Consider the following 57671-nt stretch of genomic DNA (forward strand, 5'->3'; position numbering starts at 1 on the left):
GCTCAACGGCAACTTCCGCTACCAGCTCTACGAGAAGTACTGGCCGCTGGCGCGTTCGGACAGTTTCTCGCTCTGATCCGGCGCCAGGCCACGCCGCTGGCGGCTAGCTGCCGCTCGCCTGCGGCGCCGGCAGCCGCGCGCGGCCGTGCTGCCGGAATGCCGTCGGCGTCTGCCCGACCTGCCGGGCGAAGAAGCGCGCGAAATACGCCGCATCGGAAAAACCCAGCGTGGAGGCGATCTGCTTGATGTCGAGATCGCTGTAGAGCAGGTCACGCTGTGCTTCCACCACCAGGCGCGAGTGAATCAATTGCAGTGCGCTGCGCCCGGCCAGTTGCTGGCAGATGCGGTTGAGCTGGGTAGGCGAGATGCCAAGCGTGGCGGCGTAGCCGGCGAGGTCCTGGTGCTGGCGGAAACGCGCTTCCACCAGTTGCTGGAATTGCTGGAAGTGGCGCGCGGTGCGGCCTGCAGGCTGCGCGCTGGCCTCGCCCGCTACGGAGATCCGGCGGGCGATACCGACCAGCAGCAGCGACAGCAGTGCCGACAGCGCGGCACCGCGCCACAGCGAGACCGTATTCATCTCCGCGCGAAACAGGCCAAGCGCCCCGGCCAGCACGGTGGCGTCGCTCGCATTCTCGCCGGGGCGTGCTTCGGCGGCTTCGAAGCTGGCGTGATAGGGCCGCTCGAACAGCGGCAGCGTGTCCGGCACGCCGGCCAGCAGGGTGTGGAGGTAATGGTCCGTCATGGTGATGACGATACCGTCCACGTCCGGGGTGAAGCGAAAGCCGTGCACGCAGCGCGGCGGCACGGTTACCACGGTGCGGTTCGCGAGCGGATATTCGCGGTCGTCGAGCAGTGCCCGGCCGCCGCCCTGGTGCACGTACAGCACCTGGAAAAAACGCTCGTGGCGGTGCGGCTTGATTTCCCAGTCATTGACGCCGCTGCGCTCGGGGATCGACTCGAAATGCAGCTGTTCCAGGAGCGGCTCGTTCGAGTTGACGCCGTAGAGAGAGTAGGTCGGGACGGTTTTCATGAGGCGGGGGCGGGCACCGGAGCTGCAATTGTCCCGCCCCGGGCAGGGGGCTGTCCATCCGCGCCGCGGATCAGGATCCCCGCCGGGCCTTACTGGTCTGCCCGGGCCCCCGACTTGCGCACGATCTCCGCCCACTTGTTGCCTTCGGCCACCGTATAGCGGGCAAATTCCGCGGGCGACGATCCCACCGGCTCGGCGCCCATGTCGGCGTACTGCCGTTGCACATCCGGCTGGCGCAAGGCCTGCGCCGCGTTCGCCGCCAGTTTTTCCACCACCGGGGCGGGCGTGCCGCGCGGCGCCCACAGGCCATACCACGTGCTGATATTGAAGCCCGGCAGGCCCGATTCGGCCACCGTGGGCACATCCGGCAGCGCGCGTGCGCGCTTGAGCGTGGTGACCGCCACCGCGCGCAGCTTGCCGGCCTTGATAAAGGGCATGGCGGACGGCATCGAATCGAACATCAACTGGATCTGTCCGCCCATCAGGTCGGTCAGCGCGGGCGAGCTGCCCTTGTACGGTACGTGCTGCATGGAGACATGGGCGGCGATCTTGAACGATTCGCCGGCCAGTTGCTGGGCCGAGGCATTGCCGGCTGAGCCGAAGTTGAGGCTGCCGTTGCGTGCCTTGGCATAGGCGATCAGGTCGCGCACGGTCTTGACCGGCGAGTCGTTGTTGACCACCAGCACCAGCGGTACGTCCGCCAGCTGCGTGACGGGCACGAAATCGCGGAAGGCGTCGTAGCGCATCTTGGCGTAGATGCTCGGGTTGATCACGTGCAGGGAGGCGTTGGCAAGCAGCGTATAGCCGTCCGGCGTGGCCTTGGCCACGCCCTCGGCGCCGATCATGCCGCTCGCGCCGGGCTTGTTGTCGACCACCACGGTCTGGCCCAGCGTGTCGCCCATCCTGACGGCGACCACGCGGGCCAGCAGGTCGGTGGGGCCGCCCGGGGGATAGGGCAGGACCATGCGGATCGGACGCTGTGGGTAGTCGTCGGCGGCGCGCGCGGGGGCCGCGCCGAGGGCGGCGACGGCCGTGGCGGCGCCCGCCAGCAGCGCTAGCCGGATCACGGCCCGGCGGGGCGCGTGGGGTTGGGAAGGCTGGGATGGCTCGATGCGGCTCTGCATGTTTCTGTCTCCTTGATTCTTATAGCGACTTTGCCAACGACCTGGCGGGCTTCGAGCGCGTGCAGCGCCTCGGCCAGCCCGGTCATCGGGAATACCTTCGATACGGTCGGGCGTATCTTTCCTGCACCGGCCCAGGCGTACAGCGTCTGCATCACCGCCTGCAAGGCGGGCGCGTGCTGCGCGCGTTCGTTGGCCGGCGTCCAGCCGATATAGCGGCCGACGAAAAAGCCGTGCAGGGTCAGGTTCTTGACCAGCATGAGGTTCAGCGGTGCCTGCGGGATGCGCCCGCTGGCGAAGCCGATGCTGAGCAGCCGCGCATTGGGCGCGGCCGCTCGCAGCGCCTGATCGAACAGATCGCCGCCCACCGGGTCGACCACCACGTCGGCGCCGCGTCCGCCCGTCACGCGCTTGACGGCCGCCGCCAGGTCTTCGGGGGCAAGCGCGTGCGCCGCACCGCGCCGCAGCGCTTCCTCGCGCTTGGCCTCGGTGCTGGCGCAGGCAATCACCTGCGCGCCGAGCTCGCGGGCGATCTCCACCGCCGCCAGGCCGACGCCGGCACCGGCGCCCAGTACCAGCACGGTTTCGCCGGGCTGCAGCGCGCAGCGCCATACCAGGCCGCAGTAGGCGGTGCCGTAGGACAGCGGGACCGGCAGCGCCTGCAGCGCGTCGACTTCATCTGGTATGGGGTAGACCGTGTATTCGGGCAGGCACACCTGTTCGGCAAAACAGCCCCAGTCGGCAATCGCCACCACGCGGTCGCCGGGGCGCAAGCGTGTCACGGCCGTGCCGCAGGCGACCACGCGGCCCACCGCCTCGGTGCCCGGCACGAAGGGCAGCGGCGGCCTGGTCTGGTAGCGCCCGGCCACCATCAGGCCGGTGGCGTGGCTGACGCTGGCATAGTCCACGGCCATCACCACCGCATGCGGGTCGATGGCCTCGGGTGCGGGAATGTCCGCCACGCGCACGTCTTCCGGCGCGCCGAACTGGTCGCAGAGCAGGGCGCGCATCATGCTTCGGTGCCCGTTGCCGGCGCCGCCTGCCGCACCACGCCGGCAGCCAGGTAGCGGTCGAGATGATCCTGGGTCACGCCCCATTCCCGCAGCACGGCCTCGGTGTGCTCGCCGATGCGAGGCGCGGCGCCGGCCAGCCGGCGCAGGCTCCTGGCGGGAATGCCGGCGAACGGCAGCATGCCGAGGCCCGGCTGGTCGATCTGCTGGAAGGTGCCCTGCTGCACTGCCTGCGGATGGTCCAGCACCTGCCGGTGGTCGCGCACCGGCGCGTGGAGGACATCGTGCGCCTGGAACACGCCGAGCCAGTGCGCCGTGCTTTCGCGGGCCAGGCAAGCCGCCACCGCGTCGCGCAGCCAGCCGGCATGGGCCATGCGACTGGCATTGTCGGCAAAGCGCGGGTCCGCCGCCCAGCCGGGCTGGCCGAGCGCCTGGCAGAGCCGGCCGAACTGCGCATTATTGAGGGCGAGCAGGGTGAGGTTGCCGTCGCGGGTGGAGAACACGCCGTTGGGCGCACTGACCGGACCGGCCGCCGCCGTGCCCTGGATGGCGTATTCGAGGATATTGTTGGCCTGCAAGGCACAGCAGGCGTCGAACAGGCTCAGTTCCACATGGGCGCCGGTGCCCGCCGTGCGGAAGCGCCGGCACAGGGCGGCGGCGCAGGCCTGCGCCGCGTAGAGGCCGGTAGCGGCATCGGCCAGCAGCATGCCGATGCGGCGCGGCGTACCGTCGGCAAGGCGGTTGGTGAACATCAGGCCGCTGTCGGCCTGCATGACCGAGTCCGAGGCGGGGTGCTCCGCATAGGGGCCATCGGCGCCGTAGCCGCTGATGGAGACGTAGACCAGCGCAGGATGGCGCGCGGCCAGCGCGRCATAGCCCACGCCCAGGCGCTCGGCCACCCGCGGCCGGAAGTTCTGCACCACCACGTCCGCCTGCAGGGCGAGGTCGAACAGCAAGGCCTTGCCGGCGTCGGTCGCGGCATCGATGCAGACGCCGCGCTTGCCGCCGTTGTAGGCCACCGACAGCGCGCTGTGGTCGCCGCGCACCACGCCGACATGCCGGCCCCAGTCGCCCGCGGGCGGATCGACCTTGATGACCTCGGCGCCCTGTTGCCACAGGATATGCGCGCAGTACGGCCCGGCAATGCCCTGGCTGATGTCGAGCACGCGCAGGCCGGCAAACGGCAGGTCGGCAAGCGCGGCCGAAGGCGGTGCGGAGGAGGGAGCGGTTTGCGTGAGTTGTGTCTGGGCCATCGTTATCGCGCCGGGAATCGTCAGGTGGCTGGGGATGGCTTATGCTAAGGCGTAGCTCCCGCCGTAACAATCCGCCAAACTGTGCCATCCGTGTTGATTCATGATTGACAATACTCTCGGGCAACTCGACCTGAACCTGATCCGGCTGTTTGTCACGCTGGTCGAATCGAAGACCCTCACGGCCGCCGCCGCGCGTGGCGGCATGACCCGCTCCAACGTTTCGCGGCGCCTCAAGGCGCTGGAGCAGCATATGGGCGCGCAACTGATGCGCCGCACTACCCGGCATGTCGAACTGACCGAGGCTGGCCGCCTGCTCTATGGCCACGGCGTGCGCATGCTGGACGAACTGCAGGCCGCGGGCGCCTCCATCGACAGCCTGGGCCAGAGCGTGCGGGGCGACGTGCGCATCCGCCTGCCAACGGGCCTGGGCCATCTCTATCTGGCGCAGGTGCTGCTGGACTTCGCGCGGCAGTTCCCGGCGATCTCGCTGCGGGTGCTGATCAATGACTACATCGGTGACCTGGTTTCCGCGGAAGTGGACGTGGCGCTCAAGATCACCTCGCAGCCCCCGGACGACCATGTGGCCCGCAGGATCTGCGCGGTGGGCTGGTGCCTGTGCGCGTCATCGGAGTTCCTCGCGCGGCACGGTCCGGCAGGCAGCGCCGAAGACCTGGCCCGCTGCGACCTGATCGCGCCCGCCTCCCTGGGCCGGCGCTTCGACCTCAAGCTGAAGATGGCCGGCACGCAGCTGATGCTGCGCGTCGCGCCGCGTATCCAGTCGGGCGACTATCCCTTCCTGGTCGAGACGGTAACGGGCGGGCTCGGCATCGCCTTGCTGCCGCGCTACGCCGTGTGGCGCCAGATCGCGCGCGGCGAGCTGGTCGAAGTGCTGCCGCAGTACGAACCCGAAGGCGTGGGCGACAGCATCTATATGCTGACCGCGCCCAATCGCTTTCCGACGCTGGCCACGCGCACGCTGATGGATTTCATCCGGGCACGGCTGGAGAGCCAGGCCGGCAACTGGGCTGGCGGGAAGGGGGAGACGGAAGAGGGGAGGGAAACGGGAGGAATTGCAATTGCCGGAACCCGGACAGGTTCCGACGAAGAGAGCCGGCGGACCGTGGACGGCCCGCCGGATGGTCCCTTTACTGCGGACCCAGCTTCTTGATCAGCGCGTCGAGCAGCGCGAGTTCCTGCTCGTCCAGGTCCGTCAGCGGCGCGCGCACCGGACCCGCATCATGCCCGACCAGCTTGGYGCCGGCCTTGACGATGCTCACGGCGTAGCCGGCGCGGCGGTTGCGGATATCCAGGTACGGCAGGAAGAACTCGTCGATCAGGCGGTTGGTGGTGGCGTGGTCGTCGGCTGCGACGGCGCGGTAGAAGTCCATCGCCGTCTTGGGGATGAAGTTGAACACCGCCGAGGAGTACACCGGCACGCCCAGCGCCTTGTAGGCGGCAGCATAGACTTCCGCGGTCGGCAGGCCACCCAGGTAGGACAGGCGGTCGCCCAGCTTGCGGCGGATGCGCACCATGTGCTCGATCTCGCCCACGCCGTCCTTGAAGCCGATCAGGTTGGGGCAGCGGTCGGCCAGGCGTTCCAGCATCTCCGCATTGATGCGCGAGTTGCCGCGGTTGTAGACGATCACGCCGATGCTGACCGACTTGCAGACTTCCTCGATATGGTTGGCAATGCCGTCCTGGCAGGCTTCGGTCAGGTAATGCGGCAGCAGCAGGATGCCCTTGGCACCCAGGCGCTGTGCTTCCTTGGCATAGGCGATAGCCATGCGGGTCGGGCCGCCCGCGCCCGCCAGGATGGGTACCTTGCCGGCGCAGGTCTCCACCGCGGTGCGGATCACATTGGAATAGTCGTCCGGGGTCAGCGAGAAGAATTCGCCGGTACCGCCCGCGGCGAACAACGCCGTGGCGCCGTAGGGAGCCAGCCATTCGAGGCGCTCGACATAGGTGTCGGGACGGAAGTTGCCTTGCGCGTCGAAGTCGGTCACGGGGAAGGAAAGCAGGCCTTCCGAGACGATCTGCTTGAGTTCTTGTGGTGTGGTCATGATGGCTGGTCCTGAGCGCCGCAAGGGCAAGGGTTAGGTCAGTTGGCTCCGAGTGCTTCCCGGCGGGTCGCACATCCTTGAGATATGTCATCGTACAACTGAGATTGGATTTGTGCAAGTGGATTTGTCACCTGGGACGTTCATTTGCAAAGATGAGGGCACGGGGACGGCGGCGGTCGCTAGTAGCTTGCGGCTGGGGGCGGGCAGTCGCACGGCAGGCCGGCAGTCCTGTGCAGGGCGGTGAAAGCTGGCTGAAAGCCTTGTGCGGTAAGGCTTCCCGGAAGCGTTCGAGTTCCGGGCCGCGCGCCTCGGCGCGGGCCAGGCCTTCGATCAGGCCTCCGATCCGCTAATCCAGCTTTCCTCGGGTAAACACTGAGCAGCATGGCTGAACCCCGTGCTTATAATTCCGGTCATACGATGACATATCACGAGGCCGGCAGCAGGCCCGAGATGGCCCGCACCGGATGGTTGGGCTTTTCTTCGCGCTGCCGGCCCTGCCGGAGACCCCATGAATCTCAGCAATACCTTAAGCGTGGCCGGAGCGGCCACCCGCCGCAGCAATGTCCGTTACTGGATCCTGCTGATGATCTTCGTGGTGACCACGGTGAACTACGCCGACCGCGCCACGCTTTCCATCACGGGCCCGGCCATGCGCCAGGAGTTCGGCTTCGACGCCATGCAGATGGGCTTTATCTTTTCTGCCTTCAGCTGGGCTTATGTGATGGCGCAGATCCCGGGCGGCTGGCTGCTTGACCGTTTCGGCGCGCGTCGCATCTATGCCTGCAGCATCTTCCTGTGGTCGCTGTTTACCTTGCTGCAGGGCTTCCTCGGCGTCTTCGCCACGGTCGGCGCGGCCGTCACCACGCTGTTCGTGCTGCGTTTTGCCGTGGGCCTGGCTGAGTCGCCCGCCTTCCCGGCCAATGCCAAGGTCGTGGCGAGCTGGTTCCCCACGGCCGAGCGCGGCACGGCGTCGGCCATCTTCAATTCCGCCCAGTACTTTGCCGCGGTGCTGTTCACGCCGCTGATGGCATGGCTCACGCATGCGCTCGGCTGGCACCATGTCTATATGTGGATGGGCGTGCTCGGCATGGTGCTGGCGGGCCTGTGGCTCAAGGTCGTGCGCAGCCCGGCCACGCATCCGTCGGTGAACCGCGCCGAGCTCGACTATATCGCGCAAGGCGGCGGGCTGATCGAGATGAGCGGCGATGCCGGCAAGGCAAAGGCAAAAGAGCCGGCCGGCGCGCGCTGGTTCTATGTGAAGCAGCTGTTGTCCAACCGCATGCTGCTGGGTGTGTACCTGGGCCAGTACTGCATCAACGTGCTGACGTACTTCTTCCTGACCTGGTTCCCGGTCTACCTGGTGCAGGCACGCGGCATGTCGATCCTCAAGGCTGGCTTCGTGGCGTCGCTGCCGGCCATTTGCGGCTTCCTCGGCGGCGTGCTGGGCGGTGTGATCTCGGATATGTTCCTGCGCCGCGGCTACTCGCTGACGGTGGCGCGCAAGGTGCCGATCGTCGCCGGCATGCTGCTCTCGGTCAGCATGGTGGCCTGCAATTATGTGGACAGCGAGTGGCTGGTGGTGGGCTTCATGGCGCTGGCCTTCTTCGGCAAGGGCATCGGCGCGCTGGGCTGGGCGGTGGTGGCGGATACGGCGCCGAAGGAAGTGATCGGCCTGGCCGGCAGCATTTTCAATATGTTCGGCAATATTGCCGGCATCGTCACGCCGATCGTGATCGGCTATATCCTTGGCACCACGGGTTCGTTCAACGGCGCGCTGGTCTTCGTCGGCGCCAATGCGCTGGTGACCGTGATCAGCTACCTGGTGATCGTCAAGGAAATCAAGCGCGTTGAACTCAAGCACCCCTKAGCGGGGCGCGGCAAGTATCTGGCAAGGAAGAAAGTCATGTCGGTCATCGATATCAAAGTAGAACAGCAAGGCGCCGCGCAGGCGAGCGCGCAGGTGCAGGGCACCCCGCTGTACATCCGCATCCACGAGCAGGACAACGTGGCCATTGTCGCCAATGACGGCGGCCTGCCCGAAGGCACGGTGTTCCCGTGCGGGCTGACCCTGCGCGAGCGCGTGCCGCAGGGCCACAAGGTGGCGCTGTCGGACCTCAAGGCCGGCGACGCCGTGGTGCGCTACAACGTGGTGATCGGCTATGCGCTGCGCGACCTGCCCAGGGGCAGCTGGATCAACGAACGCGTGACCGAGATGCCGGTGGCTCCCGAGTTGCACGACCTGCCTATCGGCACCCGCGCCGCGGCGCCGCTGCCGCCGCTCGAAGGCTATACGTTCGAAGGCTTCCGCAATCCGGACGGCTCGGTGGGCACGCGCAATATCCTGGCCATCACCACCACCGTGCAGTGCGTGGCGGGCGTGGTGGAGCATGCCGTGCGCCGCATCAAGGCAGAGCTGCTGCCGAAGTATCCCAACGTGGACGATGTGATCGGCCTGGAGCACACCTATGGCTGCGGCGTCGCCATCGACGCGCCGGACGCCATCGTGCCGATCCGCACGCTGCGCAATATCGCGCTCAACCCCAACTTCGGCGGTACCGCGATGATGGTGAGCCTGGGCTGCGAGAAGCTGCAGCCCGAGCGACTGATGCCGGCCGGCACCATGCCCGTGCAGACCGGCGCCGGCAGCGTGGAGGTTGGCGTGGTATGCCTGCAGGACGATGCGCACGTCGGCTTCGAGAGCATGATCGACTCCATCATGGCCATGGCGCATACCCATCTCGCCAGGCTGGACCAGCGCCGCCGCGAGACCTGCCCGGCGTCCGAGCTGGTGGTGGGCGTGCAATGCGGCGGCAGCGATGCCTTCTCCGGCGTTACCGCCAACCCGGCGGTAGGGTTTGCCACCGACCTGCTGGTGCGGGCCGGCGCGACGGTGATGTTCTCCGAAGTGACCGAGGTGCGCGACGGCATCGACCAGCTCACCGCGCGCGCCGCCACGCCCGAAGTGGCGCAAGCCATGATCCGCGAGATGGACTGGTACGACCGCTACCTGGAAAAAGGCCGTGTCGACCGCAGCGCCAACACCACGCCCGGCAACAAGAAAGGCGGCCTTTCCAATATCGTGGAAAAGGCGATGGGCTCGATCGTCAAGTCAGGCAGCACCGCCATCACCGGTGTGCTGTCGCCCGGCGAGAAGCTCAAGCAAAAGGGTTTGATCTACGCGGCCACGCCCGCCAGCGACTTCATCTGCGGCACGCTGCAGCTGGCCGCGGGCATGAACCTGCACGTATTCACCACGGGCCGCGGCACGCCCTACGGCCTGGCCGAGGTGCCGGTCATCAAGGTCGCCACGCGCAGCGATCTCGCGCGCCGCTGGCACGACCTGATGGACGTCAACGCGGGGCGCATCGCCACCGGCGAGGCCACCATCGAAGACGTGGGCTGGGAACTGTTCCGCCTGATGCTGGACGTGGCAAGTGGACGCAGGAAGACCTGGGCCGAGCACCACAAGCTGCACAATGCGCTGGTGCTGTTCAATCCGGCGCCGGTGACCTGAAGCCGGGCGCGCGGCACATCTTCAAGGGCATCATCCGGGACACCGGTCCCGGATGCCTTTACATTGGCCCGGCGCCCACCTTAAATGAGGATGGTTCTGTTCTCCGCCTGGCCGCACAAGTGCACGACCTGTTGCCAAGAAACGCCGCGCAAGCCCTTACAAAAAGACCCCGCCCGCCTCCAGCGCTTTTCCCCTTCAGTTCGCCATGCCGGAGCCGGAGCAGGGCACGCTTCGCGCACGTTCGCCGGCCACGCGGCTATTTCCTGAATCGGGGAATCACGTCGCGAGGTGCATCATGGCTGACCTGTCCAGTGAACTGGTGGAAGGATTGAGGGCGAAATTGCGGGGCCGGGCACTGCTGCCGGGCGAGGCGGGCTACGACGAGGCCCGCCAGATCTGGAATGCGATGATCGACCGGCGTCCCGCGCTGATCGTCAAGGCCCGCTGACTTCGACCACGAAGCGCAGGCCTTCGGCCTGGCCACGCCGCTCGGCATCAATTCGACCACCGGCGTGGCCGGCCTGACCCTCGGCGGTGGCTTCGGCTGGATCAGCCGCAAATTCGGTACCACGGTCGACAACCTCACCGGCGCGCACGTGGTGACGGCCGACGGCAAGATGCTGCGTGCCAGCGCGGGCGAGCATGCCGACCTGTTCTGGGCCATCCGTGGCGGCGGCGGCAACTTCGGCGTGGTGACGATGTTCGAGTTCGCCCTCCACCCGGTCGGGCCCGAGATCTACGGCGGGCTCATCGTCTACCCGCTGGAGCAGGCTGGTACCGTGCTGCAGGCATTGCGCGACCGCTTTGCCGGCATGCCCGACGATCTGACCGTGTGGGCGGTGCTGCGGCAGGCGCCGCCGCTGCCGTTCCTGCCGCCGGAGACGCACGGCAAGCCCATTGTCGCGCTGGCCATCTGCTATGTCGGTCCGGTGGAGAACGGCCCGCAACTGGTCGCGCCGCTGCGGCAGCTCGGCACGCCCTATGGCGAGCATGTGGGGCCCATGCCCTTCGCTTCCTGGCAGCAGGCGTTCGATCCGCTGCTGACGCCGGGCGCGCGCAACTACTGGAAATCGCATAACTTCGCCGGGCTCGACGATGGCCTGATCACGCTGCTCACCGACTATGTCGGCAAGCTGCCATCGCCCCATACCGAGATCTTCATCGGCGCCATGGGCGGGCAGACCAACCGCGTGGCGGCGGATGCCACGGCCTATGCCAACCGCGACGCGAACTTCATCATGAACGTGCACGGCCGCTGGACCGACGCGGCGGACGATGATGCTTGCGTGGCCTGGTCGCGCGAGGTCTTCGCGGCAGCGGCGCCGTATTCGCTTGGCACGGTGTACGTCAACTTCCTCACGCAGGAGGAGGGCGATCGCGTCGGTGCGGCCTACGGGCCGAACTATGCGCGGCTCGCCGAGGTGAAGGGGCGCTACGACCCGACAAATCTGTTCCGGCACAACCAGAACATCAAGCCGTCCTGAGGCGACGGACCGCCATGCCACTCGCTTGTCCCGCCCGGGCAGGCGAGTGACGGGGCGTTGTGGAGAAAAATACGCAATTAACGCCCAGGTTTTTTTATCAAACGCCAATCACCTGGCTAGCAGGATCGGCGGGGAGAAGCGGAATGGAGAGCGCGGAGAGGTCCTGGGGGCGGGAGCCCCCTCACTGGGCTGCGTTGCACTGCGCTGCGCTGGGCTGAACCGCACTGCGCCGCACCGAACCGCACCGAACCGCACCTGCCGATTCAAATCAACCGCGCCCCCGGCCACGCCCCGGACATCACGATATTGCGTACCGATTGCCGCACGGTCTGCATGATGTCCCACAGTTCCGGCACGGGCGGCCGGTTGCGTGCCGTGGCCAGCGCCACCTGGCGCGTCACCACGGGATCGACCAGGCGGGCGGAGTGCAGGCGCCCCTGCGCCACACGGTCGGCCACCGCGGCAAACGGCAGCAGCGTGGCGCCGCAGCCGTCTTCCACCAGGCGCATCGATACCGTGTTGGATGCATCGCACTCCAGCGCAAGCTGCAGGGCGGTGCCGGCCCGCGCGGCCAGCGATTCCGCCAGCACGCGCAGGCCGTGCCCGGTGCTCGGCAGGATCAGCGGCACTTCGCCGAGCCGGCGCACGGCAAAGGTCGGGCCGAGGTGGCTCCACGAAGTCGGCGTGACCAGCGTCAGGTCTTCCTCGAGCAGGATGTCGACCTTCAGCGCGCCTTGCTGCTCGGGCAGGTAGAGCAGCGCCACGTCGATCTCCCCGGCGGCGAGCCAGGCCAGCACGGGGCTGGCCAGCCCTTCGACGAAGCGCACCTTGGTGGCGGGAAAGCGCTGCTTGAGCGCGGTGCCGATGCTGGCGAAGGCGGTATTGGCGATGGTGGGCTGCGCGGCGATCACCAGTTGCGTGGGTCCCTGCGCAGATGATGCGCGGATGGCTTCGCGCGCCTCGGCCAGCGTGGATGCGACCTGGCGCGCGTAGACGATCAGCGTCTGCCCGGCTTCGGTCAGTACCACGCCGCGTCCGCTGCGGTGGAACAGGCGGGTGTCCAGCGCGGCTTCCAGGCGCGCGATCTGCCGGCTGACGGTGGACTGGTCGGCCCCCAGCTCCAGCGCCGCCCGCGAGATGCTCTGGGTGTTGGCCACGCAGACGAAGCAGGCCAGGTCTTCCGAGTTCAGCGCGTTGCTTGTCATCGGGGACCCGTGGCCTTTCCCTTCGCGCGCGCCATCAGCCCTTGGCCGGCTTGTCGCCGATGGCGTGGCCGGACATATGCTCGAGCGCGCGCACCAGCCCGGAGTGGTCCCACTTGGCACCGCCGAGCGCGCCACAGACATTGAACAGCTGCTGGCAGGAGGCGGTATTGGGCAGGCTCACGCCCAGCTTGTGCGCGGTGGACAGCGCCAGGTTCAGGTCCTTCTGGTGCAGTTCGATGCGGAAACCCGGGTCGAAGGTGCGCTTGATCATGCGCTCGCCGTGCACTTCGAGGATGCGCGAGCTGGCAAAACCGCCCATCAGTGCCTCGCGCACGCGAGCCGGATCGGCGCCGGCCTTGGCGGCCAGCACCAGGGCTTCGCCCACGGCCTCGATGGTGAGCGCCACGATGACCTGGTTGGCGACCTTGGCTACCTGGCCGTCGCCTACGGCGCCCACCAGCGTGATGTTCTTGCCCATCAGCTTGAGCAAGGGCAGCACGCGGTCGTACACGTCCTGCTTGCCGCCGGCCATGATCGACAGCGTGGCGGCCTTGGCGCCGACTTCGCCGCCGGATACCGGGCCGTCCACGTAGTCGCAGCCCAGCGCCTCGATCTTGCCCGCGAACACGCGCGTCTCGATGGGCGAGATGGAGCTCATGTCGACCACCGTCTTGCCCTTGGAGAGGCCTTGCGCCACGCCGTTCTCGCCGAACAGCACGCGCTCCACGTCGGGCGTGTCGGGCAGCATCAGGAAAATGATCTCGCTCTGGCGTGCCACCTCGGCGGCATCGGCGCAGGCTTGCGCGCCGGCGTCCAGCAGGGCCTTGGGCGCACCGCTGCGCGAATGCACGTAGAGCGTATGGCCGCCGGCGACCAGGTGTTGCGCCATCGGCGTGCCCATCACGCCCAGTCCGATGAATCCGATCTTGCTCATGTCAGTCCTCTCTTCATGTGCGCCGCGCCGGGGCGCGGCGCAGCGTCAGGTTGTTGCCGTGCCTCAGGCGGCGAAGCGGTCGCGCAGCGCCTGCGTGGCATTGCGGAAGATATTCTGGTCCAGGCCCACCGCCACGAAGGCCGCGCCCATGTCGAGATAGCGGCGCGCGTCGGCTTCCACCGGGGTCAGCGTACCCACGGCCTTGCCGGCCTGCCTGGCGGCCTCGAAGATGCGAGCCACCTGCGCCTGCACTTCGGGGTGGTTCGGGTTGCCGAGGTGCCMGCAGGCAGCAGCCAGGTCGGATGGCCCGATGAATATGCCATCCACGCCATCCACCGCGCAGATTGCCTCCACCGCGTCCACGCCTTTCTGGCTCTCGATCTGCACCAGCACGCAGATATTGTCGTTGATCTGGCTGAAGTACTCCGGCACGGTACCGTAGCGGTTGCTGCGCTGGACCATCGACACGCCGCGCACGCCGGCTGGCGGGTAGCGCGTGGCGCTGACCGCGCGCGCGGCCTGCTCGGCGCTTTCCACGAACGGGATCAGGAAATTATAGAAGCCGATATCCAGCAGGCGCTTCATCAGCACCGGGTCGTTCACGGGCGGGCGCACCACCGGCGCGCTCACGCTGCCTTGCAGGGCCATCAGCTGCGGGATGAAGGTCAGCACGTCGTTGGGCGAATGCTCGCCGTCGAGCAGCAGCCAGTCGAAGCCGGCCAGGCCCAGGATCTCGGTGGTGGTGGCGTTGCCCAGCGAGCACCAGCAGCCGATCAGGCGCTTGCGCGCCAGGATGTCGGCGCGGAAGCGGTTGGGCAGGGGGGAGGGCAGCAGCGAGTTTGGCAGCGATGGCATGAGGGCAATGTTTCCTGGATCAGTAGGTGCGATAGGGGGCCGCCGGGCGGGGCGTCAGCCGGTGATGCCGATTTGCCACGGCGCGAATTCGTGGTCGCCCAGGCCGAGCAGCTCGCTCTTGGTGCGCAGCCCCGAGGCCGCGGCGAGAATCTGCGCGAAGATCCGCTCGCCCATCTGCCCGATGGTCGCGGTGCCGTCGAGGATCTCGCCGCAGTTGATGTCCATGTCTTCCTCCAGCCGGCGGTACATCGGCGAATTGGTGGCGAGCTTGAGCGAGGGCACCGGCTTGGCGCCGAACATCGAGCCGCGGCCGGTGGTGAAGCAGATCAGGTTGGCGCCGCTGGCGATCTGGCCGGTAGCGGAAACCGGGTCGAAGCCAGGCGAATCCATGAAGACAAAGCCCTTCTGCGTGATGGGCTCGGCATAGCGGTACACGCCCATCAGCGGCCCGGTGCCGCCTTTCATGGATGAACCCAGCGATTTCTCGAAGATATTGGCCAGCCCGCCGGCCTGGTTGCCCGGGCTCACGCGGCCGTTGATCTGCACGTCGCGGCCGACGGCGTAGACATCCTTCCACCAGCGGATGCGTTCGACCAGTTTCTCGCCCACCTCGCGGCTGGCCGCGCGGCGCGTCAGCGTGTGCTCCACGCCGTAGATCTCCGGCGTCTCGGACAGGATCGCGGTGCCGCCGTGGCGCACCAGGATATCCATGGCCGCGCCCAGTGCCGGGTTGGCGGTGATCGAAGAGAAGCTGTCCGAGCCGCCGCACTGCAGCCCGATGCTCAGATGGCTGGCCGACACGGGCTGGCGCGCCACGCGGTTGGCATCGGGCAGCAGTGACTGCACCGCGGCCACGCCGGCGGCGATGGTCTTGCGGGTGCCGCCGGTGTCCTGCATGGTGAAGGCGTGCAGGCGCGGGCCGGTTTCCAGCCCTTCTGCCTTGAGCAGGGCATTCACCTGGTTGCGCTCGCAGCCCAGTCCCACCACCAGCACCGCGGCCAGGTTGGGGTGGCGCATATAGCCGGCCAGGGTCCGCTGCAGCATGGCCATCGGCTCGCCGCTCATTTCCATGCCGCAGCCGGTGCTGTGGGCAAAGGCCACCACGCCGTCCACATTGGGGTAGCCGGCCAGGCGCTCAGGCGTGAACCACTCGGCGATCTTGTGCACCACGGTGGCGGAGCAGTTGACGGTGGCCACCACGCCGATGAAGTTGCGCGTGGCCACCCGGCCGTCGTCGCGCACGATGCCGTCGAAGGTGGCCTGCTCGGCCTCGGGCAGCATGGCCACGGGAACGAAATCGCGCGCGTGCGCATAGTCGCGGTCGAACTCGCGGAATTCGATATTGTGGCCGGACACCAGGGTGCCCGGCGCGATATCGGCGCCGGCAAAACCGATCGTCGTGTTGTACTTCAGGATCGGCTCGCCCCTGGCGATCGGGCGCGCGGCGATCTTGTAGCCGGCCGGCACCTGGCTGCGGATGGTGAAGGCCTCGCCCGGCACGGGCATGCCGATGCCGAGCTCGGTGCGGGCGATCAGCACATTGTCCTGCGCATGCAGGCGGATCACCGGGGCGGCGGGGGCGTGCGGGGCGGCTTGGCTGGTGGCGGTCACTGCGTCTCCTGTGGGCGTCTTCACTGATTGTCTGCGTGGCCCTTCGTTGCAGCCGTGCCGCGCGCCCCGGGGGCAGGCATGCGGCACGGCCCCGAGGCCATCGGTGCTGCGTTCTTTCCCGCGGTGCGGGGCTACTTGCCCTCTACGACCTGCTTGGCGAAGCTGGCGCGTTCCATTTCCACCACGTCCACGCTGACCTGCACGCCTTCGCCGGACTGGTCGCGGCGAACCTGTTCAGCGATCACCTCGCAGATCGCCTTGGCGAGCGCCTGCCGCACCGCCAGCTCGCGGCCGTCGAGGATGCGCAGCGTCGCGTGCACGAAGGCGCGCTCGCGCGCCTCGGTGCCCTGGCGGAACGAAGTCAGCACGATGCAGCGCGACTTGATGTCCGCCTCGCCGAACTGGCCGGAATCCAGCAGGGCGGCGTTGGCCTGGTCCATCAGCTCTTCCTGGGAGCAGGCCAGCCGGGTGTTTTCGGTGATTTCGATGGTGAGATGCGGCATGGGGCTCCGGATGATGGTTGGCTGGATGGGAGCGCGCTGCGCTCAATGCGCCGCGAGGCGCGACAGCGCGCCGGGCGATTCGCCGCGCGCGGCCTGCACGCGGGCCGCGGCGTCGTCGAGTTGCGCCAGCGTGCCGCTGTCGATGGGAATGAATTCGGCGCGGGCGCGGCGCCAGGCGCGCTCGGGCTCGCCGGGCAGCAAGATGGCGTCGGTGCCGGGCTGCAGCGGCGAGGAGCGGATCCAGTCGACGAAAGCCTGCACCTCATGACCGAAGGTGGTGCTGCTGCCCAGCCGCGCGGGATCGAACACGATGGCCAGCATATTGTTCCAGACCGCATGCTCGTGGGTCAGCGTCTCGGGGCGGATGGTATGCCCGCCGGTGACCGCGGCGCCGAGCAGCTCGCACATCACCGCCAGCACATAGCCCTTGTGTTCGCCGAAGGAGCGCAGCGCGCCCTGCGCTTCGCCAGCGGGCGGGAACATCACGGCAGGATCGTCGGTGGGATGGCCTGCGGCATCCAGCAGGCTGCCCGGTGGCACCTGCACGCCCTTGTTGTTGGCCACGCGCACCTTGCCCAGCGCGATCGCGCTGGTGGCGAAGTCCATCACCAGCGGCTCGGCCCCCGCCACGGGCACGCCGACGGTGAAGGGGTTGGTGCCGTAGCGCGCCTCGTAGCCGCCATGCGGCGCCACGATGGGCTTGGACAACACGTTGACGAAGTGGATCGAGATCATGCCCGCGGCGGCAGCCTGCTCGGCCCAGTGGCCGACCCGGCCAAGGTGGTGCGAGCGGCGCAGCCCCAGCACGCACACGCCGTGCTCGCGCGCGCGGTCGATGGCCAGGGCCATCGCTTCCTCGGTCACCGCCTGGCCCATGCCGCGGTTGCCGTCCAGGCTGAGGATGCCGCCGGCCTCGTGCACCACGCTCACGTGCTGGTTGAGCTGGAGCTGCTCGCCCAGCCACGACAGTACGTACTTGGGGATCATGCCCACGCCGTGCGAATCGTGCCCGGACAGGTTGGCGCCGACCAGATGGTCGGCGGTCAGGCGGGCTTCGCGCGCGTCGGAGCCGGCGGCAAGCCAGAGGTCGGTCACCCACTGGTGCAGGGCGGCGGTCGGGATACGGTGTTCACTCATGGGATCAATGGGATCAGGTAGCGTGAATAAGCGTGCGGGGGGAGGCCGGCGCAGGCAACGGCAGGGCAGGGGTCAGGCAAGTGCGGCCACCATCATAAGCCGCCGGGCCCCGCTTGGGTACCCGGCATTCGGAGCGAGTCATGCACAAACCAGTCCACTGCATCATTCTGGCCGGATGTCGGCGCTCTTGATCAGCTTTGCCCATTTCGCCACTTCGCTCTTCTGGAATGCGCCCAGTTCCGCCGGGCCCGCGCCGGACGGCTCGATGCCCAGCGTGGCGAAGCGCGCGCGCATCTCCGGTTCCTGGATGATCTTGCCGATGTCGGCGCCGAGCCGGTTGACGATGGGCTGCGGCGTGCCGGCCGGGGCGAACACCGCCTGCCAGGACACGATCTCGTAGCCGGCCAGCCTGGGCCCGCCCGCCTCGGCGATGGTCGGTACGTCGGGCAGTTCGCGCGAGCGCTTGCCCGCCGTGGTGGCCAGCGCACGGAACTTGCCAGCCTGGATCATCGGCATGGCGGCCACGCTGTTCTCGAACAGTACGTCGACCTGGCTGCCCAGCAGGGCCTGCACCGCCGGTCCGCTGCCTTTGTATGGCACATGGAGCAGCTTCACGCCCGCCATGGTGGAGAACAGCTCGCCGGCGAGGTGCTGGGAGGTACCGTTGCCTGCCGAACCGAACGAAACGGTGCCCGGCTTGGCCCTGGCCGCGGCGATCACGTCCTGCACGCTCTTCCAGGGACTGCTGGTGTTGACCACCAGCAGGTTGGGCAGCGTGCCGATCAGCGCCACCGGCTTGAAGTCCTTGATCGGGTCATAGGGCATCTTGGGATACAGGCTCACATTGATCGAGTGCGAGCTGATGGTGCCGCCGACCAGCGTATAGCCGTCCGGCGCGGCCTTGGCGACATAGTCCGAGCCGATATTGCCGCCAGCGCCGGCGCGGTTCTCCACCACCACCGGCTGGCCGATCATCTGCGACAGGCGCTGGCCGATCAGGCGGCCCAGCACATCGGTGGTGCCGCCCGCGGCGAAGGGCACCACGTAGTTGACGGGCTTGGTGGGCCAGGCATCCTGCGCATGGGCCGGGCCGGCCATGGCCAGCATGCCGAGGGTGCCGAGCGCACCCAGCGCGCAGCGCCACAAGGTTTGCGCACGGTGCGGGCCGGCCGGGGTTGCCGCGTGGGAACGGGCCGGCCGGAGGGGCCGAAGGTACATGGGCATATCCTGGTCTCCTGACTTCGTTGTCTGGCATCCTCCTTTCCGCTGCCGGCCGCGCACCGCTATGATCAGGCAGGCGGCGCATGGGGCAGGGCGGGATCGCCTTGGCCACAATCTACACGCGCGCGGGATCGTCCAGCCTTGCGTTTTACGCATAGCAGAAATGCGCCTTATGCCAGGCGCGCAAGGCGGGGCGGCCATAACAATCGCTACATTGCCCGCCGCGCTGCTGCCCACTGCTTGCCGCGCCGCAACACCGGCCCCCCGTGCCGCCAGGCCCCGAACCGACTGCAGTGCACCAATTCAAGATCGACATGACCAATACTCCTGCTGCTGCCACCGCGTCCCCTAACCCCGCGCCTGCCCGTACCGGCGGCCGCGTCCTGGTGGATGCCCTGCGCATCCATGGTGCCGAGCGCATCTTCTGCGTGCCGGGCGAGAGCTTCCTCGACGTGCTCGACGCCCTGCATGACCAGCCGGCCATCGACCTGATCGTCTGCAAGCACGAGGGCGCCGCCGCCAACATGGCCGAGGCCGACGGCAAGCTCACCGGCCGTCCGGGCATCTGCTTCGTCACGCGCGGCCCGGGCGCCACCCATGCCAGCATCGGCGTGCATATCGCCGCCCAGGACTCCACGCCCATGCTGCTGTTCGTCGGCCAGATCGCGCGCGGCCACAAGGGGCGCGAGGCATTCCAGGAAGTGGACTACGGCGCCATGTTCGGCTCCATCGCCAAGTGGGTGGTGGAGATCGAGGATCCCGCGCGCATCCCGGAACTGGTGGCGCGCGCGTTTCGCTGCGCCACATCGGGCCGCCCCGGGCCGGTGGTGATCTCGCTGCCCGAGGACGTGCTGGACGGCCTGTGCGAGGTTGCCGACACCGCGCCCTACCAGCCGGCCGTAGCCGCGCCGCGCGCGGCCGATGCCGATGCCCTCGGCGCGCTGCTGGCAGGCGCGCAGCGCCCGCTCGTGATCGCCGGCGGCGCCAACTGGACCGCCCAGGCAGCGGCGGACTTCGCCGCCTTCGTGCAGCGCTGGGACCTGCCGGTGGCATGCGCGTTCCGCCGCCAGGACGTGTTCGACAACCGCGATCCGCACTATGTGGGTCACCTGAGCCTGGGGGTGAATCCCGCGCTGGCCGAGCGCGTGCGCACCGCCGACGTCATCCTCGCCTTCGGCACGCGCCTGGGCGATATCGCCACCGACGGCTACACCCTGCTGGATGTGCCCACGCCGCGTCAGCGCCTGATCCATGTGCATGCCGACAGCGCCGAGCTTGGCCGCGTCTACCAGCCCGAACTGGCCATCCAGGCCGGCATCGGGCCCGGCGCCGCCATGCTGGCCGCGCTGCCGGCACCCGCGAGCGTGGCCTGGGGCGACTGGACCGGCGCCGCGCGCGCCGCGCACATAGCCTTCGTCATGCCGGGCAAGCCGCACCCGGAACTCAGTGGCGTGGACATGACCGCCGTGGTCGATCATCTCAACCAGACCCTGCCGGCCGATGCCGTGCTCAGCAACGGCGCGGGCAACTACACGGTCTGGCTGCACCGCTACTATGCCTACCGCCAGCCGCGCACGGAGCTCGCGCCGACTTGCGGCGCCATGGGCTACGGCCTGCCCGCGGCCATCGCCGCCAAGCTGCGCGACCCGCAGCGCACGGTGGTGTGCTTTGCCGGCGACGGCTGCTTCCTGATGTACCCACAGGAGATCGCCACGGCCGCCGCCTACGGCGCCAACCTGATCGTGGTGCTGGTCAACAACGGCATGTACGGCACCATCCGCATGCACCAGGAAAAACGCTATCCGGGCCGCGTCAGCGGCACCGATATTCCCAGCCCGGATTTCGTGGCGATGGCGCAGTCCTGCGGCGCCTGGGCCGAGCGCGTGACGCGCACGGAAGACTTCGCCGCGGCATTCGAGCGGGCCCGGGCGGCAGGCAAGCCGGCGGTGCTCGAGCTGACGACCGACCCGCGCCAGATCACGCCGGCCATGCGCATCGCGGGTTGAGGACGGCGGCGCTGCCTGGCCGCGAGAGCGCTCCCGGCCAGCGGTCCCCGGACCTGCAAAAGACATAAGACCGAAGACCGAAGACCGAAGATACAAGACGCATCACATAAGACGCATCACATAAGACAGACGACGAGAAACAGGAGACACAGCATGACCGAAGCCACGCTGGACGGCCTGCGCAGCCGGTTCTCCGGCCGCCTGCTGACCGCGCCCGACGACACCGCGCCCTTCCTGACCGACTGGCGCCGCAACTTCACCGGCCGCGCGCTGGCCGTGGCGCAACCGGATACGACGGCAGACGTGGCGGCCATCGTGCGGTGGTGCGCGGCGCTTGGCGTGCCGCTGGTGCCGCAGGGCGGCAATACCGGCATGGTGGGGGGCGCGGTACCCGATGGCGACGGTCGTGCCCTGGTGCTGTCCACCGCCCGGCTGAACCGCATCCGCGACATCGATCCGCTCAACAACACGCTGACCGCCGAGGCCGGCTGCATCCTGGCCAATGTCCAGCAGGCAGCGCAGGAGGCGGACCGCCTGTATCCGCTGTCGCTCGGCGCCGAAGGCAGTTGCACCATCGGCGGCAACCTCGCCAGCAATGCCGGCGGCGTGCAGGTGCTGCGTTACGGCAACACGCGCGAGCTGTGCCTGGGCCTGGAAGTGGTGACGCCCGACGGCGAGATCTGGGACGGCCTGCGCGGCCTGCGCAAGGACAACACCGGCTACGACCTGAAGCAGCTCTTCATCGGCGCGGAAGGCACGCTCGGCGTGATCACCGCCGCCACCCTGAAGCTCTATCCGCGTCCGGCCGCGCGCATGACCGCGCTGGCCGCCGTGAGCGACCCGCACGCGGCGCTGCGCCTGCTTGAACTGGCCCAGCGCCGCCTGGCCGCCACGCTGACCGCCTTCGAACTGATGAGCGGCGCCTGCATGGCGCTGGTGGCGCAGTATTTTCCCGACTGCCGCGCACCGTTCGACCAGGACCATCCGTGGTACGTGCTGCTTGAAAGCAGCGATCCGCACAGCGAGGGGCACGCCACGCAGGCCTTCGGCGAGCTGATGGAAGAAGCGTTCGAAGCCGGCATCGTGGCGGACGCCGCCATCGCCGCCTCGCTGGCGCAGTCCGACGGGCTCTGGCGCATCCGCCACCATTTGCCCGAGGCGCAGTCGATGGATGGGGGCGACAACATCAAGCACGATATCTCGGTGCCCATCTCGGCCATCGCGACGTTCATCGAGCGTACCAGCGCCGAGATCGTGGCGGCCCATCCGGGCGCACGCGTACTGGCCTTCGGCCACCTCGGCGACGGCAACCTGYATTACAACGTCAGTGCGCCGCGCGGCGTGCCGCAGGCGCCATTCGTGCAGGCCAGCGGCGCGGCCATCAGCGCGCTGGTGTATGAGGCTGTGGATCGCGTGCGCGGCTCGCTCTCGGCCGAGCACGGCATCGGCCAGCTCAAGGTCGACAAGAACGCGCACTACAAGTCCGCGGTCGAGATGGCCCTGATGCAGAAGATCAAGCACGCACTGGACCCGCACGGCCTGATGAACCCGGGCCGGCTGCTGCCGCCGCCCGACGCGCAGTACTGAGCAACGAAGAAAGCCCGGCAAGCCCGAAAAAAACAAGATCACCAAGATCGACAGAATCAACTAGGTCAAGAGGAGACATAGATGCAAGATGCGAAGCTCAAGCGCGGCCGCCGCCCGATGCTGCTGGCCCTGGCCGCGCTGGCCGCCACCACCGTCTGCGGCGTGCTGCCCGCGCAGGCCGAGACCTGGCCGTCCAAGCCGATCCGCCTGATCGTGCCGTTCACCGCCGGCGGCAATACCGACATCGTGGCGCGCCTGGTCGCGCGCGACCTGCAAAAGGCGCTCGGACAGCCGGTGGTGGTGGAGAACCGTCCCGGCGCATCGGGCAATATCGGCGCCGACATGGTCGCCAAGTCCGCCCCGGACGGCTATACGCTGCTGATGGGCACGGTCGGTACCAACGCCATCAACGCCAGCTTCTACCGCAAGATGCCCTATGACACGGTCAAGGACTTCGCCGCGGTGGCGATGATCGCCTCGGTGCCGAATATCCTCGTGGTCAATCCCGGCGTGCCCGCCAACAACGTCAAGGAACTCACCCAGTACGTCAAGCAGGCCAACGGCAAGACCACCTTTGCCTCGTCCGGCACCGGCACTTCGATCCACCTGTCGGGCGAGCTGTACAAGGTCATGACCGGTGTCTCGATGGTGCACGTGCCCTACAAAGGCAGCGCCCCTGCGGTGACCGACCTGATGGGCGGCCAGGTGCAGCTGATGTTCGACAACGCGCCGACCTCGCTGCCCTTCGTCAAGGCCGGCAAGCTCAAGGCGCTGGCGGTCACCGGAGCGCACCGCATGAGCGCGCTGCCCAAGGTGCCCACCATGGAGGAAGCCGGGTTGCCGGGCTTTATCACCGGCTCATGGTTTGGCGTGTTCGCGCCGGCCCGCACGCCGCGCGAGATCGTGACCCGCCTGAGCGACATCATCATGGCCGCCTCGGCCCGGCCCGATTTCCGCGAAGCGCTGGTGACCGCCGGCGCCGATCCGGATCCGAAACCCGCGGCCGAGTTCCAGGCCTTCTCGCTGGCGGAGAAGGTCCGCTGGGAGAAAGTCGTCAAGGCCGCCGGCGTGTCGGTGGACGAATAAGCAGGACACCGGCGCGCGGCGCCGGGCGCAGAACTTCATCGAGGAACCCTTCAACATGAGCAATCCAGCCCCAGCCACTTCGCGACACGACGCCACCGCACTGCGGCTCATGGCGCAGGCCATGTTCGTGCGCGCCGGCATGCCGGAAGACCGCGCGGCCGATGTCGCCGCCATCCTGATCGAAGCCGACCTGATGGGKCACGACACCCACGGCCTGCAACTGCTGCCGACCTACCTGGCGGAGATAGAAAGCGGCAGCATGGCCGTCAACGAAGACTACGAGGTGATCTCCGAGCGCGCCGCCGTTGCCACCTGGGACGGCAAGCGCCTGCCCGGGCCCTGGCTGACCCTGCGCGCGATGGAGAGCGCGATGGCGCGCGCGCGCGACTACGGCACCGGGACCGTTACCATCCGCCGCTCGCACCATATCGCCTGCCTGGCCGCCTACCTCGAGCGCGCCACGCAGGCAGGCCTGGTCATGCTGCTGTTCTCGTCGGCGCCGGGCGCCGCCACGGTGGCGCCGTTCGGCGGCACCCGCCCGATATTCTCGCCGAGCCCGCTGGCGGTCGGTTTCCCGACGCCGCAAGGTCCGGTGCTGATCGATGTTTCCACCTCCATCACTACCAACGGCCTCACCGGGCGCCTGTACAAGGAAGGCAAGCGCCTGCCGCATCCCTGGCTGATCGACGAGCACGGCAATGCCAGCGACGACCCGGCGGTGCTGTTTCCCCCGCATGCCGGGTCGATCCTGCCGCTGGGCGGGCTCGATGCCGGGCACAAGGGCTTTGCCCTCTCGCTGATGGTGGAGTCGCTGACCGCCGGCCTGAGCGGCCATGGCCGCGACGACCCGGGCAAGCGCTGGGGCAATACGGTATTCCTGCAGATTCTGGACCCCGCCGCCTTTGCCGGCGAGGAAGCCTTCGCCACGCAAATGGGCTGGGTGGCGCGCGCCTGCACCGACAACCCGCCGCGGCCCGGCGTCGACCGCGTGCGCCTGCCGGGGCAGGGCGCGCTGGAGCGCAAGACGCGCCAGCTGCGCGATGGCGTGGCGCTCAATCCGGCGATCCTGCCGCAACTGGCACCGTGGCTGGAAAAGTACGGGATGGCGGCGCCCGAGGCACTGGCCTGACGCCGGTGTGCTGGCCCCGGGCCGGCGCCTTGCGGTAAGCTCGCGGAAACCAACCTTCGCGCGCCGCCGGTCACCGCCTATCCTATGCAAGCTTTCAGCCTGGATCTGTTCGTCAGACTTCTCTGCGGCCTGCTGTGCGGGGTGTTGATCGGGCTCGACCGCAACCTGCGTGGCAAGGCAGCGGGTGCGCGCACGCTCGGACTGGTCTCCCTTGGCGCGGCTACGGCGGTGTGCCTGGTGACGGTGGCGGGCCATCCTCCCGACGCCATGTCGCGCGTGCTGCAAGGCTTGCTCACGGGGATCGGCTTTCTGGGCGTGGGAGTGATCTCCCGCCACAGTAGTGACGACAAGCCCCAGGGCCTGACCACGGCGGCGGCGATCTGGCTGGCCGCCATCATCGGTGCCGCCTGCGGAGCGGGGTATTTCGCCATCGTGGCGATGGCGCTTGGCCTGGGCCTGGTGCTGCTGCTGGTGGGCGGGCGTTTCGAGCGCACGCTGCACAGGCGGCTGCTGCACGAAGAGGCCGGGTTGCCGCCTACCCCCAAGGTCCATCGCAACGGCGGCGCGCATGCCGACGCGGACGGGCAGAAACGCCAGGCCCCGCCCGGGCTGGACGAGAGCTGAACAGCGCCCGGCGCGGCATTGGCCTCAGCGCGCCTGCGCGCGCAGCGCGGCTTCGATGCCGCGGATGCTCTCTACCAGCAGCGGACGCACCGTTTCCAATAGCATGGCCGCCGGCACGATGGCGGTGGGGCCGCTGCACGACAAGGTCATCGGCGGCAGCGCGGGTCCCGGGCGGAAAGCCGCAGCAATCGAATTGATATCGGGCAGCCACTCGCCAAAGGACGTGGTGCAGCCCAGCCGCTGCACCTCGGTGCGGCTATGCGCGACGATGGCATCGGCGCGCTCGCTGTCGAGTCCGTCCTGCCTGCGGAAGGCGGACAGCGCCTGTTTCTGCTCGGCCGGGGGCAGCGCTTCGAGGTAGGCGCGTCCCGCCGCGGTGGTCAGGCCGGAGATGCGCGTGCCCACCGCGACCCGCAAGGTCAGGTAAGACTCGGACTGGCAGTTCTCGTAGATCAGCATCTGCGCGCGGTCGCGCACGATCAGCGAGGTCACGCCCTGGGACAGGTCGGCCAGTTCCCGCATATACGGCCGCACCACGTCGAGCACGTCCGCGCCTTGCTGCGCCGCGGGCGCCAGGGCCAGCGCGGAGCTGCCCAGCTGGTACTTGGCCTGCTCGGGGTCCAGGCGCAGGTAGCCCAGTTCGGTCAGCGTATGGGTCAGCCGCGATACCGTGGACTTGGGCAAGCCGCAGCGCTGGGCCAGCTCGGCATTGCCAAGTCGCGTCTCGTAGCTGCGGAAACAGGCCAGCACATCGAGGCCACGCGCCAGCGCGGTGACGAAATGCCGGTCTTCCTTTTGCTGGGCGGCATCTTCTGGCAGCGGCGCTTGCATGCGGTATGCCTCGGTTGTCTGTGACGGCGCGTGATCAGCCGGCGCCGGCGAGCATCTCGCGCAGCTTTGCCTTGAGGATCTTGCCGGAGGGCGCGGCCGGCAGGTGGGCCACGATCCTGACCTCCGCCGGCATCTTGTACGGCGACAGGCGTTCGCGCAGGAAGGTACGCAGCGCGGCCTGGTCCAGCGCCATGCCGTCGCGCACCTCGACAAAGGCGATCACTTCCTCGTTGCCTTCCACCGTGCGCCCGACCACGGCCGATTGCAGCACCGCCGGGAACGCGTTGATCGATTGCTCGACTTCTTCCGGATAGACGTTGAAGCCCGAGTGGATGATGATTTCCTTGGACCGCCCCACGATGGAAACGGCACCGTCGGCATCGATGCGCGCCAGGTCGCCGGTATGCAGCCAGCCGTCGGCGTCGATCACCTGCGCGGTGAGGTCGGGGCGGCGATAGTAGCCCTTCATCACGTTCGGGCCGCGCACCAGCAGCTCGCCGCTGCCGTCAGGCAGCGGATCGCCCAGGCGGATTTCCACTTCGGGCACCACGGGGCCCACCGAGCAGTCGCTGCGCGGGGCTTCCACGCGCGTCTGGCATACCGTGGGCGAGGTTTCGGTCATGCCGTAGCCGTTGTGCAGGACGATGCCGAAGCTGCTCTCGAACGCCGACTTGAGCGAAGCCGCCAGCGGCGCGCCGCCGGACTGCGCCATGCGCAGCGCGGGTGCCCGCAGCGGGGTGTCCTGCGCACGGCTCCACTCGATCAGCTTGGCGTACATGGCCGGCACGCCGTGCAGCACGGTGAGTTGCAGGTCGGCGAGCGCATGGGCGAGCTTCTCCGGGCGGAAGCGCGGCTCGTAGAAGACCGTGGCGCCGTTGGACAGCGGCCCGACCAGCAGCACCGACAAGCCGTACACGTGCGAGATCGGCAGCACGCCGTAGATGCGGTCGCCCGGCTGCACGCGCGCCTGCAGGCGGTTGGAGCGGCCAATGAACATCAGGTTGGCATGGGTGAGCATGACGGCCTTGGAGGCCCCGGTGGTGCCGGTGGTGTAGATCAGCGCGGCGACCTGGTCGCGCGCCGCCGCCTCGACCGGCTCGGCCACGGCATTCTGGTTCACGGCGCCGGCCAGCAGAGCGCCCGCGTGCGGCCATTGCAGCGGCTGCGCGCCACGCGCCAGGCCGTGCTCGCGCGCTTCGGGGTGGGCGCTGTCGAGGTATAGCGCGACGCGCGCGCCGGCATGCTCGATGATGTTGTCGATCTCGCGCGGCGAGAGGCGGGCGTTGACCGGCACCGCCCACGCATCGAGCGAGCTGAGCGCGAGAATCAGCACCGCGCAGCCCACGCTGTTTTCCGTCACAAGCACCACGCGGTCGCCGCCGCGCACGCCCAGGTCCGCCAGGGAACGCGCGGTTTCGGCGATAGCCCCGTCCAGTTCGCCGTAGCGCAGGGACCGCTCGGCATCCATCAGCGCGACACGCTCGGGGTGGCTGCGGACCCACGGGGCGATGGTCTGGTGCAGGCGGGTGAACGAGGCGGTGGCTTGGGAAGCGTCGGCGCGCGGGGAAACTGCCGGCGCGGGCGCGCCAGACGTGGGGGTGCTGCTCATTGCGGTCTCCGGTAAGGCTTCCGGCGTGGCCGCCGGATTTGTTCGATGGCGGCATACTCCCACCGATCGCCTCGCCCGTCAACTGCACTGTGGAATGACTGTTCTGCAGTGCAGAACAGTCATGATCAGGACAACGATCGGCCGCCGGCCCTCAGAAGCGGAAGCGCGCCACGCCTGCCGACAGCGCCGCGGCCTGCGCATCCAGGCTTGCGGCCTGCTCTGCCACCGCCTCCACCAGGCCGGCGTTCTGCCGGCTGGTCTGGTCCAGTTGCGCCACCGCTTCGCCCACGCCGCGGATGCCGCGGGCCTGCTCGTCGGCCACCCCGCACAGCCGCTCGGCCAGCGCATGGCTCTGGCCTACCGCCTGCTCGATACCGCCCATCGCGCTGACGACCTGCTGGCTTAGCCGCGCGCCGCGCCCGATCTCCGCGGTGGTCTGGGCGATGGTGTCGCGGATCTCGCGTGCCGATGTGGCGCTGCGCTGGGCCAGTCCGCGCACTTCCTGCGCCACCACCGCGAAGCCGCGTCCGGCGGCGCCCGCGCGGGCCGCTTCGACAGCGGCATTGAGCGCGAGGATATTGGTCTGGAAGGCAATGCTCTCGATCACCGACACCATTTCCGCCACGCTGCGCGAATGCCCGTGCACGGCATCCATGGCCCCGCTCATGTCGTTGACCACGGCCATGCCTGCCTCGGTCGCCTGACGTGCAAGGCGCGCCATTTCGCTGGACTCGGTGGCTTGTTCGCGGGCTTGTCCCACCAGGGTGGTCAGGCGGGCGACGCTGTCGGCGGCGGCGGCCAGCGCGCTGGCCTGCATGGCGGTACGGCGCGACAAGTCCTGGTTGCCGCCGGCAATGCCTTCGCTGGTGGCGGCGATCTCCCGCGCGTGATGCTGGATATCCTCCAGCACGCCGGCCAGCTGGTCGCGCATGCGGGCCAGCAGGCTCATCAGGCTGCGCTCGTCGCCACGGCGCAGCGGCACGGCCTGCTGAAGGTCGCCGGAGGCGATGCGGCTGGCGACCCTGGCGGCATCCGCAGGCTCGCCGCCGAGCTCGGACAGCAGCAGGCGCGCGGCGAACCAGGCCAGCGCGGCGGCGGCGCCCAGGCTGGCCAGCAGCATCGCCGCCATCACGGTCTGCGCGCGCAGCTGGCTGGCGGCCACCGCCGCCACGGTAGCCGCGGCCTGGCTTTCCTGCAGCTTGCGCGCGGCCTCGACCACGGTGCCCAGCTTCTGCAGCTGCTCGCCGAGGAAATGGCCGTCCACCGACACAGCGCTGTCGAACTGCAGCGCGTCGAGCGGCTGCTTGCGCAGCAACGCCACATAGTCGCCCAGCAGCCTGGCGGCGGCGTCGCGTTCCTGTTGCAGCGCCGGCGCCTGCCGTGGCGCGGCGGCGCGGACCACCGTCAAGGCCTGGTCAAGCCCGGAGAGGGCGTGTTCGATATCCCTGGCGGCGTCGTCCCGCTCGCTGCCGCTGGTGGCCAGGGTCAGGGCGAGCTGGGCGCGATCCAGCCGCGCCAGTGCCGCCTGGGCGCGTTCGGCGGAAATGGCGCCCTGCATGTCGCGCTGGTAGAGGGTGTCGGTCATCTGCTTGACCGAGCCGAGGCTGAAGATACCTGTCAGCCCGACCGCTGCGCCGAACACGTAGACCAGGGCGAAGGCCGCGCACATGCGCGCGGCGAGCGGCAGCCGGCCAAGGCAGGCGGGCAAGCGCAGGCCCGCGCGGCGCGGGGCCTTCAGTTGGATGGTTTGCGACACTGTGAGGCTCCGATGGACCTGGCGGTCCGCATGCTGACCCTGGGGCACCGCCTTCCAGCCCGGCCAGGCCGGGGCCGCTGGCGGCGGATTCGTTGTGTGCGCATGCTCGGATACCAATGTGACGGAACCATGACATCCCGACACAGCCACAGGGTAATCCCCATTGTCACAATGGTGACATATCGTTGACATGAAATAGGGCCCGCGTCACTTGCGGGGGCCTCGCCGCGCACCGGCCTGTGCGCTTTCCCCCCATTGCGCACCTCAGGCGCCGCGCCGCCCACCCCAACAGGTCTGTCGATTCCGTTCATGCCCAACGCTTCCTCCCTGGCCGGCGTGCCCCTGCCGCGGCTGCGCCTGCCGCCGCTGCATGCTGTGTTCCAGCCCATCGTGACGTTCGGCAGCGGCGAGATACTTGGCTACGAGGCCTTGGTGCGGGGGCCGTCCGGTACGCCGCTGGCGATGCCCGACGCTTTGTTCCGGCTGGCCCGCAACGAAGCCGATACCGTCGAGCTTGAGCTGCAGGCCGCGCGTGCCGCGCTGTCCGGCTGCGCCGCGCTTGACCTGCAGGGCAAGCTGTTCCTCAACTTCAGCGCCACGGCGCTGCGCTACCTGCTGGCCGACGGCGGTCGCGCCATGGCCGCCCTGGTGGCCGGCAACATCGCCCCGGCGCGCGTCGTGATCGAGGTGACCGAGCACGCCCAGATCGAGCATGCCGAGCGCTTCGGCCGGTCCATGGCCGTGCTGCACGAAATGGGCATGCAATACGCGCTGGACGATTTCGGTACCGGCCACGCCAACCTGGATCGGCTGATCCACCTCGCGCCGCACTACATCAAGCTGGACAAGTCGCTGGTGCGGGACATCGGCACCTGCTCGCGCCGCCTCGAGGTGGTGCGCACCGTGCTGGCGCTGGTGGAGGCGCTGGGCGGCGCCGCGATCGCCGAAGGGATCGAGGACGCCGACGAACTGGCGGTGCTGCGCGACCTCGGCGTGCCCTTCGGGCAGGGCTACTATCTCGGTCGCCCGCAGGCGCAGCCGGTGCGCGAAGTCGCGCCGCAAGCGCGCCTGGCGCTGGTATCGAAGCAGATCGCGGTGTTCCCGCAGGCAGTGCGCTCGGCGCGGCCGGGCATGTCCGCAGGCAAGCTGATGCGGCCCGGCCCGGCGGTGCGTCCCGGCACGACCAACAACGAACTGCTGGCCTTGTTCCATGCGCACCCGGAGCTGCACGCGGCGGCCGTGGTCAGCGATGACGACAAGCCGCTCGCCATCGTCAACCGGCATTACTTCATCGACCGCTTTGCCGGGCCGTTCCACCGCGAGCTCTACGGCAGGAAGGATTGCCTGGCCCTGGCCAACCGCGCGCCGCTGTGCTTCGACAAGGGCGCCGGCATCGACGAGATGGCGCAGGCCCTGTCGGGCGAGGACCAGCGTGCGCTGGCCGACGGCTTCATCATCACCGAGCGGGGACGCTACGCCGGCCTGGGCACCGGCGCAGACCTGATCCGCGCGGTCACCGAGATCCGCATGGAGGCGGCGCGCTATGCCAACCCGCTGACCTTCCTGCCCGGCAACATGCCGCTGAACCGGCATATCGACCGGCTGGTCGAGGCCGGAGCGGAGTTCCACGCGTGCTATATCGACCTGAACCACTTCAAGCCCTACAACGACCAGTACGGCTACTGGAAGGGCGACGAAATGCTCAAGGGCGCCGCCGCCTTCCTGGCGCAGGCCTGCGACCCGGTGCGTGATTTCCTCGGCCATGTGGGCGGCGACGATTTCCTGGTGCTGTACCAGAGCCCGGACTGGGAAGCGCGCACGCGCACCGCGATCGCGCGCTTCGACCTGGCCGCGCGCGAGCTCTACTCCGACGCCGATCGCGAGGCCGGCGGCATCCATGGCGAGGACCGGCTGGGCCAGCGTGCGTTCTTTCCCACCGTGACCATGGCCGCCGGCGCGGTGCGCGTGGGGCCGCGGGGGCCATCCGGCCCGCAGGGCATGCCTGGCTTGTGGCGACTGGACAGCAGCCATATCGGCGCGGCCGCGGCCGCGGCCAAGCGCGCGGCCAAGAAAGCCAGCAGCGGCTTTGTGGTGATCGACTTGCGCGAGCTGGCGCGCGACGGGCGTCTCGGCGCCCCGGCGTCCGGGCAGGCGGCAGCCCCCTACCTGGCTAGCCGCGGTGGCGGGCGCGCCTGGTGACGCCGGCCGCCGTTTCCTCCAGCCGGTATCCCTGCCCATAGACGACCGTGATCACCACGCCATTGCCGGGGTGCAGCGCCAGCGTGCGGCGCAGGCGCGAGACCAGGTTTGCCAGCGCCCGCGACGTGGCCGGCAGCCCGTATCCCCAGATCGCGTGCTCGACCTGTGCGTGCGGTATCACGCGCCCCGCACCGGAGAACAGCAGGGCGGCGAGATCGAATTCCTTGGGTGTGAGCTGCAGCCGCCGGCCGCGGAACGTGACCTGGTGCGACAGGTAATCCAGCGTGTAGGGCCCGATCACGACGGCAGGGCCCGGGGCGGGCGCCGGGTCGCGGGCGGCGGTGCGGCGTCGCAGCGCGTGCAGCCGGGCCACCAGCTCGCGCGCCCGCAGCGGACGGATCATATAGTCGTCGGCGCCCGCCTGCAGGGTGTTGACCACCGAATCCTCGTCGCGCCGGTCGGACAGCACCATCACCGGCAGCTCGCCCCGCCACGCCGCGCGCACCGCGCGCACGGCCTGCACCGCGGGCATGTCGGCCAGTTCGTGGTCGATCAGCAAGACGTCGTAGCCGGAGTGGTCGATGCGCTGGAACAGATCCCGGCTGGCGTGATAGGTATGGCAATACATGCCGGCGCGGGACAGGGAATCCGAGAGGGCCTCGGCCTGGACCGAGCGGTCCGCTAGCAGTGCGATCTTCATTGGGATGGGTCCAACTGGCAACTGGCGTTCGGGCAAAGAGGGGGCTGGCGCGCATCCGCCGCCCGGCCAGACGGGCAGCCATGCACTGGGCCGGGACGGGCTCGGGCCTTCCCCGCAAGGCATGCGGGCAGCATAGTCCGGGGCGAGGCCGATAACGTTCAGAGCAATCCGCAAGCGCGAGCGGAGTATTCCCAAGGCAGGCGGCGACGCATCCGGGGCGGCGCCCGATCTCGCCGAGGCCCGCATGGGATTGCTGCGCCGCATTTACATGATTTGTCCGAATCTGCCGCTTTATGTTATCCACAGAATATGTGGATAAAAGGGGGCGGCCCTTGGCGCTGTGCCAATAGCGGCGGATTTGTATCGGACTGCCTAAATTTTGAGCAATCGGCGCGGCGGCCGGTGGCGGCGCAGACCAGCGTCGGCGCCCCGGCATGCGCAGCAGCAATCCGGAGCCATCACGGCGATGCCGTCCGGCCTGAAGCTGGCGAGCCGCTGGCATGGGGGCCGGCGATCATGCGCGGCTGCCCGTCTCGCGCAGCCGCACGATGCGGCGCCGCTTGCCCTGGATGAAGGCGCCGGGATGGCCGGCGGCGTGGCCGGGCAAGTCCACGACGATGACCTCGCCGCCGCTGCCGGGCAGCGCACGGCCATGCGTCAACGGCATCGGCGCCGCGGGCAATGCCTGTTGCGGCCAGGCTTCGACAAAGCCCAGCCGCTGCCGGAACGGGCTGCGGCCCGCTCAGAACGCCGAGATCGGCCGCCCCGTCAACGGATAGTTGGGATCGTTGTAGYCATGCGTGGAGGCATGCCCCGGCCGTACCAGGTCGTCGACCATCGCCTCTTCCGTGGCCGAGACCGCGACGCCCACTGCGCCGAAGTAGTCCTCGAACTGGGCCAGTGTGCGCGGCCCGGCAATCACCGAGCTGACAATGGGATTGGCCAGGACCCATGCCGTGGCGAACTGCCCGAGCTGGAGGCCGCGCCCGTCGGCATGCTGCTTGAGCTTCTGCGCGATGACGAGCGATTCCTCTCGGAACTCGGTCTCCATCATGCGGCGGTCGGCGCGGCCCGCGCGGGAATCCTGCGGCGGCTGCTGGCCGGGCTGGTATTTGCCGGTGAGCACGCCGCGCGCGATCGGGCTGTAGGGCACCACGCCCAGGCCGAAGTGCTGGCAGGCGGGCAGGATTTCCACTTCCGGCATGCGGTTGAGCAGGTTGTAGTAGGGCTGGCATGCCACCGGACGCGGCACGCCCAGTTGGTCGCACAGGCGCACCAGCTCGGCGATGCGCCAGCCGCGGAAGTTGGAGACGGCCCAGTAGCGGATCTTGCCCGCGCGCACCAGATCGCCCATCGCGCGCACCGGCTCTTCCAGGTTCTCGCYGGGGAAGTCGCGGTGCAGGTAGAGGATGTCGAGGTAGTCGGTAGCCAGGCGGCCCAGGCTTTCTTCGGCCTCGCGCAGGATCCACGTGCGCGAGTAGTGCGAGCGGTTGGGCGCGGCGTGCATCGGGTTGCCGAGCTTGCTGGCCAGTACCCAGTCATGGCGGTCGCCGGCCAGCAGCTTGCCGACCATGCGTTCGGAGCCGCCCTTGCTGTAGACATCCGCCGTATCGATGAAATTCACGCCGTGGGCGCGCGCGCTGTCGACGATGCGGCCGGCTTCGGCTTCATCCGTCTGGTCGGCGAACATCATGGTGCCCAGGCACAGGGCGGATACTTTCAGGTTGCTGGCGCCCAGGCGCCGGTACTCCATCTTGAACTCTGACATTGCGGTCTTCCTTGACGATACGGGGTGCGGCGAGGCGAAAAACGCTACAGCTTAACGCCTGCCGCGAAATCCTGCCGCGCCTATGCCAGAATGGCAGGCATTGTGATCCGTCGCCGCATGGCGACCCCTGACGGTCATGCTCAGCCCTTCCCTGATCGCTGCGATCGTGCTGGTCTTCCATGCACTCGGCATCCTCGCCGCCCTGCACGCGGTGATGACCGTGCGCACGGCACCGGGCGCCATCGCGTGGGCAGGGTCGCTGGTGATGATGCCGTATTTCGCGCTGGTGCCCTACCTGATCCTGGGCAGCAGCAATTTCGCCGGCTACGTCAACGCGCGCCGTTTCAACAACGATCGCCTGCGCGAGGTCACGTTCGACATGGACGCCGGCGAGCGCGCCGCGCGCGATGCCAGCGTGGTGCACGCGCCCGAGCAGGCCTGCCTGCGGGCCTTGCCGCGGCTCACCGGCATGCCTTGCCTGGCCAACAACGCCGTGCGCCTGCTGGTCAACGGGGACGCCACCTTCGCTGCCATCCTGGCCGCCATCGCTGCCGCCAGGCAGGTGGTGATCGTGCAGTTCTTCATCGTCCATGACGATGCGCTGGGCCAGCGCCTGCAGGACCTGCTGTGCGAACGCGCGGGCGCCGGCGTGAAGGTGTATTTCCTCTACGACAGCATCGGCTCGCACGCGCTGCCCGGCGACTACGTGAAGCGATTGCTGGCGGCGGGCGTGGAGGCGCGCGCGTTTGCCACGCGGCGCGGCTTCGTCAACCGCTTCCAGCTCAATTTCCGCAATCACCGCAAGCTGGTGATCGTGGACGGCGCCTGCGCGTTTACGGGCGGCCACAATGTCGGCAACGAATACCTGGGCCTGAAGCCGCCGCTGGCGCCCTGGCGCGACACGCATATCGAGATCCGCGGCAGCGCGGTGCTCGATTTGCAGATGGTCTTCGCCGAGGACTGGTACTGGGCCGCGCGCGAGGTGCCGGTGCTGCTGCCGCCGCCGGCCGCGCCGGCCGGCACCATGACCTGCCAGGTGGTGCCTTCCGGCCCGGCCGACGCGCAGGAGACCTGCTCGCTGTTCTTCGTCGAGGCGATCCAGTCGGCGCGCTGGCGCGTGTGGATCACCAGTCCGTACTTCGTCCCGGACGAAGCCGTGTTCGCCGTGCTCAGGCTGGCGGTGCTGCGCGGCGTGGATGTGCGTATCCTGCTGCCGGCGCGCCCGGATCACCTGGTGGTGTTCGCGGCCTCCACGCTGTACGCCTACCAGGCCATCTGCGCAGGCGTGAAGATCTACCGCTACCAGCCGGGTTTCCTGCACCAGAAGGTGATCCTGATCGACGACGAGGCCGCGGCGGTGGGCAGCGCCAACCTGGACAACCGCTCGTTCCGCCTGAACTTCGAGATCATGGTCATGACCGCGCACCGCGGCTTTGCCGCCAGCGTGGCGGCCATGCTGGAGGAGGATTTCGCACAGGCGCGCCGCATCGGGCGCGAGGAGTACATGGGCGGGACCCACCTGCGGCGCGTGGCGATGCACGTGGCGACCCTGTTCGCGCCGATCCTGTAGCGCCGGCTCCGTGCGCCGCGGCGTGCCGGCCGCGGGCTAGATCTCGTCCTGGGATGCGTGCCTGGACCTGCCTGTGGGCCAGTCGCGGCGCATGATGATGTAGGTGAATGAAGTGGACCAGCCGATCAGGATCAGGCCGACCAGCGGCTCGATACTGGCGATCAGCCGCGTCGCGCCAACCGGGGAGATGTCGCCCAGGCTCTGCGTGGTATAGGTCTCGAGCGAGAAATAGACGTAGGTGATGGGCTGGATCTCCTGCGGCCCGGCCAGGCCGCCGAGGCCCAGCCAGTGGCCGGCGGCCCAGTAGCCCCCGGCGAACACGATGGCTTCCAGGCAATGGGCGAGGATGATGAAGACGATCAGCACGCCCACATTGACGCGCCCGGCCCAGCGGCGCGGGCTCATTTCCGACAGCAGCCGCAACACCTCGTAGTGGATCGCAACCACCGTCACGGTGAGCACGCTGGCGCAGAACAGTGCCAGAAGATCGTCGGTGGTCAATTGCATTGGGCAGTCCTTGTGTTGCCGTGCGGTACGCATAGTGGACCGCGGCCGACGCCGGGATGTTCCGTCCGCCGCGTACCAGCGCGGTCACAAACTGCATGGAATGTAACGGCGGATCACGAGGAATGCCAGCGCGCCCCGTTGCGCGGCGCGGCAGCGGCGGCCATGACGCCGGCGTGGCGAAGCGGCGGCGCGACCATGCCACCGGCGGGCCGGGCACCGGCAACTGCTGCGACGGTGCTTCCGCCGCATCACGGTAGTCGGTGGCAGGTGACACGGCCGTGCGCGTCGAAGCGCGGATGCGAACCGCCGTGGAGCTGGCAAGGCCTGCCGTTCAATGTGAGGTGAGCGGCCCAGGCGACGAAGGCCTTGGGCAGCGCCAGCGCGCCGTTCGACGGCCAGTTCGAGACGCTATGCAGGGCGGACGCGCAGCGGGCTGCCGGTCCCCGCTGACTAGTCGAATTCGACGTAGATCTCGCCGCGCGGGCCGTCGTAGCACAAGCGCGGTACCTTGCCGTGCTCGCGGCTGGTGCGGGCCAGGGCCCGCAGCTCGGCCTGGCGGCCGGGCTCGCGCAGGTTGCGGCGCGCGCCGGTGCTGATCTCGGTGGGCCCGCATTGGGGATTGCCGCAGCCATACAACACCCATTGTCCGTAACTGCCGCGGCGGGTGCGGGTTTCGGCCTGGGTGCCGCAAAGTGGGCAAACATTCTGTCTATGGGTCATGGCCGGGTCCTGCGCGCCGGGGCGCATTGGCTTGACGACATTGGGTAACCAGTCTGCGCAGTTCGGCGCTTCACGGCTTCCCCACTTGAGAGGGGAATAGTTTTTCGGATGTGCTGCAAACGTTGTCACGGAGTGCGCAGCAGCAATGCCACCGGCAGCATCTCCAGGACTTCCGCCAGCGGCAGGCGACCCGCGCGAGCGAGCAGGGGCCGGCTGGTCAGTACGTCCACCCACTGGCTGTCCTGCCCATGCCCGGCCTGCAGCGCGGTGTCGCGCCAATGCTCGCGCGCGACCCGGGGCTGTCCGGGATCGCTCAGGTGCGCGGCCAGCCGGGTGGCCACCACGAGTGCCTGCACCTGCCCATGGCGGCGCGCGAACGCCACGGCGTGCGCCGCCAGCGCGCCGCCGAGCGCGGCCGGGCGATAGTCGCCCGCGGCGAACAGCGCGGCATGCGCGCGGCGCGCCGCCAGCACGCTGCGGATCAGTTGCAGCTTGAGGCGGCCGTCCTGCCAGCTGGCCAGCCAGGCGGGCCAGCCCGCGGCATCGCCCAGGCCGGCGCGCAGCTTGTCGAAATCCACCGGGCGGCGGTTGTCGGGATCGACCAGGCTGAGGTCCCAGTCTTCGGTGCCCTGGTAGCGGTCGGGCACGCCCGGCGCGGTAAGCTGCAGCAGCGTCTGGCTCAGGCTGTTGACGGCGCCCGGCACGGCGATGCGCCGGGCGAAGGCGGCGATCCGCGCCAGCACGCTGCCGCGCCCACCGTCCCGGTCGTGCGCCAGCGTCGCGAGGAAATCCGCGCTGCCCTGCTCATAGGCGCTGTCCGGGCTGGTCCAGGTGCCGTGCCGCTTGGCTTCGCGGATCGACTTGCGCTGCCACTCGCGCACCCGCGCGAGCAGTGCCGCCACGCCGTCGGTGTCGCGGGGATCGAGCGCCGCCGGCCATGCGCCGACCAGCGTCTGGTACAGCATCAGGCGGTCCGCCGCGTCGGGCGCGCACGGCAGGCGTGCCAGCAGTGGCTGGCATTGCTGCTCCCAGTCGCGCACCTCCCGGGCCCATTCACCGGGCAACTCGCTCAGCACCGCCAGGCGCATGCGTGCATCCTCGCCACGCTTGTGGTCGTGCGTGGCGGTGGCCAGCATGGCCTGTGGCCAGGCCTGCGCCCGCTGCGCCATGCGCGCGTGGAAATCCTCGGGCGTGAGGCTGAAGTAGGTGCGATAGACCGGCAGCGGCACCAGCAGGGCGGCCAGCGCGCGGCGCAGGCTGGCCAGCGTGAGATCGCGCGTAGCCGGCTCGCTGCGCGCGCAGGCATGCAGGCGGCGGCTCGCGCCCTCGAATTCGGTGACCAGGTGATGCGACAGCAAATGGGCGCGGGCCGCCTGCACCTGTGCTTCGACGCTGCGCGTCTCGCCGCTCATCCGTTGCCACAGCGCATCGAGCCCGGCGGCGCCGTCGCCGTCGTGCAGCAGTGCGGACACGGCGTCCATGAAGTCATAGCCGGTAGTGCCGTCCACCAGCCAGTCGGCGCGCAACGCTTCGCCGGGCGCGAGGATTTTCTCGACCACAAGCCAGGGGCATTGCACGGCGCGCCCCGGCGGCCGCTCGGGCGCGAGCGCGGTGAGCCGGGCGCGCAGGCGCTGGCAATAGGCGGCCGGGTCGGCCAGCCCGTCCACGTGGTCCACCCGCACACCGTCGATCCAGCCGTCGCGGAACAGCGCGAATACCAGGGCATGGACAGCGTCGAACACCGCCGGCTGTTCCACCCGCATGCCGACCAGGTCGCTCACCTCGAAGAAACGCCGCCAGTTCAGCTCGTCGGCGGCGGTGGCCCACCAGGCCAGCCGATAGTGCTGCTGCTCCAGCAACTCGTGCAGGCGCGCGCGGCCCTCGGGCTGGTGCGCATCGAGCAGGGCAGGCAGCGCCGCGGCCGTGTCCGGCTCGAAGGTGTCCTCCGCCAGCGGCAGCGTCTGGCCTCCGTAGCACAGCAGCGGCTGGCCGGCTTGCTGGTCGAAGCGCACCGTCAGCTCCGCGGCGCACAGCGCATCCCAGTACGGTTTGCCCAGCACCGGCAACAGCACGCGGCCATGCAGGTCGGGGTCGGGCGAATGCCAGTCGATGTCGAAATGATGGGCGTACGCGCTCTGCGCGCCGCGCGCCAGCACGTCGCGCCACCACGGGTTGTGCGCGGGGCTGGCCGCCATATGGTTGGGCACGATGTCGAGCACCAGCCCCAGGCCATGTTCGCGCGCGCACTCGGCGARGCGGTAGAAGCCATCCTCRCCCCCCAGCTCGGGGTTGATCACGCGGAAATCGGTTACGTCGTAGCCGTGCGTGGAGCCGGGCCGCGCGGCGAACACAGGCGACAGGTAAAGGTGGCTGACGCCAAGCGCTGCGTAGTAGCCGGCCTGCTGCGCGGCATGCTCGAAGGTGAAGCCGGCATGCAGCTGCAGGCGCGCCGTGGCGCGTGGCGGCAGGCAGGGTTGGGGCATTCAGCGTTTCTCCTTGCGGGGCGGCGGCTGGCGGGAAGGCCCGGCGTCGCCGCCCGGGCCACGTAGCGCGGCAACGCGCTGGCGTACCGGCCAGGCATCGAACAGCGTGCGTACGTCGGCGTCCAGCCGCCGCTGCCAGTTGGGATGGCCGGCGATGGTGCCGGGCAGGTTGGGCTGCTCGCGCGCGCCCAGCAGGTCTTCCACCGGCACCAGCCGCAGCGGCGTGGCGGCGCGTCCGAGCCACGCCAGCACGGCGTCGAGCGGGGCGTCGCCCGGCGCGGCTTCGGGCCCGAGCACCAGCCCCGCTTGCGCCAGCGCCCGCCACAGCGCGGTGCGGTCGCGGGCGCGGGCGGCCAGCGCGCTGGCCTCGGTCTCGCCGGCACCGAGCTGGCCCAGCCGGGCGCGCCACGTGATGTCCCGCCCCGACCACCAGCCGGCCACGGTGGGCAGGTCGTGGGTGGTGGTGGTCGCCACCGCTTCGGCAGGCCAGCGTTCGGGCGGCAGGAAATCCGGCACGGCAGGGGCGCCTGCGGCGGGCGTTTCCACGGGCAGCCGCGCCGGCGCGTGGGCCGATGCCTCGGGGCCGGCGCGCTCGAACCACAGCACGTCGATGCCCAGCATGTAGGCGCCGGCGGCGGGCGGCGCGCCGTCCGGCACCAGCCACATGCGCGCCAGCCCCAGCGCGTGGTCGATGCGCAGGCCGCCGACCGGGCCGAGGTTGGCGCGCAGCATCTCGATGAACGCGCCAAAGCCGTGCCGGAGCGCGCGCGGCGAGAATACGGAGATTCCCCAGCCCTGGCCCAGCGGGTTGTACAGATCCGGTGGCGCCCCCGCGCAGACGCCCGCCAGGATCTCGCCCTGGCGGGTCCAGGCGTGGCTGCCGCCGCCATCGGTGCCGACCGCCAGGTCCGCCACCACGCCGATCGCCATGCCGGCGGCGCGCGCGCGGCGCTGGGATGCGGCCAGGCCGTCGGCCGCCAGCCACTGTGCGAAAGCGTGGTAGCCCACCGCATCCGCGTGCGCGCTGGCGAAGGCTTCGAGCGCGACCGATGCCGGCGCGCGCTCGGTGACTGGCCATTGCCGCCAGTCGGCCGCGGCGGCGGCTTCGGCGGGGCTGCCGGCCGTGGCCACGCGCTGCGCCTGCAGCGCCTCGAAGCGCGCGTGCGCCTCCAGCGCGGCGCCCTGGCGCAGGCGGAATGCCGTGAATGCCTGAAGCGCGCGCGCCGGCAGCAACGTGGCGCGATGCTGCCACAGCCACTGCATGACGGCATTGCGCGCGCGCGCCAGCGCCGGCCAGTCGATTTCGGCGCGGGCTTCCAGCGCCGGCATGATGCGGCCCAGCGCAAGCGCGGCGACGGCCCGGTCCACGGCGCCCTGGCCAAAGACGGCAGCGGGATCCGCGTAGAGCGGGTTAAGGAACAGCCGGCTCGAAGGCGAATACGGGCTGTAGCGCTCCGGCAGGGCGGCAAAGCCCGCGTGCAGCGGATTGATGGCGACGGCGTCCGCCCCCGCGCCAGCGGCGGCCTCGCAGCACGCGGCCAGCGTGGTCAGGTCGCCAAGGCCGGCTGGCGCGCCGTGCCGCAGCGAGTACAACTGCACAGACAGGCCCCAGGGCCGCCTGTGGCTGGCCGCGCTGGCGCCAGCGCCCGCGCGCAAGGCATCGGCGACACCGAAGCAGCGGGCCGGCGCCACCGCCAGCGTAAGCTCGGCATCGCCGACCAGCAGTCGGTGATAGCCGATGGCAGCGATGGCCGCTACGTGCATGCCGCCATCGGCATGAGGGCGCGCGGTGCCGTTCACCACGGTGCCGTCCTCCAGTTCGAGCCGGTAGGGAAGCCGCGAAATCGTATGCGCCAGCGGTATCGCCACGGGGTGGCCCTGGTTGGCGGTGAGCAGCGGGGGCAAAGCCCGGGCCGCGTCTTCGGCCGCCAGTTGCGCCCGCGATGCCTCGCATTGCCCGGCGGTGGCGCTGGCCAGCCCCAGGGCGGCCAGGATGGCGCGCAGCACATCGGGCTCGACCTCGCGCGCGCGGCCCTGGGCGTCTTCCCAGTGCACCATCAGGCCGGCACGCCCGGCCAGTGCGTGCAGCGGCTGCAGTGCCGGATCGCGCGGACCGGCGGCGCGCAGGGGTTGCCCGTCAAGGGGATCCGTGTCCATGGCGGGCTGCGCTAGGCGGGTTGGTGCCTGCCGCCGCCCAGGCAGGCGATGGCACAGGCCGGCGGCAACGTACCAGCGGCCAGCGCCTGCAAGGCGTCCTGGCGGCTCTGCGCCAGCAGCCGCGCGGGGATCGCGGGCGGCAGGCCGGGTAGCACGGCCGGCACCGGCGCATCGCCGAGATTGATCCAGACAGTGAGCAGGGCGCCGTCGCCGAGCCGCCAGCTTGCCGCCAGCGCGCGTTCGCCGAGGATGCGCACGCCCGCGCTCATGCAGCCTGCCAGGCGCGGCGCCAGTTCACGGTGGCGCGTGGCTAGCAGGGCGCCGTAATAGTGGCTCCAGGCGTTGTCGCCTTCGAGGCGCGGGCGCGAGGCCTCGAAGGTGGCCGGGTCGTTCGGATCCGGTATGCGCGCCGCGCGGGCCGGGTCGGAGAATGCAGCCACGGCGCCGAACTCGCGCCGGCGGCCCTCGCGAACCGCCTCGGCCAGCGCAGGCGGATGGCTGGTGAAGTACAGGAAGGGCGTGGTGGCGCCAAATTCCTCGCCCATGAAGACCAGCGGCACCTGCGGGCACAGCAACTGCAGCAGCACCGCCGCGCGCAGGGCGTCGGCGCCGGCCAGCGTGGCCAGGCGCTCGCCCATGGCCCGGTTGCCGGTCTGGTCGTGGTTCTGCAGGAACAGCACGAAGGCGGTGGGGGGCAGCGCGGCGCTGGGCTGGCCCCGGTGCACGGGCTTGGCCGGCTGGCTGCGCGTGGGCGAGGCCTCGCCCTGGTAGGAGAAGCCTTCGGCCAGCACGCGCGCGAGGTGTCCCAGCGCCGCCGCGTGCGGCGTGCCCTCGCCCTGCACGGGGCCCTCGCAGGCAGGCATGGCGTAGTCGCCGTAATAGCCGTCGCGCTCGCCGGTCAGCAATACGTGCAGCGCGTGGTGGCCGTCGTCGTTCCATTGCGCGTCGTAGCCGGCGGCGAGCAGGCCGGCGTCGTTGTGGTCGTTCTCCAGCACCAGGTGGATATGCCGGTCGGGATGGCGCGCGCGGATCTCGCCGGCCAGTTCGCGCAGCCAGCCTTCGTCGACGATGGCGTGCACGGCGTCCAGGCGCAGGCCGTCGAAGCGGAAGTCCTCCAGCCAGTACAGGGCGTTCTCGGTAAAGAAGCGGCGCACCTCGGGGCGGCGGAAATCGATGGCCGGGCCCCACGGCGTGCGCATGTCGTCGCGAAAGAATGCGCTGGCGTACTGGTGCAGGCAATTTCCCTCCGGGCCGAAGTGGTTGTAGACCACGTCGAGCAGCACGGCCATGCCCAGGCCGTGTGCGCAGTCCACCAGCGCGCGCAATGCCGCGGGCGTGCCATAGCTGCATTCGGGCGCGAACGGYAGCACGCCGTCATAGCCCCAGTTGCGCCCGCCGGGAAACTCGGCCAGCGGCATCAGCTCCACCGCCGTGAAGCCGAGCGCGGCCAGGCGCGGCAGCTGGCGGGCCGCGCCGGCGTAGCCGCCGCACAAGCCGACATGCATTTCATAGATCACGGCCTCTTGCCAGGGGCGGCCGCGCCAGAAGGGGTGGCACCACGCATGGGCGGCCGGATCGCATACCAGGCTGGCGCCGCCGATATCGGTGGCCTGCGCGCGGCTGGCGGGGTCCGGCACGGTGCTGCCGTCGTCCAGCCGGAACCAGTAGCGGGCGTCGGGACAGCAGGGGGCGATGGCCTCCAGCCAGCCTTCGTCCCCGTCCGGCCCGGGCGCCGCGCACATCGGTACCGGCCCCATGCCGGCGATCTCCAGGCGGATCGGCTGCCCGGCGGCAGTGGCGTCCGGCGCCCACAGCCGGAAGCACATGCGCCCGTCCGCGAGACGATGGGGCCCGAAAGATTGCAGCGGCGCGGGTGTCGCCACCGATGGCACAGCGTTCATGATGCGGCCTCCTTCTCCGGCCGTTGATGCGCGGGTCGCTAGCTCCATTGCGAATCCGCTTCGTCGGCCGGCACCGCCAGCAGCAGTACCACCGCATGAGCGGGCACGCGCACGGGCGTGCCGGCGGATGCCTCGGGCGATTCCGGGCGGCTGCTGTCGAGCAGCAGGCGCCAGTCCTGGCGCGGTTCTGGCATGTGGAAATCGGCGTCCTCGCCGCCGGCATTGAACAGCAGCAAGGTCACCTGGACCTGGCCGCCCGGCGCGGTGGCGGCGCGCCGCAGCGCCAGTGTGCGGCCCTCGCTGCCGGACCATTGCTCCGGGGTGAGCGGCTCGCCGTCGGTGTCGAACCAGGCGATATCGGCCAGGCCGGGTTCGATTTCCCGGCGACCATGGGCGAAGCCGGTCTCGGCAAAGGCATGCAAGCGCCGGCGCGCCGCCAGCAGGCGGCTGACGAAGGCAGTCATGGCGCGCCCGGCCGGGGCGTCGGCGCCCTCCCAGTCGAGCCAGGACAGTTCGCCGTCCTGGCAGTACGCGTTGTTGTTGCCGTGCTGGCTGCGGCACCATTCGTCGCCGGCGGTCAGCATCGGCGTGCCGTGCGAGAGCAGCAGCGTGGACATGAGCGCGCGCGCCACGCGCCCGCGCGTTTCCTGGATGGCGGGATCCCCGGTGGGCCCTTCGGCGCTGCCGTCCGGGCTCCAGTTGGCGCTGGCGTTGTCGTCGGTGCCGTCGCGGTTGTCCTCGCCGTTGGCTTCGTTGTGCTTGGCGCTGTAGCTGACCAGGTCGGCCAGCGTGAAACCGTCGTGCGCGGTGATGAAGTTGACCGAGGCCCAGGGCTTGCGGTGGCGGCGGTCGAAGATGTCGGCCGATCCGGCCAGCCGCGCCGCCAGGTCGCCGCGCTGGCCGGCGTCGCCGCGCCAGAAACGGCGCACGGTGTCGCGGAACTTGTCGTTCCACTCGGCAAAGCCGGGCGGGTGGTTGCCGACCTGATAGCCGCCGGGGCCGAGATCCCAGGGCTCGGAGATCAGCTTGACGCGCGACAGCACCGGGTCCTGCAGGATGGCGTCGAAGAAGCCCGCGCCGGGGTCGAAGCCGGTGCCTTCGCGGCCCAGCGTGCTGCCCAGGTCGAAGCGGAAGCCGTCCACGTGGAAGCACTCCACCCAGTAGCGCAGCGAATCCATCACCATCTGCAGCACGCGCGGGTGCGACAGGTTGAGCGTGTTGCCGCAGCCGGTGTCGTTGATGTAGTGGCGCTCGTCGCCGGGCATGAGGCGGTAGTAGCTGGCATTGTCCAGGCCGCGCCACGAGACGGTGGGGCCCAGCTCGTTGCCTTCGCAGGTGTGGTTGTAGACCACGTCGAGGATGACCTCCAGGCCCGCCGCGTGCAGGCGCCGCACCGCCACCTTCAGCTCGTTGAGCTGGCCGTTGCCGAGATAGGCCGGCTCCGGGGCGAAGTACGCCATCGTGTTGTAGCCCCAGTAGTTGCGCAGCCCACGCTCGAGCAGGAAACGATCCTGCAGGAAGGCATGCACCGGCAGCAGTTCCACGGTGGTGACGCCCAGTTTTTTCAGGTGCTCGACAAAGCGCGGGTCGCACAGCCCGGCAAAGGTGCCGCGGATATGCGGCAGCAGGTCGTGGCGCAGCATCGACAGCCCGCGCGGATGCACTTCGTAGATTACCGTCTGCTCCCACGGCACCGCCGGGAAACGGTCGTCGCCCCAGTGGAAGCTGGCGTCCACCACCACGGCCTTGGGCATGGTGGGCGCGCTATCGCGGCGATCGGGCGTGAGGTCCGCGCGCGCGCTTTGCAGGCGGTAGCCAAACAGCGCGTCCGACCAGCGCACCGGTCCGCTCAGTTGCCGCGCGTAGGGGTCGAGCAGCAGCTTGTGCGGGTTGAAACGGTGCCCGTGCGCCGGTTCGTAGGGGCCGAAGGCCCGGTAGCCATAGACCGTGCCCAGCGCGGCGTGTGGCAGGTAGCCGTGCCAGACCTCGTCCGTGCATTCCGGCAGCGTGTGCCGGGCCAGTTCCTTGCGGCCGTTGTCCGAGAACAGGCACAGGTCGATGCGGGCGGCATTGGCCGAGAACACGGCGAAGTTGATGCCGAGTCCGTCCCAGTGCGCGCCCAGCGGGTACGGCTTGCCTGGCAGCATGCGGGTGGCAGGGGCAAGGGGCAAGGTCAGGCTCCTCGGTTGGCGAAATCTTCGGCGGCGCCGCCTGCCGGATCGTCGGCAAAGCGCAGTACCAGCGTGGCCAGCGGCGGGATGGTGAGGATGAGGGAGGCGGGCTGCCCGTGCGAGGGCGCGTCGGTGGCCAGCACTTCGCCGCCATTGCCGACGTTGCCGCCGCCGTAGATGGCCGCGTCCGTATTCAGGCATTCGAGCCAGCGCCCGGCGAACGGCACGCCCAGGCGGTAGTCGGGGCGCACCAAGGGCGTCATGTTGACCACCGCCAGCGCCACCTCGCGGCCGCCCGGCGCGGCGCGGCGCAGGTAGGCGAACACACTGTTGCGGCTGTCGTCGCCCACCACCCAGCTGAAGCCTTCGGGGCGGTGATCCAGCGCATGCAGGGCCGGCAGCGTGGCGTGCATGCGGTTGAGGTCGCGCACCAGCGCCTGCATRCCGCGGTGCGCGGGCTGCTCAAGCAGCGGCCAGTCCAGCTCCGTGTCGTGGTTCCATTCGCGCCACTGGGCGAACTCGGCGCCCATGTAGAGCAGCTTCTTGCCGGGGTGGGTCCACATGAAGCCGTAGTAGGCGCGCAGGCTGGCGAAACGCTGCCAGTCGTCGCCGGGCGTCTTGCCGATCATCGAGCCCTTGCCGTGCACCACTTCGTCGTGCGAGATCGGCAGCACGAAGGCTTCGGACCACGCGTAGACCATGCCGAAGGTCATGTCCTGGTGGTGCCAGGCGCGGTGCACGGGGTCGTGCGCCAGGTAGCGCAGCGTGTCGTGCATCCAGCCCATGTTCCACTTGAAGGTAAAGCCAAGGCCGCCGCTTTGCACCGGTGCGGTCACGCCGGGCCAGGCGGTGGACTCCTCGGCGATGGTCATGGCGCCCGGGCAGCGCTCGCGCACCACGGTATTGAGTTCGCGCAGGAAGGCCACCGTCTCCAGGTTCTCGCGCCCGCCGAAGCGGTTGGGCAGCCACTGGCCGGCCTCGCGGCTGTAGTCGCGGTAGAGCATGGATGCCACCGCATCCACGCGCAGGCCGTCGACGTGATAGTGCTCCAGCCAGTGCAGCGCGCTGGCCAGCATGAAGCCGCGCACCTCGTTGCGGCCCAGGTTGTAGATCAGTGTGTTCCAGTCCTGGTGGAAGCCCTCGCGCGGATCCTGGTACTCGTACAGCGCGGTGCCGTCGAATCGGGCCAGGCCGTGCGGGTCGGTGGGGAAGTGCGCCGGCACCCAGTCCAGGATCACGCCGATGCCGGCCTCGTGGCAGCGGTCCACGAAGGCGGCGAAGGCCTGCGGCGGGCCCAGCCGCGCGGTGGGCGCGAACAGCGAAAGCGGCTGGTAGCCCCACGAGCCGCCGAACGGATGCTCCATCACCGGCATCAGTTCGATGTGGGTGAAGCCGAGTTCCTGCACATAGGGCACCAGCCGCGCCGCCAGCCGCTCCCAGCCGCGCACGGGGTCGTTGACCTCGCGCAGCCAGGACAGCACGTGCAGCTCGTAGATGGACATCGGCGCGGCATGCGGGTCGGTGCCGGCGCGGCGGCGCATCCAGGCCTGGTCGGTCCACGCGTAGGGCGGCGCGGTGCGGCCCGGCTCGGCGACCACCGAGGCCGTGGCCGGCGGCGCCTCGGTGGCCAGCGCCAGCGGGTCGGCCTTGTCGGGCAGCGCCTCGCCGTGTGCGCCCAGCAGGTCGAACTTGTAGCGGCTGCCGGGCGCGGCGCCCATCCCGGCGGGGATGAACAGCTCCCACACGCCGGCGCCGTGGCGCAGGCGCATGGGATGGCGCGCCGGGTTCCAGCCGTTGAAATCGCCGATCACCGAGACGCGCCGGGCATTGGGCGCCCACACCGCGAAGCGCACGCCCGGGATGCCATCGAGCTCCTGCGCCTGCGCGCCCAGGCAGCTGCTCAGCTCGAAGTGGCGGCCCTCGGCGATCAGGTGCAGGTCCAGGTCGCCCAGCAGGGTGCCGAAGGCGTAGGGATCGGCGCTGAGCTGTTCGCTGCCGTCCGGCCAGCGCATGCCGAGTCGGTAGTCGGCCGCGCCGGCGCGTGCGGCATGCAGGGTCCCGGCGAAGACGCCACCAGGGTGCAGCGGTTCCAGCCCGGCCAGGCGGGTGCCGTCCGGGGCGGCCAGCCAGGCTGCCCGGGCGCCGGGCAGGCAGGCGCGTACGACGGTGCCGCGCGCGCCCGCATGCGGGCCGAGCACGGCAAAGGGATCGGCGTGGCGCGCGGCCAGCAGGGCTTCGATATCGCTCGCGTTTGGCAGCGGCGAGGGCGGCGAGGGTGGCATGGAGGGCGGCACCAGGGCCGGCGCGGGAGTAGGCATGGCGCGTGGCGGGGCGCTGTCAGTCTTGCGCATCGGCATCCCCGGTGACGCCGGTCAGCTTGCGCACCAGCCGCGCCAGCCCGTTGACCGGCAGGTCGATCCAGGCCACGCGGTTGGCGGCCTCGTAGCCAACCTCGTAGGCAGCGCGTTCGAGCAGGAACAGGTCAGCCCCGGCTCGCCCTCGAAATCGACCAGGTAGGTATCGTTCTGCGCGACCAGCACCTGTCCGAGGTGGAAGTCGCCGTGGATGCGCGTCTGCAGGCTGCCGGGCGCGCCCGCGGCGAGCCGCGCCACCAGCGCCGGCAGGTGCGCCCGGGCCGCAAGCAGCGTGTCGATATCTGCGGCGAAGCGGTCGTTGCGGGCCTGGCGGCCGAGTTCGCCGGCGCGCTGCTCCAGCAGCGTCATGGCACGCTCCAGCTCGGCCAGGRCCTGCCCGGCCCACTGCTGCACCTGCGCCTCGCCGGCGGCTTCCGGCGCGAACGCGGGATCGTCGCAGGGGCGGGCCAGCACCGCATGCAGCTCCGCCAGGCGCTGGCCCAGGGTGCCGGCCAGCGCGGCGTAGCCGCCGAGCGCCTCGCCGAATTCGTCCTCGGGGTCTTCGGACGGCACGGCGTCGTCGATGGCGCGGCCGATATAGTCCAGCGTCCAGCCCCAGGCGTCGCCCTGGTTCAGGATGTAGCCCTGCAGCAGCATCAGCGTATGCGGGGTGCCATCCAGCCCGGTACGTACCACCTCGCCAAGCAGCGGCGCGGAGTTGCGGTAGCCGTTGGCGCTCAGGTGGCGGGTGACCTCGGCCTCGGGGTGGATGCCGCCGGCCAGGCGGCGTACCAGCTTGAGCACGGCGGTATTGTTGTAGGACAGCGAGCTGTTGGACTGCTCGGCCGACATCCACTGCACTTCCTCGGATTCCAGCGGCAGGCCTGCGAGGGCGGGCTCGCCGCGAAAGCGGATCGGGCCGCGCGGGCTGGACAGCTCCCGGCCGGCGCGCAGCGTGCGCACCACTTCGCGGGCAAAGCACTCGACCGCGAAGGCATCGGTGACCAGGCCCACGCGGCTGCCCTTGCGCACGCGGGCCATGGACAGCGAGTGCGCCAGCTGCGAGGCGCCTTCGCCGGCGCCGTCGCGGTCCCACAACAGGCCGACCGGCAACTGGTAGCAGGCGGTATGGCCTTCCAGCGCCAGCTCCATCTCGCACAGGAAGGTTTCCTCGCCGGCCGTGCCCCGCGCGAACGGGATGGCATAGGCAATGCCCACGCTGCGGATGCGCTCGCCCTTGGCGCCGTACCAGCGGCGCCTGCCGATGTAGTGCGGCAGCACTTCGTTAGCCAGCGTGCGGCGCGAGGCTTCGGTGAGTTCCGCCTGGGCGGCGTTCTGCATCACCAGCGTGATCTGGTCGGGCATCTGCTCGGGGGCATCGACGTGCCAGGACGGTGGCTGGGCTTCGTTGCTCAGCACGAACCAGTAGAAGCCGTAGGGCGGCAAGGTCAGCAGGTAGGTGAGCTGGCCGATGGCGGGGAAGGGCGTGGCGCCCAGCATTTCCACCGGCACGCGGCCGGCGAAGGCGGACAGGTCCAGCTCCACCGCCTGCGGCGCGCGCGCCAGGTTGGCCACGCACAGGATGTGCTCGCCTTCGAACTCGCGCAGGTAGGCCAGGATCTTGCGGTTGCCGGGAAACAGGAAGCGCAGCGTGCCGCGCCCGAAGGCGCGGTGCTGGCGGCGCAGGGCCAGCATGCGGCGCATCCAGTTGAGCAGCGAGTGCGGGTCGCGGGCCTGCGCTTCCACGTTGACCGCTTCGTAGCCGTACAGCGGGCCCTGCAGCGGCGGCAGCACCAGGCGCTCGGGGTCGGCGTGGGAGAAGCCGCCGTTGCGGTCGGGCGACCACTGCATGGGCGTGCGCACCCCGTCGCGGTCGCCGAGATGGATGTTGTCGCCCATGCCGATCTCGTCGCCGTAGTAGATCACCGGCGTGCCGGGCATGGAAAACAGCAGGCTGTTCATCAGCTCGATGCGGCGGCGGTCGCGCTCCATCAGCGGCGCCAGCCGGCGGCGGATGCCGAGGTTGATGCGGGCGCGCCGGTCGGAGGCATAGACCTCCCACAGGTAGTCGCGCTCGGAGCTGGTCACCATTTCGAGCGTCAGTTCGTCGTGGTTGCGCAGGAAGATGGCCCACTGGCAATTGGGCGGGATCTCCGGCGTCTGCCGCATGATGTCGGTGATCGGGAAGCGGTCCTCCCGCGCGATCGCCATGTACATGCGCGGCATCAGCGGGAAATGGAATGACATCTGGCATTCGTCGCCGGGCACGGCGGTGCCTTCGTTGCTCAGCTCGCCCGCGCTGTGCATGGGCGGGGCGCCGGCGGCCGGCGCGGCATGGCCCGCGCCCTGGGTGCGGCCTGCCACCGCGGGCGAGATGGGGGCCGTGGAGGCGGCGGGCGCGCCCGGTCCGCCAAAGTATTGCTGGGCGTCTTCCGGCCACATATTGGCTTCCGCCAGCAGCAGGCGCCCCTTGTACTCCGCGTCCAGGTGGGCGCGGATGCGCTTGATGATGGCATGGGTCTCGGGCAGGTTCTCGTTGCTGGTGCCTTCGCGCTCGACAAGGTAGGGCACGGCATCCAGCCGCAGCCCGTCGACGCCGATATCGAGCCAGAAGCGCATCACCGACATCACCTCGCGCAGCACCTGCGGGTTGTCGAAGTTCAGGTCGGGCTGGTGCGAGTAGAAGCGGTGCCAGAAATAGGCGCCGGCCACCGGGTCCCAGCTCCAGTTGGATTTCTCGGTGTCGCAGAAGATGATGCGGGTGCCGGCGTAGGCCTGGTCGGTGTCCGACCACACGTAGTAGTTGCGCGCCGCCGAGCCGGGCTTGGCCAGGCGCGCGCGCTGGAACCACGGGTGCTGGTCCGAGGTGTGGTTGATGACCAGTTCCGTGATCACGCGCAGCCCGCGCGCATGCGCCGCGGCCACGAAGCGGCGCGCTTCGGCCAGCGTGCCGTAGTCGGGGTGGACGTTGCGGTAGTCGGCGATGTCGTAGCCGTCGTCGCGGCGCGGCGACGGATAGAACGGCAGCAGCCAGACCGTATCCACCCCCAGGTTGACGAGGTAGTCGAGCTTGGCGTGCAGGCCGGCGAAATCGCCCACGCCGTCGCCGTTGGCATCGAAGAAGGACTTGATGTGCAACTGGTAGATGACGGCGTCCTTGTACCAGAGCGGATCGGCGTTGAGCAGCGCGGCGCTCCCCGGTTCGGTCAGGCGTTTCATGCTGTCTCCTCGCGCAGCGGCCGCACCCGCCACAGCGCGAACGGCAACGCGTGGGGGTCCAGCCGGATGCGCTGGTGCTTGCCCCGCCAGGTGAAGCGGGGCCCGTGCATCAGGTCTTCGGCGTCGAGCGCGGCGTGGTCGGGCAGGCCCCATTCCCACAGCGGCAGCTCGATGGCCGCCTCGCGCGCGGCGCGCGGGTCCAGGCTGATGGCGGCCAGCAGCACTTCGCCGTCGAAGGCGCCGGGGACGGGCGGCGTGCCCGGCAGCGGCGCGGCGCGCGGCACGAAGCGGGCGAAGTACAGCACCGCGTCGTCGCTGGCGTGGTAGAAGCGCAGGCCAAGGTGGCTCTGCAGCGCCGGGTGGCTGGCGCGGATGGCGTTCAGGCGCGAGATCTCGGCAACGATATTGCCCGGGCGCTGCCAGTCCCACGCGCGCAACTGGTATTTCTCGGAGTCCAGGTACTCTTCCCTGGGCGCGCCGCCGGCCATCACCGGCGTGCCCTCGCACAGCTCGAAGCCGCTGTACATGCCCCACAGCCCGGACAGCAACGTGGCCAGCGCCGCGCGGATCAGGAAGCCGGGCCGGCCGCTGTCGTGCAGGAAATAGGGGTTGATGTCGGGTGTGTTGACGAAGAAATGCGGGCGGAAGTATTCGCGCAGCGGGCCCTGCGTCAGCTCCGTCATGTATTCCACGAGCTCGCGCTTGTGGTTGCGCCAGGTGAAGTAGGTATACGACTGGTTGAAGCCCAGCTTGGCCAGGCGCGCCATCATCTTGGGCCGCGTGAAGGCTTCGGCCAGGAACAGCGCGTCCGGGTACTGCGCGCGCACATCGGCGATCATCCATTCCCAGAACGGCAGCGGCTTGGTGTGCGGGTTGTCCACGCGGAAGATGCGCACGCCCTGGCCCGCCCAGAACAGCACCACGTCGCGCAGCGCGGTCCACAGCGTGGCGTCGGACGGCGGCGTGCCGTAGAAATCGACGTTGACGATGTCCTCGTACTTCTTGGGCGGGTTTTCCGCATAGCGCAGCGAGCCGTCCGGGCGGTGGGCGAACCATTCAGGGTGTTCGCGCAGCCACGGATGGTCGGGCGAGCACTGGATGGCGAAGTCCAGCGCCAGCTCCAGGCCCGCCGCGGCAGCGGCGTCGCGCAGGCGGCGGAAGTCATCGAAGGTGCCCAGTTCGGGGTGGATGGCGTCATGCCCGCCTTCCTCCGCGCCGATCGCATATGGGCTGCCCGGGTCGCTGGGCGCGGCGCGCAGGCTGTTGTTGCGGCCCTTGCGGTGGGTGCGGCCGATCGGGTGGATGGGCGGRAAGTASAGCACGTCGAASCCCATCGCGCGGATSGCSGGCAGSCGSSSGATCACGTCGTCGAAGGTGCCGTGGCGCTGCATGTCGCCGCTCTGCGAACGCGGGAACAGCTCGTACCAGCTGGCGAAGCGCGCCGCCAGGCGGTCCGCCTCCACCGGCAGCGCCACCGGGTGGCGCGTGGCGAACGGGCGCGGGTCGGCGGCCTGCATGGCCGCGCGCGTGCTTGGTGAGAGCAGGAGTTCGAGGCGGTGCATGTCGCGCGCGGGATCGGGGAGGGCATCGCTGCGGGCATCGCTATCGGCGTGGCCGGCGCCTTGCTGCAGTTCGCTTGCGATGGCGTGCACCGCGGCCTGGGTGTCCCTGGTGGCGCCGGCGGTGGCGGCCACCAGGCGCGCGCCTTCCTCGATTTCCAGCGTCACGTCGACGCCGGCCTGCTTTTTCTTGGTGACCTCGTCGCACCAGCTGCCGAAGGCGTCGCGCCATGCTTCCACGGTGAATTCATGGCGGCCCATGCCGCGCAGCGGAAAGCTGCCGTGCCAGCGGTCGTTGACGCCCGCCAGCAGCGGCGCTTCGTGCCAGTCCTGCTCGCCGGGGCCGCGCCAGAGCAGGACGGCGGCGAGCTTGTCGTGGCCGTCCATCCAGATATCCGCTTCCACCTCGACGCGCTCGCCGGCCACGCGCCGCACCGCGAAGCGGCCCGCGTCGCAGGCCGGCGTCACGTTCTCGATGGCGATGCGCGGCGCTTGCAAGGCAGCGGCAACGCTCCTCTCCAGCGTGGCGCGCACGGCGGCGGCAACCCGCTTGCCGTTGCGGCGCACCGGGGCCGCCTGCGCCGGGCCGGGCACGCTGTGATAGAGCTGGATGCCGGCGGGCGCGAGGGCGATGGTGGCCATGGCGTCCAGCAAGAATCCCCCGCTGCCCGCCGCCGCATCCGCACCGCCCGGACCGCCCTCGGCAGGCAGCAGCGTGCCGGCGCCTTGCGGCAGCGCGGCCACGATGCGCTCGACGCCGAGGGAAGCCGCCTGCAGCGTGTCCGGGTTGATGACGATGGCCAGCGTGGCGGCGTTATCGCCGGCAGTCCCGTCCGTGCGCGCGAGCACGGTCAGCGCCGCGTCGCCGCCGCTGACCTGGCGCAGCGAGCGGGCCGGGGCCGCGCCGCGCGCGGCCAGCCAGGCGTTGGCGTGGATCAGCTCATGCGAGAGATCGTAGGGCGGCGCGCTTGCGCCGTCGCCGCCGGCCTCGAAGCCCGCCGGCACCAGCAGGCCGTCGCCGATGGCCGCGGCGGCCCACAAGGCACGGCGCGCAGCGAGTGCGTCGGTGCCGCCCGCTTCCAGTGCCGGTGCGGCCAGCACGCGCCCGAAAGGGCGCAGCCGGGCGATCTCCTCGCTCAGCCAGAGGCTGCGGAAATCCCACCACGGCAGCGAGCAGAAGGCGCCGTCGAAGCCGCCCCGGGCAAGGTCGTCGAGCTGCCCGGGAGCCAGCCCCGGCGTCCATGCAAGGAACGACACATGGCGCCCCGGTGCCGCACGCCGGGCACCGGCGCTCAACTGTGCCCAGTGCCGCCCGGCCACGCGCGCCGGCGCGCGGCAGACGAAGCCGGCCACGCCGGCTGCCACCGGGGTGCGCAGCTGCTCGCCCCACCAGGGCACCAGCGCGGCAGCCACCTGCGGGTCATGCCAGCGCAGGCGGGCACCGGGCAGGTGGTTGTCGGTGTCGCGCGGGTCGGCTGCGAAGCCGGTGGGCTCGCGCCAGGCCGGCTCCAGCCCGGCGCTGCCGTCGGGATACCGGTCCAGCGCCAGCTCCAGCAGGCATGAGAGCCCATGCGCCTGGCATGCGGCCACCACCTGCGACAGCGCCGCGCCCCGGGCCTGCAGGACCGGCCAGCCGGCCAGCAGGACATGGTCGAAACCGAGCGCCGCGGCGCGCGCCAGCGTGTCGGCACCAGGCGCGTCGCCGGGGCGGGAGGAGGACAGTCCGATCAGACAGATCCGCACGTTCTATCCTCGCCGCTTGCCTGCAGGCCGGGGTGGCGAGCCCGGCGTGGCGGCGGACAAACCGCCCCCGGCAGCGCAGGACAGGCACGTGCGATGCAGAGCCGCGCCGCATGGGTCCGGCTGGCCGCGGGCCGCTTTACCTTTGCCTTTACCTGGCCCCGGCCCCGGTCCTGCGGTCCGAGCCTGCGGGATCGTTTCTGCGGCCAGGAATTGCATGCTTGGTTTCAATGGTGAAACTCCTTCTGCATCCACCGGCGGGTGCTGGTGGTCGGGTGGTACGCGAGCGACTGAACGAGATGGCGTGACGGCGGGGTGCTGTGACAAGGCTTGGCCCACACGGCACCCGAGAGCGCCGCATGGGTGCGCCGGTCCCGCCGCTTGTTGCTGAGCGGCGGAGCCAGGTGCGCCAGTGGTGCTATGCGAAGCGCGTGCCAGGCCCGGCCAGACATGGCACCTGACACCCGCGGCGCTGGCTGCACCAAGGCCCCACGCACGGTTGCGGCGGGTGCGCAGGGCGAGACTTCGGCGCCGGATGGCGCGTACGGGATGTAAAAACTACAGGGCGCCCGGGCAGATACGGCGGAAAAGGGCGGCAGGCGGGAAGGGGGCGGCCACGCAGCAGGTGACCGGGGAGAGACAAGGCCAGGCTGCGCGCCAGCCGACCTGGCGGTCGGCGCGGCGCCGGTCGTGCTGCCACGCGGGCAGCACGTCAGCCGGCGCGATAGCTGTCCAGGCGGTTGTAGAGGGTTTTCAGGCTGATACCCAGGGAATGGGCGGCCTGGCGCTTGTCGCCGTCATAGCGCGCCAGCGTGGCCAGGATGATCTCGCGCTGTGCATCGGCCAGCGAGGTACCTATGCGTACGTTGACGAAGCCGTCGAGTGTCGCGGGGCGTGGCGGCTGCGTGGCGATGTTCGGATTGGCGATATCGATCACGCGGTCGGCCAGGATAAAGGCGCGGTAGATGGTGTTCTTGAGTTCGCGCACATTGCCGGGCCAGCCGTAGTGGCGCAAGCGCTCCAGCACGGTGGACGAGAACGTCTTCTCGGTGCCTTCCATGGCGTTGAACTCGGCCAGGAAATGCCTGGCCAGTAGCGCGATGTCCTCGCCACGCTCGCGTAGCGGGGGGACATGCAGCGGGAATACGGCCAGGCGATAGAGCAGGTCCTCGCGCAACTGCCCCTCGCGCACGGCTTCGACCGGGTCGCGGTTGGTGGCGGCGAGGATGCGTACGTCGCACACGATCTGCGTATCGCCGCCGACACGGTGGAAGGTGAGGGTCTCGAGCACACGCAGCAGCTTGATCTGCATGTCGGGCGCCATTTCCGTGATTTCGTCGAGAAACAGCGTGCCCCCGCGTGCCTGTTCGAAATAGCCGGCCTTCTGCTGGAAGGCGCCGGTGAAGCCGCCCTTTTCGTGACCGAACAGCTCGGACTCGATCAGCGTGGCCGGAATCGCCCCGCAATTCACCGCCACGAACGGCCCGGCGCGGCGCGCGCTGCGATCGTGCACCGCGCGCGCCACCAGTTCCTTGCCGGTCCCGCTTTCACCCACGGCCAGCATGGTGATCTCGGTGCAGGCCACGCGTTCGACCTGGGCGAGCAGATGCCGCATCACCGGCGAAGTGCTCTGCCACAGCAACGCCACCGCGCCCTGCCCGGCGCCGCGGCGCGGCAGGGCACCCCCTGCCTGCGCGGATCGCGCGGTGGCGGGCGGGGAGGTGGCGACGGTGGGCTGGCTGCTTGTCATCGGCAGTGTCGTGGGGCGCGGGAGCGGCGGGTGATCCGCTGGTGCCCGCGGCAAGGCAGTGGTTGAGCTAATGCTATCGCTTGCGGCGGCGCGAAGCCACTCTTTTGCGTACAAAGCTCAATGTCGGCTTCTCGTGCGTCGTGTTGTCAGACAGACACCGGTATCGCTGTCGCCCATGCCCGCATAAACTATGACTTACCCCGGACTGACCCTCGGCTCCCTGACAGATGTCCAGGCTTGCTGCTGCCGTACCCGCGGGGATCTCCCGCGCCCGCTTGTCGCATCATGCCTTTGGCCGATGGCGCTTCTACGGAATATATGCCTCACATCCTGATCGTCGACGACGATGAAAATACCTGTGCTGCGCTGTCGGAGATCGTGGCGGCCGCAGGCTTTACCTCAGCCACCGCGGGCGACCTGCGCGAGGCTTGCCTGCAGATGGGCTGGCAGATGCCGGACGCCGTGCTGGCCGACCTCAAGCTGCCCGACGGCAGCGGCATGGACCTGTTCAACGAGGTGGGCACGGCCGGCGTGGAAGTGATCCTGATGACCGGCTACGCCAGCGTGGAGTCGGCGGTGGACGCCCTGCGCCTGGGCGCCACGGACTACCTCGTCAAGCCCATCAATGTGACCCGCCTGCGCACCATCCTCAAGCGCATCGCCACCACCGGGGACCTCAAGGCGGAAGTCCACTCCCTGCGCGGCGAGTTGCGCCGCTACGGCCGCTTTGGCCGCTTGCTGGGCAGCTCTGAAGCCATGCAGGTGGTCTACGACCAGCTCGGCAAGGTCGCCCCCACCGAGGCCACCGTACTGCTGGTGGGCGAGAGCGGCACCGGCAAGGAACTGGCCGCCCAGAGCCTGCACGAACTGTCGGCGCGCCGCCGGCAGCCTTTCCTGGCAGTGAACTGCGGTGCGATCTCGCCCACGCTGATCGAGTCCGAGATGTTCGGCCATGAGCGCGGCAGCTTTACCGGCGCCGAGCGCCAGCACAAGGGCTACTTCGAGCGGGCCAACGGCGGCACCTTGTTTCTCGATGAAATCACCGAGATGCCGGTGGAGCTGCAGGTCAAGCTGCTGCGCGTGCTGGAATCAGGCGCCTTCATGCGGGTCGGCACCAATCGCGAACTGCATGCCGATGTGCGCGTGGTGGCCGCGACCAACCGCAATCCGGAGGACGCAGTGGCCGAAGGCAAACTGCGCGCCGATCTCTATCACCGCCTCAATGTGTTCCCGATCGAGCTGCCGCCCTTGCGCGCGCGCGGCGACGATGTGGTGCAGATCGCCAATACGCTGCTCGAACAGTTGAA

At 69.7% G+C, this 57671-nt stretch carries 38 protein-coding genes and 2 pseudogenes (1 of these 40 running past the window's edge); 12 read left to right on the forward strand and 28 right to left on the reverse strand.

Going from position 1 to position 57671, the window contains the following annotated elements; genetic code table 11:
- Positions 1 to 103: 103 nt before the first annotated feature.
- The 4 genes from AC1DO7_RS19190 to AC1DO7_RS19205 form a co-directional block, all read right to left on the reverse strand.
- Positions 104 to 1030: a helix-turn-helix domain-containing protein gene (locus AC1DO7_RS19190; protein ID WP_441643295.1), complete on the reverse strand. Its 927-nt coding sequence runs from the start codon at positions 1028 to 1030 to the stop codon at positions 104 to 106.
- Between the two features lie 89 nt (positions 1031 to 1119).
- Positions 1120 to 2154 (reverse strand): tripartite tricarboxylate transporter substrate binding protein, encoded by a 1035-nt coding sequence (locus AC1DO7_RS19195; protein ID WP_441615217.1) that lies wholly within the window; start codon positions 2152 to 2154, stop codon positions 1120 to 1122.
- A complete protein-coding gene (locus tag AC1DO7_RS19200) occupies positions 2094 to 3161 on the reverse strand; it encodes an NADPH:quinone oxidoreductase family protein (RefSeq protein ID WP_441615424.1) in 1068 nt (355 codons plus the stop codon). The genes AC1DO7_RS19195 and AC1DO7_RS19200 overlap by 61 nt, the downstream gene beginning before the upstream one ends.
- A complete protein-coding gene (locus tag AC1DO7_RS19205) occupies positions 3161 to 4414 on the reverse strand; it encodes a CaiB/BaiF CoA transferase family protein (protein WP_477116447.1) in 1254 nt (417 codons plus the stop codon). The genes AC1DO7_RS19200 and AC1DO7_RS19205 overlap by 1 nt, the downstream gene beginning before the upstream one ends.
- Before the next feature lie 100 nt (positions 4415 to 4514).
- Here AC1DO7_RS19205 and AC1DO7_RS19210 point away from each other — a divergent pair, with 100 nt between their 5' ends.
- Complete coding sequence (locus AC1DO7_RS19210) at positions 4515 to 5582, forward strand: LysR family transcriptional regulator (RefSeq protein ID WP_441615221.1); 1068 nt, start codon at positions 4515 to 4517, stop codon at positions 5580 to 5582.
- On the opposite strand, the gene kdgD is transcribed toward AC1DO7_RS19210, so the two are convergent.
- On the reverse strand, positions 5560 to 6474 hold the full coding sequence (kdgD, locus tag AC1DO7_RS19215) for a 5-dehydro-4-deoxyglucarate dehydratase (protein ID WP_477116448.1): 915 nt from the start codon (positions 6472 to 6474) through the stop codon (positions 5560 to 5562). The two genes, AC1DO7_RS19210 and kdgD, sit on opposite strands and share 23 nt — an antisense overlap.
- A 583-nt stretch (positions 6475 to 7057) precedes the next feature.
- Between kdgD and AC1DO7_RS19220 the strand changes: the two are divergent.
- The 3 genes and pseudogenes from AC1DO7_RS19220 to AC1DO7_RS19230 all read left to right on the forward strand — a co-directional run.
- Positions 7058 to 8320: pseudogene (locus AC1DO7_RS19220) on the forward strand (MFS transporter); the annotation flags it as partial.
- A gap of 114 nt (positions 8321 to 8434) precedes the next feature.
- Positions 8435 to 9988, forward strand: coding sequence for a galactarate dehydratase (garD, locus tag AC1DO7_RS19225; RefSeq protein ID WP_441615425.1), 1554 nt, complete (start codon positions 8435 to 8437; stop codon positions 9986 to 9988).
- Positions 9989 to 10283: 295 nt separating this feature from the next.
- Positions 10284 to 11472: pseudogene (locus AC1DO7_RS19230) on the forward strand (FAD-binding oxidoreductase).
- Between the two features lie 263 nt (positions 11473 to 11735).
- Here the strand turns inward: AC1DO7_RS19230 and AC1DO7_RS19235 are convergent.
- From AC1DO7_RS19235 to AC1DO7_RS19265, 7 genes are all read right to left on the reverse strand, one after another.
- Positions 11736 to 12677: a LysR family transcriptional regulator gene (locus AC1DO7_RS19235; protein ID WP_441615229.1), complete on the reverse strand. Its 942-nt coding sequence runs from the start codon at positions 12675 to 12677 to the stop codon at positions 11736 to 11738.
- A 34-nt stretch (positions 12678 to 12711) separates the two neighbouring features.
- Positions 12712 to 13611: a 2-hydroxy-3-oxopropionate reductase gene (locus AC1DO7_RS19240; RefSeq protein ID WP_441643296.1), complete on the reverse strand. Its 900-nt coding sequence runs from the start codon at positions 13609 to 13611 to the stop codon at positions 12712 to 12714.
- 63 nt (positions 13612 to 13674) lie between these two features.
- A complete protein-coding gene (garL, locus tag AC1DO7_RS19245; RefSeq protein WP_477116449.1) occupies positions 13675 to 14466 on the reverse strand; it encodes a 2-dehydro-3-deoxyglucarate aldolase in 792 nt (263 codons plus the stop codon).
- A 54-nt stretch (positions 14467 to 14520) separates the two neighbouring features.
- Positions 14521 to 16077: a UxaA family hydrolase gene (locus AC1DO7_RS19250; RefSeq protein ID WP_441615235.1), complete on the reverse strand. Its 1557-nt coding sequence runs from the start codon at positions 16075 to 16077 to the stop codon at positions 14521 to 14523.
- Between the two features lie 131 nt (positions 16078 to 16208).
- Positions 16209 to 16580, reverse strand: coding sequence for a 5-carboxymethyl-2-hydroxymuconate Delta-isomerase (locus tag AC1DO7_RS19255; protein ID WP_441615237.1), 372 nt, complete (start codon positions 16578 to 16580; stop codon positions 16209 to 16211).
- Positions 16581 to 16622: 42 nt separating this feature from the next.
- Positions 16623 to 17717, reverse strand: coding sequence for a malate/lactate/ureidoglycolate dehydrogenase (locus tag AC1DO7_RS19260; RefSeq protein ID WP_441615239.1), 1095 nt, complete (start codon positions 17715 to 17717; stop codon positions 16623 to 16625).
- Between the two features lie 162 nt (positions 17718 to 17879).
- Entirely contained in the window at positions 17880 to 18824 is a 945-nt protein-coding gene (locus AC1DO7_RS19265; protein WP_441615426.1) for a Bug family tripartite tricarboxylate transporter substrate binding protein, read from the reverse strand.
- Positions 18825 to 19252: 428 nt separating this feature from the next.
- On the opposite strand from AC1DO7_RS19265, the gene AC1DO7_RS19270 reads away from it, so the two are divergent.
- The 5 genes from AC1DO7_RS19270 to AC1DO7_RS19290 all read left to right on the forward strand — a co-directional run bounded on the left by AC1DO7_RS19270 (position 19253) and on the right by AC1DO7_RS19290 (position 25370).
- Positions 19253 to 20944: a thiamine pyrophosphate-binding protein gene (locus tag AC1DO7_RS19270; RefSeq protein WP_441615240.1), complete on the forward strand. Its 1692-nt coding sequence runs from the start codon at positions 19253 to 19255 to the stop codon at positions 20942 to 20944.
- A 153-nt stretch (positions 20945 to 21097) separates the two neighbouring features.
- Positions 21098 to 22531, forward strand: coding sequence for an FAD-binding oxidoreductase (locus AC1DO7_RS19275; RefSeq protein ID WP_477116450.1), 1434 nt, complete (start codon positions 21098 to 21100; stop codon positions 22529 to 22531).
- Positions 22532 to 22612: 81 nt separating this feature from the next.
- Positions 22613 to 23617, forward strand: coding sequence for a Bug family tripartite tricarboxylate transporter substrate binding protein (locus tag AC1DO7_RS19280; protein WP_441615243.1), 1005 nt, complete (start codon positions 22613 to 22615; stop codon positions 23615 to 23617).
- Positions 23618 to 23672: 55 nt separating this feature from the next.
- Positions 23673 to 24746 carry an Ldh family oxidoreductase gene (locus AC1DO7_RS19285; RefSeq protein ID WP_441615245.1) on the forward strand — a complete coding sequence of 358 codons (1074 nt, stop codon included), beginning with the start codon at positions 23673 to 23675 and terminating at the stop codon, positions 24744 to 24746.
- Between the two features lie 84 nt (positions 24747 to 24830).
- A complete protein-coding gene (locus tag AC1DO7_RS19290; protein ID WP_441615247.1) occupies positions 24831 to 25370 on the forward strand; it encodes an MgtC/SapB family protein in 540 nt (179 codons plus the stop codon).
- A 24-nt stretch (positions 25371 to 25394) separates the two neighbouring features.
- Here AC1DO7_RS19290 and AC1DO7_RS19295 read toward each other — a convergent pair whose 3' ends face one another.
- The 3 genes from AC1DO7_RS19295 to AC1DO7_RS19305 all read right to left on the reverse strand — a co-directional run bounded on the left by AC1DO7_RS19295 (position 25395) and on the right by AC1DO7_RS19305 (position 29566).
- Positions 25395 to 26201 carry an IclR family transcriptional regulator gene (locus tag AC1DO7_RS19295; RefSeq protein ID WP_441615249.1) on the reverse strand — a complete coding sequence of 269 codons (807 nt, stop codon included), beginning with the start codon at positions 26199 to 26201 and terminating at the stop codon, positions 25395 to 25397.
- Between the two features lie 34 nt (positions 26202 to 26235).
- A complete protein-coding gene (locus AC1DO7_RS19300; protein WP_441615251.1) occupies positions 26236 to 27810 on the reverse strand; it encodes a class I adenylate-forming enzyme family protein in 1575 nt (524 codons plus the stop codon).
- A 151-nt stretch (positions 27811 to 27961) separates the two neighbouring features.
- Positions 27962 to 29566, reverse strand: coding sequence for a methyl-accepting chemotaxis protein (locus AC1DO7_RS19305; RefSeq protein WP_441615253.1), 1605 nt, complete (start codon positions 29564 to 29566; stop codon positions 27962 to 27964).
- 309 nt (positions 29567 to 29875) lie between these two features.
- Here AC1DO7_RS19305 and AC1DO7_RS19310 point away from each other — a divergent pair, with 309 nt between their 5' ends.
- Entirely contained in the window at positions 29876 to 31765 is a 1890-nt protein-coding gene (locus tag AC1DO7_RS19310) for an EAL domain-containing protein (protein WP_441615254.1), read from the forward strand.
- On the opposite strand, the gene AC1DO7_RS19315 is transcribed toward AC1DO7_RS19310, so the two are convergent.
- The 3 genes from AC1DO7_RS19315 to AC1DO7_RS19325 all read right to left on the reverse strand — a co-directional run bounded on the left by AC1DO7_RS19315 (position 31737) and on the right by AC1DO7_RS19325 (position 34233).
- Positions 31737 to 32465 carry a response regulator transcription factor gene (locus AC1DO7_RS19315; RefSeq protein ID WP_441615256.1) on the reverse strand — a complete coding sequence of 243 codons (729 nt, stop codon included), beginning with the start codon at positions 32463 to 32465 and terminating at the stop codon, positions 31737 to 31739. The two genes, AC1DO7_RS19310 and AC1DO7_RS19315, sit on opposite strands and share 29 nt — an antisense overlap.
- 514 nt (positions 32466 to 32979) lie before the next feature.
- Positions 32980 to 33132, reverse strand: a complete 153-nt coding sequence (locus AC1DO7_RS19320; protein WP_441615258.1) for a hypothetical protein — start codon at positions 33130 to 33132, stop codon at positions 32980 to 32982.
- A gap of 75 nt (positions 33133 to 33207) precedes the next feature.
- Positions 33208 to 34233 carry an aldo/keto reductase gene (locus tag AC1DO7_RS19325; RefSeq protein WP_477116451.1) on the reverse strand — a complete coding sequence of 342 codons (1026 nt, stop codon included), beginning with the start codon at positions 34231 to 34233 and terminating at the stop codon, positions 33208 to 33210.
- A gap of 136 nt (positions 34234 to 34369) precedes the next feature.
- Between AC1DO7_RS19325 and cls the strand changes: the two genes are divergently transcribed.
- On the forward strand, positions 34370 to 35803 hold the full coding sequence (cls, locus tag AC1DO7_RS19330) for a cardiolipin synthase (RefSeq protein WP_441615262.1): 1434 nt from the start codon (positions 34370 to 34372) through the stop codon (positions 35801 to 35803).
- 36 nt (positions 35804 to 35839) lie between these two features.
- Here cls and AC1DO7_RS19335 read toward each other — a convergent pair whose 3' ends face one another.
- The 10 genes from AC1DO7_RS19335 to AC1DO7_RS19380 all read right to left on the reverse strand — a co-directional run bounded on the left by AC1DO7_RS19335 (position 35840) and on the right by AC1DO7_RS19380 (position 56364).
- The gene (locus tag AC1DO7_RS19335; protein WP_441615263.1) at positions 35840 to 36310 is read right to left on the reverse strand and encodes an ion channel; all 471 of its coding nucleotides are present in this window, start codon (positions 36308 to 36310) and stop codon (positions 35840 to 35842) included.
- A 450-nt stretch (positions 36311 to 36760) separates the two neighbouring features.
- Positions 36761 to 37030 carry a hypothetical protein gene (locus tag AC1DO7_RS19340; protein WP_441615265.1) on the reverse strand — a complete coding sequence of 90 codons (270 nt, stop codon included), beginning with the start codon at positions 37028 to 37030 and terminating at the stop codon, positions 36761 to 36763.
- Positions 37031 to 37155: 125 nt separating this feature from the next.
- On the reverse strand, positions 37156 to 39513 hold the full coding sequence (gene treY, locus AC1DO7_RS19345) for a malto-oligosyltrehalose synthase (protein ID WP_477116452.1): 2358 nt from the start codon (positions 39511 to 39513) through the stop codon (positions 37156 to 37158).
- Positions 39514 to 41670 carry a 4-alpha-glucanotransferase gene (locus AC1DO7_RS19350; RefSeq protein ID WP_477116453.1) on the reverse strand — a complete coding sequence of 719 codons (2157 nt, stop codon included), beginning with the start codon at positions 41668 to 41670 and terminating at the stop codon, positions 39514 to 39516.
- Between the two features lie 11 nt (positions 41671 to 41681).
- The gene (gene treZ, locus AC1DO7_RS19355) at positions 41682 to 43571 is read right to left on the reverse strand and encodes a malto-oligosyltrehalose trehalohydrolase (protein ID WP_441615271.1); all 1890 of its coding nucleotides are present in this window, start codon (positions 43569 to 43571) and stop codon (positions 41682 to 41684) included.
- Between the two features lie 38 nt (positions 43572 to 43609).
- Positions 43610 to 45718, reverse strand: a complete 2109-nt coding sequence (gene glgX / locus AC1DO7_RS19360; protein ID WP_441643304.1) for a glycogen debranching protein GlgX — start codon at positions 45716 to 45718, stop codon at positions 43610 to 43612.
- Positions 45719 to 45744: 26 nt separating this feature from the next.
- Entirely contained in the window at positions 45745 to 48024 is a 2280-nt protein-coding gene (glgB, locus tag AC1DO7_RS19365) for a 1,4-alpha-glucan branching protein GlgB (RefSeq protein ID WP_441615430.1), read from the reverse strand.
- A gap of 90 nt (positions 48025 to 48114) precedes the next feature.
- On the reverse strand, positions 48115 to 51315 hold the full coding sequence (locus AC1DO7_RS19370) for a putative maltokinase (RefSeq protein ID WP_477116454.1): 3201 nt from the start codon (positions 51313 to 51315) through the stop codon (positions 48115 to 48117).
- Positions 51312 to 54617, reverse strand: coding sequence for a maltotransferase domain-containing protein (locus AC1DO7_RS19375; RefSeq protein ID WP_477116455.1), 3306 nt, complete (start codon positions 54615 to 54617; stop codon positions 51312 to 51314). Before AC1DO7_RS19375 ends, AC1DO7_RS19370 begins: the two co-directional genes overlap by 4 nt.
- A gap of 709 nt (positions 54618 to 55326) precedes the next feature.
- Positions 55327 to 56364, reverse strand: a complete 1038-nt coding sequence (locus AC1DO7_RS19380) for a sigma-54 interaction domain-containing protein (protein WP_441615275.1) — start codon at positions 56362 to 56364, stop codon at positions 55327 to 55329.
- Between the two features lie 318 nt (positions 56365 to 56682).
- Here AC1DO7_RS19380 and AC1DO7_RS19385 point away from each other — a divergent pair, with 318 nt between their 5' ends.
- Positions 56683 to 57671, forward strand: the 5' portion of a protein-coding gene (locus tag AC1DO7_RS19385; protein WP_477116456.1) for a sigma-54-dependent transcriptional regulator. It continues 445 nt past the right edge of the window; only the first 989 of its 1434 coding nucleotides appear in the window; the start codon lies at positions 56683 to 56685; its stop codon lies off the right edge, out of view.

This window comes from Cupriavidus sp. 05N40 (assembly GCF_056397305.1).

Bases quoted from the DNA above. Each gene is read 5' to 3' on its own strand.
- AC1DO7_RS19190 (WP_441643295.1), bottom strand. From the start codon at position 1,030: ATGAAAACCGTCCCGACCTACTCTCTCTACGGCGTCAACTCGAACGAG.
- AC1DO7_RS19195 (WP_441615217.1), bottom strand. From the start codon at position 2,154: ATGCAGAGCCGCATCGAGCCATCCCAGCCTTCCCAACCCCACGCGCCC.
- AC1DO7_RS19200 (WP_441615424.1), bottom strand. From the start codon at position 3,161: ATGCGCGCCCTGCTCTGCGACCAGTTCGGCGCGCCGGAAGACGTGCGC.
- AC1DO7_RS19210 (WP_441615221.1), top strand. From the start codon at position 4,515: ATGATTGACAATACTCTCGGGCAACTCGACCTGAACCTGATCCGGCTG.
- AC1DO7_RS19235 (WP_441615229.1), bottom strand. From the start codon at position 12,677: ATGACAAGCAACGCGCTGAACTCGGAAGACCTGGCCTGCTTCGTCTGC.
- AC1DO7_RS19240 (WP_441643296.1), bottom strand. From the start codon at position 13,611: ATGAGCAAGATCGGATTCATCGGACTGGGCGTGATGGGCACGCCGATG.
- AC1DO7_RS19255 (WP_441615237.1), bottom strand. From the start codon at position 16,580: ATGCCGCATCTCACCATCGAAATCACCGAAAACACCCGGCTGGCCTGC.
- AC1DO7_RS19260 (WP_441615239.1), bottom strand. From the start codon at position 17,717: ATGAGTGAACACCGTATCCCGACCGCCGCCCTGCACCAGTGGGTGACC.
- AC1DO7_RS19265 (WP_441615426.1), bottom strand. From the start codon at position 18,824: ATGCTGGCCATGGCCGGCCCGGCCCATGCGCAGGATGCCTGGCCCACC.
- AC1DO7_RS19270 (WP_441615240.1), top strand. From the start codon at position 19,253: ATGACCAATACTCCTGCTGCTGCCACCGCGTCCCCTAACCCCGCGCCT.
- AC1DO7_RS19280 (WP_441615243.1), top strand. From the start codon at position 22,613: ATGCAAGATGCGAAGCTCAAGCGCGGCCGCCGCCCGATGCTGCTGGCC.
- AC1DO7_RS19290 (WP_441615247.1), top strand. From the start codon at position 24,831: ATGCAAGCTTTCAGCCTGGATCTGTTCGTCAGACTTCTCTGCGGCCTG.
- AC1DO7_RS19295 (WP_441615249.1), bottom strand. From the start codon at position 26,201: ATGCAAGCGCCGCTGCCAGAAGATGCCGCCCAGCAAAAGGAAGACCGG.
- AC1DO7_RS19300 (WP_441615251.1), bottom strand. From the start codon at position 27,810: ATGAGCAGCACCCCCACGTCTGGCGCGCCCGCGCCGGCAGTTTCCCCG.
- AC1DO7_RS19310 (WP_441615254.1), top strand. From the start codon at position 29,876: ATGCCCAACGCTTCCTCCCTGGCCGGCGTGCCCCTGCCGCGGCTGCGC.
- AC1DO7_RS19315 (WP_441615256.1), bottom strand. From the start codon at position 32,465: ATGAAGATCGCACTGCTAGCGGACCGCTCGGTCCAGGCCGAGGCCCTC.
- AC1DO7_RS19320 (WP_441615258.1), bottom strand. From the start codon at position 33,132: ATGCCGTTGACGCATGGCCGTGCGCTGCCCGGCAGCGGCGGCGAGGTC.
- cls (WP_441615262.1), top strand. From the start codon at position 34,370: ATGCTCAGCCCTTCCCTGATCGCTGCGATCGTGCTGGTCTTCCATGCA.
- AC1DO7_RS19335 (WP_441615263.1), bottom strand. From the start codon at position 36,310: ATGCAATTGACCACCGACGATCTTCTGGCACTGTTCTGCGCCAGCGTG.
- AC1DO7_RS19340 (WP_441615265.1), bottom strand. From the start codon at position 37,030: ATGACCCATAGACAGAATGTTTGCCCACTTTGCGGCACCCAGGCCGAA.
- AC1DO7_RS19350 (WP_477116453.1), bottom strand. From the start codon at position 41,670: ATGGACACGGATCCCCTTGACGGGCAACCCCTGCGCGCCGCCGGTCCG.
- glgX (WP_441643304.1), bottom strand. From the start codon at position 45,718: ATGCTGCCAGGCAAGCCGTACCCGCTGGGCGCGCACTGGGACGGACTC.
- AC1DO7_RS19380 (WP_441615275.1), bottom strand. From the start codon at position 56,364: ATGACAAGCAGCCAGCCCACCGTCGCCACCTCCCCGCCCGCCACCGCG.